At 72.1% G+C, this 57,418-nt stretch carries 47 protein-coding genes (2 of these 47 running past the window's edge); 35 read left to right on the top strand and 12 right to left on the bottom strand.

The annotated features are described in order from the left end of the window. The 3 genes from ACIBQ6_RS08440 to thiD all read left to right on the top strand — a co-directional run. Positions 1–239, top strand: the final stretch of a protein-coding gene (locus tag ACIBQ6_RS08440; protein WP_358288518.1) for a thiamine-phosphate kinase. The gene continues 730 nt to the left of window position 1, outside the view; the window shows 239 of its 969 coding nt (coding positions 731–969); the start codon falls outside the window, past its left edge; it ends in the stop codon at positions 237–239. A 248-nt stretch (positions 240–487) separates the two neighbouring features. Further along, positions 488–2,017: a hypothetical protein gene (locus ACIBQ6_RS08435; RefSeq protein WP_397210744.1), complete on the top strand. Its 1,530-nt coding sequence runs from the start codon at positions 488–490 to the stop codon at positions 2,015–2,017. A 30-nt stretch (positions 2,018–2,047) separates the two neighbouring features. Further along, positions 2,048–2,845, top strand: a complete 798-nt coding sequence (gene thiD / locus ACIBQ6_RS08430) for a bifunctional hydroxymethylpyrimidine kinase/phosphomethylpyrimidine kinase (protein WP_364330366.1) — start codon at positions 2,048–2,050, stop codon at positions 2,843–2,845. A gap of 100 nt (positions 2,846–2,945) precedes the next feature. Here thiD and rpmB read toward each other — a convergent pair whose 3' ends face one another. Continuing rightward, positions 2,946–3,131: a 50S ribosomal protein L28 gene (gene rpmB, locus ACIBQ6_RS08425; protein ID WP_043618345.1), complete on the bottom strand. Its 186-nt coding sequence runs from the start codon at positions 3,129–3,131 to the stop codon at positions 2,946–2,948. Between the two features lie 199 nt (positions 3,132–3,330). On the opposite strand from rpmB, the gene ACIBQ6_RS08420 reads away from it, so the two are divergent. The 8 genes from ACIBQ6_RS08420 (at position 3,331) to mutM (ending at position 11,355) form a co-directional block, all read left to right on the top strand. Further along, complete coding sequence (locus ACIBQ6_RS08420) at positions 3,331–4,875, top strand: DAK2 domain-containing protein (RefSeq protein WP_397210742.1); 1,545 nt, start codon at positions 3,331–3,333, stop codon at positions 4,873–4,875. Positions 4,876–4,988: 113 nt separating this feature from the next. Next, positions 4,989–7,169: an ATP-dependent DNA helicase RecG gene (recG, locus tag ACIBQ6_RS08415; RefSeq protein WP_397210740.1), complete on the top strand. Its 2,181-nt coding sequence runs from the start codon at positions 4,989–4,991 to the stop codon at positions 7,167–7,169. A gap of 394 nt (positions 7,170–7,563) precedes the next feature. Then, the gene (gene rsmD / locus ACIBQ6_RS08410) at positions 7,564–8,130 is read left to right on the top strand and encodes a 16S rRNA (guanine(966)-N(2))-methyltransferase RsmD (RefSeq protein ID WP_397210738.1); all 567 of its coding nucleotides are present in this window, start codon (positions 7,564–7,566) and stop codon (positions 8,128–8,130) included. 14 nt (positions 8,131–8,144) lie between these two features. Further along, positions 8,145–8,621: a pantetheine-phosphate adenylyltransferase gene (gene coaD, locus ACIBQ6_RS08405; RefSeq protein WP_352324821.1), complete on the top strand. Its 477-nt coding sequence runs from the start codon at positions 8,145–8,147 to the stop codon at positions 8,619–8,621. 54 nt (positions 8,622–8,675) lie between these two features. Next, on the top strand, positions 8,676–9,245 hold the full coding sequence (locus tag ACIBQ6_RS08400; RefSeq protein WP_387670994.1) for a YceD family protein: 570 nt from the start codon (positions 8,676–8,678) through the stop codon (positions 9,243–9,245). Position 9,246: 1 nt separating this feature from the next. Next, entirely contained in the window at positions 9,247–9,426 is a 180-nt protein-coding gene (gene rpmF / locus ACIBQ6_RS08395; RefSeq protein WP_033409409.1) for a 50S ribosomal protein L32, read from the top strand. 255 nt (positions 9,427–9,681) lie between these two features. Further along, positions 9,682–10,401: a ribonuclease III gene (rnc, locus tag ACIBQ6_RS08390; protein ID WP_352324836.1), complete on the top strand. Its 720-nt coding sequence runs from the start codon at positions 9,682–9,684 to the stop codon at positions 10,399–10,401. A 108-nt stretch (positions 10,402–10,509) separates the two neighbouring features. Further along, on the top strand, positions 10,510–11,355 hold the full coding sequence (gene mutM / locus ACIBQ6_RS08385) for a bifunctional DNA-formamidopyrimidine glycosylase/DNA-(apurinic or apyrimidinic site) lyase (protein ID WP_357973056.1): 846 nt from the start codon (positions 10,510–10,512) through the stop codon (positions 11,353–11,355). On the opposite strand, the gene ACIBQ6_RS08380 is transcribed toward mutM, so the two are convergent. Beyond that, on the bottom strand, positions 11,303–12,457 hold the full coding sequence (locus ACIBQ6_RS08380; protein ID WP_358288497.1) for an MFS transporter: 1,155 nt from the start codon (positions 12,455–12,457) through the stop codon (positions 11,303–11,305). The genes mutM and ACIBQ6_RS08380 overlap by 53 nt on opposite strands. A 93-nt stretch (positions 12,458–12,550) precedes the next feature. Here ACIBQ6_RS08380 and ACIBQ6_RS08375 point away from each other — a divergent pair, with 93 nt between their 5' ends. From ACIBQ6_RS08375 to ACIBQ6_RS08345, 7 genes are all read left to right on the top strand, one after another. After that, a complete protein-coding gene (locus tag ACIBQ6_RS08375; protein ID WP_397210737.1) occupies positions 12,551–13,453 on the top strand; it encodes a LysR family transcriptional regulator in 903 nt (300 codons plus the stop codon). Continuing rightward, positions 13,450–13,758 carry an acylphosphatase gene (locus ACIBQ6_RS08370; protein WP_397210736.1) on the top strand — a complete coding sequence of 103 codons (309 nt, stop codon included), beginning with the start codon at positions 13,450–13,452 and terminating at the stop codon, positions 13,756–13,758. The genes ACIBQ6_RS08375 and ACIBQ6_RS08370 overlap by 4 nt, the downstream gene beginning before the upstream one ends. A gap of 190 nt (positions 13,759–13,948) precedes the next feature. Continuing rightward, positions 13,949–14,143: a hypothetical protein gene (locus tag ACIBQ6_RS08365; RefSeq protein WP_026214481.1), complete on the top strand. Its 195-nt coding sequence runs from the start codon at positions 13,949–13,951 to the stop codon at positions 14,141–14,143. Positions 14,144–14,304: 161 nt separating this feature from the next. Next, complete coding sequence (gene smc / locus ACIBQ6_RS08360) at positions 14,305–18,006, top strand: chromosome segregation protein SMC (RefSeq protein ID WP_397210735.1); 3,702 nt, start codon at positions 14,305–14,307, stop codon at positions 18,004–18,006. Positions 18,007–18,073: 67 nt separating this feature from the next. Then, a complete protein-coding gene (ftsY, locus tag ACIBQ6_RS08355) occupies positions 18,074–19,249 on the top strand; it encodes a signal recognition particle-docking protein FtsY (protein WP_358288490.1) in 1,176 nt (391 codons plus the stop codon). Between the two features lie 253 nt (positions 19,250–19,502). Continuing rightward, entirely contained in the window at positions 19,503–21,179 is a 1,677-nt protein-coding gene (locus ACIBQ6_RS08350) for a tetratricopeptide repeat protein (protein ID WP_397210734.1), read from the top strand. Positions 21,180–21,183: 4 nt separating this feature from the next. Beyond that, entirely contained in the window at positions 21,184–22,434 is a 1,251-nt protein-coding gene (locus ACIBQ6_RS08345) for an MFS transporter (protein WP_397210733.1), read from the top strand. Here the strand turns inward: ACIBQ6_RS08345 and ACIBQ6_RS08340 are convergent. The 3 genes from ACIBQ6_RS08340 to ACIBQ6_RS08330 are packed head-to-tail and all read right to left on the bottom strand — an operon-like array spanning position 22,364 to position 25,223. Continuing rightward, on the bottom strand, positions 22,364–23,158 hold the full coding sequence (locus ACIBQ6_RS08340) for an ABC transporter ATP-binding protein (RefSeq protein ID WP_358288482.1): 795 nt from the start codon (positions 23,156–23,158) through the stop codon (positions 22,364–22,366). The genes ACIBQ6_RS08345 and ACIBQ6_RS08340 overlap by 71 nt on opposite strands. Next, on the bottom strand, positions 23,155–24,198 hold the full coding sequence (locus tag ACIBQ6_RS08335) for a FecCD family ABC transporter permease (RefSeq protein ID WP_397210732.1): 1,044 nt from the start codon (positions 24,196–24,198) through the stop codon (positions 23,155–23,157). The genes ACIBQ6_RS08340 and ACIBQ6_RS08335 overlap by 4 nt, the downstream gene beginning before the upstream one ends. Then, entirely contained in the window at positions 24,195–25,223 is a 1,029-nt protein-coding gene (locus ACIBQ6_RS08330; protein ID WP_358288477.1) for an iron ABC transporter permease, read from the bottom strand. The genes ACIBQ6_RS08335 and ACIBQ6_RS08330 overlap by 4 nt, the downstream gene beginning before the upstream one ends. Positions 25,224–25,320: 97 nt before the next feature. Between ACIBQ6_RS08330 and ACIBQ6_RS08325 the strand changes: the two genes are divergently transcribed. Next, positions 25,321–26,289, top strand: a complete 969-nt coding sequence (locus ACIBQ6_RS08325) for an iron-siderophore ABC transporter substrate-binding protein (protein ID WP_358288474.1) — start codon at positions 25,321–25,323, stop codon at positions 26,287–26,289. A gap of 10 nt (positions 26,290–26,299) precedes the next feature. Here ACIBQ6_RS08325 and ACIBQ6_RS08320 read toward each other — a convergent pair whose 3' ends face one another. Then, complete coding sequence (locus ACIBQ6_RS08320; RefSeq protein WP_358288471.1) at positions 26,300–27,373, bottom strand: PLP-dependent cysteine synthase family protein; 1,074 nt, start codon at positions 27,371–27,373, stop codon at positions 26,300–26,302. A 248-nt stretch (positions 27,374–27,621) separates the two neighbouring features. On the opposite strand from ACIBQ6_RS08320, the gene ACIBQ6_RS08315 reads away from it, so the two are divergent. Next, positions 27,622–28,209, top strand: coding sequence for a sigma-70 family RNA polymerase sigma factor (locus ACIBQ6_RS08315; RefSeq protein WP_352324845.1), 588 nt, complete (start codon positions 27,622–27,624; stop codon positions 28,207–28,209). Here ACIBQ6_RS08315 and ACIBQ6_RS08310 read toward each other — a convergent pair. Continuing rightward, positions 28,206–29,141 (bottom strand): sensor histidine kinase, encoded by a 936-nt coding sequence (locus ACIBQ6_RS08310; protein WP_358288468.1) that lies wholly within the window; start codon positions 29,139–29,141, stop codon positions 28,206–28,208. The genes ACIBQ6_RS08315 and ACIBQ6_RS08310 overlap by 4 nt on opposite strands. Positions 29,142–29,313: 172 nt before the next feature. On the opposite strand from ACIBQ6_RS08310, the gene ACIBQ6_RS08305 reads away from it, so the two are divergent. From ACIBQ6_RS08305 to ACIBQ6_RS08295, 3 genes are all read left to right on the top strand, one after another. Further along, complete coding sequence (locus tag ACIBQ6_RS08305) at positions 29,314–29,619, top strand: hypothetical protein (protein WP_352324847.1); 306 nt, start codon at positions 29,314–29,316, stop codon at positions 29,617–29,619. 112 nt (positions 29,620–29,731) lie between these two features. After that, complete coding sequence (locus ACIBQ6_RS08300) at positions 29,732–30,424, top strand: polysaccharide deacetylase family protein (protein WP_358288465.1); 693 nt, start codon at positions 29,732–29,734, stop codon at positions 30,422–30,424. Between the two features lie 21 nt (positions 30,425–30,445). After that, on the top strand, positions 30,446–31,096 hold the full coding sequence (locus ACIBQ6_RS08295) for a DUF2461 domain-containing protein (protein WP_397210731.1): 651 nt from the start codon (positions 30,446–30,448) through the stop codon (positions 31,094–31,096). Between the two features lie 3 nt (positions 31,097–31,099). On the opposite strand, the gene ACIBQ6_RS08290 is transcribed toward ACIBQ6_RS08295, so the two are convergent. Both ACIBQ6_RS08290 and typA read right to left on the bottom strand, forming a co-directional pair. Beyond that, the gene (locus ACIBQ6_RS08290) at positions 31,100–33,538 is read right to left on the bottom strand and encodes a hypothetical protein (RefSeq protein WP_397210730.1); all 2,439 of its coding nucleotides are present in this window, start codon (positions 33,536–33,538) and stop codon (positions 31,100–31,102) included. Positions 33,539–33,837: 299 nt separating this feature from the next. After that, positions 33,838–35,688 carry a translational GTPase TypA gene (gene typA / locus ACIBQ6_RS08285; protein ID WP_397210729.1) on the bottom strand — a complete coding sequence of 617 codons (1,851 nt, stop codon included), beginning with the start codon at positions 35,686–35,688 and terminating at the stop codon, positions 33,838–33,840. A gap of 353 nt (positions 35,689–36,041) precedes the next feature. Between typA and ACIBQ6_RS08280 the strand changes: the two genes are divergently transcribed. From ACIBQ6_RS08280 to ACIBQ6_RS08260, 5 genes are read left to right on the top strand one after another with little or no spacing between them, the layout of a single operon-like run. After that, entirely contained in the window at positions 36,042–36,788 is a 747-nt protein-coding gene (locus ACIBQ6_RS08280; RefSeq protein ID WP_352352129.1) for an AMP-binding protein, read from the top strand. A gap of 52 nt (positions 36,789–36,840) precedes the next feature. Further along, the gene (locus ACIBQ6_RS08275) at positions 36,841–39,255 is read left to right on the top strand and encodes a LuxR C-terminal-related transcriptional regulator (RefSeq protein WP_397210728.1); all 2,415 of its coding nucleotides are present in this window, start codon (positions 36,841–36,843) and stop codon (positions 39,253–39,255) included. A 56-nt stretch (positions 39,256–39,311) separates the two neighbouring features. Further along, complete coding sequence (locus tag ACIBQ6_RS08270) at positions 39,312–39,740, top strand: AMP-binding protein (protein WP_397210727.1); 429 nt, start codon at positions 39,312–39,314, stop codon at positions 39,738–39,740. Positions 39,741–39,777: 37 nt separating this feature from the next. Next, a complete protein-coding gene (locus ACIBQ6_RS08265; protein ID WP_397210726.1) occupies positions 39,778–42,201 on the top strand; it encodes a LuxR C-terminal-related transcriptional regulator in 2,424 nt (807 codons plus the stop codon). A gap of 10 nt (positions 42,202–42,211) precedes the next feature. Beyond that, complete coding sequence (locus ACIBQ6_RS08260; protein ID WP_397210725.1) at positions 42,212–42,961, top strand: alpha/beta hydrolase; 750 nt, start codon at positions 42,212–42,214, stop codon at positions 42,959–42,961. A 222-nt stretch (positions 42,962–43,183) separates the two neighbouring features. Here the strand turns inward: ACIBQ6_RS08260 and ACIBQ6_RS08255 are convergent, their stop codons facing one another. Together ACIBQ6_RS08255 and ACIBQ6_RS08250 are read right to left on the bottom strand one after the other, a co-directional pair. Then, positions 43,184–44,617, bottom strand: coding sequence for an aldehyde dehydrogenase (locus ACIBQ6_RS08255; protein ID WP_358288440.1), 1,434 nt, complete (start codon positions 44,615–44,617; stop codon positions 43,184–43,186). A gap of 126 nt (positions 44,618–44,743) precedes the next feature. Further along, complete coding sequence (locus ACIBQ6_RS08250; RefSeq protein WP_397210724.1) at positions 44,744–47,767, bottom strand: M14 family zinc carboxypeptidase; 3,024 nt, start codon at positions 47,765–47,767, stop codon at positions 44,744–44,746. Positions 47,768–47,970: 203 nt separating this feature from the next. Here ACIBQ6_RS08250 and ACIBQ6_RS08245 point away from each other — a divergent pair, with 203 nt between their 5' ends. After that, positions 47,971–48,867, top strand: a complete 897-nt coding sequence (locus ACIBQ6_RS08245; RefSeq protein WP_397210723.1) for a coiled-coil domain-containing protein — start codon at positions 47,971–47,973, stop codon at positions 48,865–48,867. On the opposite strand, the gene ACIBQ6_RS08240 is transcribed toward ACIBQ6_RS08245, so the two are convergent. Beyond that, complete coding sequence (locus ACIBQ6_RS08240) at positions 48,849–50,162, bottom strand: GH1 family beta-glucosidase (protein ID WP_358288431.1); 1,314 nt, start codon at positions 50,160–50,162, stop codon at positions 48,849–48,851. The genes ACIBQ6_RS08245 and ACIBQ6_RS08240 overlap by 19 nt on opposite strands. Positions 50,163–50,250: 88 nt before the next feature. Here ACIBQ6_RS08240 and ACIBQ6_RS08235 point away from each other — a divergent pair, with 88 nt between their 5' ends. From ACIBQ6_RS08235 to ACIBQ6_RS08210, 6 genes are all read left to right on the top strand, one after another. After that, complete coding sequence (locus tag ACIBQ6_RS08235) at positions 50,251–50,889, top strand: TetR family transcriptional regulator (RefSeq protein ID WP_358288428.1); 639 nt, start codon at positions 50,251–50,253, stop codon at positions 50,887–50,889. 208 nt (positions 50,890–51,097) lie between these two features. After that, positions 51,098–51,457: a MerR family transcriptional regulator gene (locus tag ACIBQ6_RS08230; protein ID WP_397164667.1), complete on the top strand. Its 360-nt coding sequence runs from the start codon at positions 51,098–51,100 to the stop codon at positions 51,455–51,457. Between the two features lie 36 nt (positions 51,458–51,493). Continuing rightward, positions 51,494–52,918, top strand: a complete 1,425-nt coding sequence (locus ACIBQ6_RS08225; protein ID WP_397210722.1) for a penicillin-binding transpeptidase domain-containing protein — start codon at positions 51,494–51,496, stop codon at positions 52,916–52,918. A gap of 69 nt (positions 52,919–52,987) precedes the next feature. After that, positions 52,988–55,342, top strand: coding sequence for an ATP-binding protein (locus ACIBQ6_RS08220; RefSeq protein WP_397210721.1), 2,355 nt, complete (start codon positions 52,988–52,990; stop codon positions 55,340–55,342). 358 nt (positions 55,343–55,700) lie between these two features. Continuing rightward, positions 55,701–56,474, top strand: a complete 774-nt coding sequence (locus ACIBQ6_RS08215; protein WP_397210720.1) for an AMP-binding protein — start codon at positions 55,701–55,703, stop codon at positions 56,472–56,474. 123 nt (positions 56,475–56,597) lie between these two features. Further along, positions 56,598–57,418: the 5' portion of an ABC transporter substrate-binding protein gene (locus tag ACIBQ6_RS08210; protein WP_358288420.1), read on the top strand. Its footprint extends 472 nt past the window's final position; only the first 821 of its 1,293 coding nucleotides appear in the window; it begins with the start codon at positions 56,598–56,600; its stop codon lies off the right edge, out of view.

The raw sequence follows: 57,418 nt of genomic DNA, 5'->3' as shown, positions 1-57,418 counted from the left end.
AGCTCGATCCCGGGTCGTTCGCCGTGGGGGAGCCGGTGGCGGCGGCGGCCGAGGAGCTGGGGCAGGATCCGCTCGAATGGGTGCTCACGGGTGGTGAGGATCACGCGCTCGCCGCGGTCTTCCCGCCTGACGTACGGCTGCCGCCGTCGTGGCAGGTCGTGGGCCGGGTGGTCGAGGGGGAAGGCGTCCTGGTGCACGGCCGCCAGGTGGGACAGGGCGGCTGGGATCACTTTCGGTGATGACTTGTCCCGATTTACGTGAAATTTTCCGGATTTAGGGTAGGACTAGCGGGATTGTTGTGACAAGGACGTAGTAAAGGTGTTATGAAGATTGGCGGCCACTGTAACCGCGAGAAAGGGCAGCCATGGGCCGCCACGGCACCGGTGGATCCGACGATGGGGATGAACGGGGGAACGGCAGCGCTTTCTGGGGTCCCGACGACCCGGCCGAGGCGCCGGGCTGGCCGGCGTTGCCGGACCAGGTCGAGGTGACGGGGCAGTGGGCCCCGATGCCGCGCCGCGAGGACGGCCCGCCGCAGCGCAGTGGCAGGCAGCCCGAGCCGTTCGAGACCACGGGTGCCTTCGCCGTGCCCGCCGACGCCGCCCCAGGGTTCCCGCCGTCCGACGCCCCCTCCGGCCCCTTTCCACCGCCGAACGGCCCCCAGTTCTCCGGGTCGCCCTACCCCGAGCCGAACGGGGCCGGGCCGTTCGAGGTGACGGGCGCGTTCGCCCGCCCGGCCGACTGGGACGCCGTCGGCCCCTCTTCCCAGCCCGACGCCACGTCCGCCTTCGGGCCGCCGCCGAGCTTCGACGCCTCCGGCCGCACCCCGGGCCCCTTCGACGCCCAGGGGCCGGGTGGCACGGCCAGGTTCGACATGCCCGGACCCGGTGGCACCGCCAGGTTCGACGTGCCGGAGCCCGGAAACACGGCCAGGTTCGACGTGCCCGCCGAGTCCGACACCGCTTTCCACGCCAGGCCGCCGGAGCCCGGTGACGTGAAGGTGGCCGGGGAGCCGACCGCCGCGCACACGCCCGCCTGGGCGGAGGCCGAGACCGGCTTCCTGCGTTCGGGCTGGTCCTCCGACCAGGACCTCGACGACCTGGACGAGTCCGGCGAGTCCCGTGGCCGTCGCCGCGGCGGCCGGCGCAAGTCCTCCAGGGGCGGCGGCGGTGGCGACGACGACGGCCTGAACCCGCCTGCCGGCGGCGGCAGCGGCAAGGGCAGGGGCCGCATGGCGCTGCTGTCGGTCGCCGCCGTGGCCGTGGTGCTCGGCGGCACGGTCGCCGGGGTGAAGCTCATGAGCTCCTCGGACGACCCCGGCAAGTGCGCGGACGCGAGCTGCGCCGCCGTACACACCAGCACCAGCCCCTCGACCGCCGCGGTCTCCGACCCCGGCACGGAGGAGGAAGAGCCCTCCGAGGAGCCGACGGAGGACGAGGAGACGAGCACGCCCTCCGACGCCCCGACGACCACCGCCCCCACGGTCGGCAACCGCGTCCCGCGCCGCAGCACGGCCCCCACCCCCACGCCCACCAGGACGCGGACGAAGGCCTCGGCCAAGCCGACGCGGGAGCCGGAGCCGCCGGCCGAGGAGACGATCTCCGAGGCCCCGACCGACGACGGCACGCCCCTGGGCAACTCCGACACCGGCGTCGTCCCCACGGTGGGCAGCAGCCCCGCGCCCGCGACCACCTCCACGTCCGGGTACGGCGGCAGCGGCGGCTCGGTCAACGTGCGGCAGACGGTCAAGCAGCGGCTCACCTCGTACTCGGCCACGCTGCGCGTCACCAACCAGTCGCCGGCCCCGCTGGCGAACGTCACCTTCTCCCTCCCGGTCGAGGGCCGCGTCATGGACGTGAACGGCGGCTCCTGGACCCAGGACGGCGACCTGCTGATCATCGACCTGTCGGGCTCGCTGGCCGCCGGGGACTCGGTGAGCGTCACGTACTCGGCGACGGGGAAGGCGCAGGAGCCGGGCGCGTGCGGGCTGGTCGGCGGGGAGTGCGCGATCGGCTGAGTGCCTGCTTGGTGCCGGTCGAGTGGTTGGATGGGGTTCATGACGACCCCTCCACGTGTGCTGACCGTCGCGGGCTCCGATTCCGGAGGCGGCGCGGGCATCCAGGCCGACCTGAAGACCATGATGGCGATGGGCGTGCACGGCATGAGCGTGATCGCCGCCGTCACGGCCCAGAACTCGCTGGGCGTCCAGGGCTACTGGGAGCTGCCGCCCGAGGCCGTGCGCGCGCAGCTCGACTCCGTGCTGGGCGACATCGGGGCGCAGGCCGTCAAGACCGGCATGCTGGCCTCGCCGGTGCTGGTGGAGACGGTGGCCGAGGTGCTGGGGGCCTATGACGCGCCGGTGGTGGTCGATCCCGTCGGGGTGTCCAAGCACGGCGACTCCCTGCTCGCCCCCGAGGCCGTCGACACGCTCAGGACGCGCCTGCTGCCCGTGGCCACGGTCGTGACGCCGAACCTGTGGGAGGTGGAGCAGCTCACCTCCGTCAAGGTCGAGGACGAGGGAGACCTGCGCAGGGCCGCCGACGCCGTGCTCGCGCTGGGGCCGTCCTGGGCCCTCATCAAGGGCGGCCATCTGCCCGGCGCCCCCGTCGACCTCCTGACCGACGGCACGACCGAGCACCGCTTCGCCGCCGAACGCCTCGACAACCGGCACACCCACGGCACGGGCTGCACCCTGGCCTCGGCCCTGGCGTCCCGGCTCGCGCTCGGCGACGACGTCCCGACGGCGGTGGGGAGGGCCAAGGAGTACGTGACGGGCGCGATCGCCCGCGGCTTCCCCCTGGGCTCCGGCATCGGCCCGGTGGACCACGCCTGGCGCTGGCGCTGACCCCTGAGCCCGTCCCATGGCGGGGGCGGGCCGGGGGCGGGCACGACGAAAGCCCGCCGCTCCAGTGATCAGGAGCGGCGGGCTTCGCGAAAGACGAGAACTAGCGGGTGACCTTGCCCGCCTTGATGCACGAGGTGCACACGTTCAGCTTCTTCGGCGTGCCGCCGACGACCGCGCGGACCGTCTGGATGTTGGGGTTCCAACGACGACGGGTACGGCGGTGCGAGTGGGACACGTTGTTGCCGAAGGTCGGCCCCTTGCGGCAGACATCGCAGACGGAAGCCACGGTATCGCTCCTTATAACAGTCGATGTAGCCCTGTCCGCTGATGCTTTCCGGGCGGAGGGCATGCCGGGACAACCGGCCAGCCAGACGAGAATATCTGATCCACACCACTGGGCGCGAACCAGAGCACTGGACGGTGGCCGGTGCGGGGATATTCTCCTCCAACAAGGTAGCGCATGCGGGGAGGTCGAAGGAGCGCAGATGAAGGCCCTCGACCCGCCCGCGGTGCGCCGCTGGGCCCGCCTGGCCGCCGACGCCCTCGGCCGGGCGAGACCGGAGATCGACGCGCTCAACGTGTTCCCCGTGGCCGACGGCGACACCGGCACGAACCTGCACCTGACCATGCTGTCGGCGGCCGAGGCCGTCGAGTCCCTGCCCGACGACGTCGACGCGGCCGTGGTGTGGCAGACGCTCGCCTACGGGGCGCTGGTGGGGGCGCACGGCAACTCGGGGGTCATCGTCAGCCAGGCGCTGCGCGGGCTGGCCGAGGTGCTCAAGGACGGCTCCGACCTGCGCGCCGGCCTGGTCAGGGCGGCCACGCTCGCCAGGGAGGCCGTGGCCAGGCCGGTCGAGGGCACGGTGCTGACCGTGCTGGAGTCGGCCGCCCGCGCCGCCCGGGACGCCGACGGCGACGCGGGCGAGGTGGCGCGGCAGGCGGCGCGGGAGGCGCGGGCCGCGGTGCGCCGCACGCCGGGGCAGCTCGACGTGCTGGCCCGCAGCGGGGTCGTGGACGCGGGCGGCGCGGGGGCGGCGATCGTGCTGGAGACCCTGGCCGCCGTGCTCACCGACTCCTACAGCGACCACTACGACGTGCCGGCGCCGACCGGGCGGGTCACGCCGATGACCGAGGTGGGCGCCGGCTACGAGGTGATGTACCTGCTGGACGCCGACGAGCGCGCGGTGGCCGCGCTGCGCGACGAGCTCGATGCCATGGGCGAGTCGCTGGTCGTGGTGGGCGGCGAGGGCCTGTGGAACGTGCACGTGCACGTGGCCGACGCGGGGGCGGCCGTGGAAGCGGGGCTGCGGGCGGGACGTCCGCACCGGGTCAGGATCACGTACCTGGCCGAGCGCACGCACCGGGGCAGGGCGGGCAGGGGCGTGGTGGCGGTGGCGGCCGGCGACGGGATCGCGGCGCTGTTCGAGGAGAGCGGCGCGGTCGTGGTGCGCCGCGCGCCCGGCACCCGGCCCGCGCTGCCGGAGCTGCTGGCCGCGATCAGGCAGGCGGGCGCCGAGGTGGCCGTGCTGCCGAACGACGAGGGCGTCCTCGCGATCGCCGTCGCGGCGGCGGAGATCGCCCGCGAGGACGGCGTGGCCGTCAGCGTCCTGCCGACCAGGGCGACCGTGCAGGGGCTGTCGGCGCTGGCCGTGCACGACCCGCTGCGCCGGTTCGACGACGACGTGGTGGCCATGACGGACGCCGCCGGCCACACCAGGTACGGACATCTGGCGGTGGCGGACAGGGAGGCGTTCACCAGCGCGGGCGTGTGCCGGCCGGGCGACGTGCTGGGCCTGATCGACGGGGATGTGGCGGTGATCGGCGGCGACCTGGAGCGCGTGGCGAGGCTGATCATCGACCGGATGGTGGCCGGCGGCGGCGAGCTGGTGACCCTGGTCAAGGGCGCCGACCTGCCCGAACGGCTGGCCGTCCGGCTGGAGGACCACCTGCGGCGCACGCGGCCGGACGTCGACCTGGTCGTCTACGACGGCGAGCAGGGCGGCTACCCGCTGCTGATCGGCGTCGAGTAGCGGCGCGAACTCTCTCCGCGAGCGACTCCGGGGCCCGGCGCGGCCCCTTCCGCGGGCGACTCCCGGGCCCGGTGCGGGATTCCTGTCGGCCGCAGGCGGTAGAACTGGATCCCGTGAGCCGTTTCGACGAGCCCCTGACCAAAGCGCTCGACCCGAAGACCGCCAAGCTGCTGCACAGCGTGCTCGGCCTGGAGACGGTCGGTGACCTGCTGCGCCACTACCCGCGCCGCTACGCCGAGCGCGGCGAGCTGACCTCGCTCGACGCGCTGGAGGTCGACGAGCACGTCACCGTGGTCGGCGAGGTGACCAGGCTGATGCGCAAGCCCATGCGCAACCGCGGCGGCACGTGGCTGGAGGCCGAGGTCGTCGACGGCAACGGCAACCGCATCTACCTGGCGTTCTTCGGCAAGGGCTCCCATGTGGCCGAGTCGCGGCTCAAGCCGGGGCGGCGCGGCATGTTCGCCGGCAAGGTGGGACTGTTCGGCGCGCGCTCCAAGCCGCGCTGGCAGCTCTCGCACCCCGAGTTCGAGCTGTTCGAGGAGGAGGCCGAGGCGAGCGCCGAGGAGTTCGCGTCCGCGCCGGTGCCGATCTACCCGGCGGGCAAGGACGTCACGCCGTGGGCGATCCGCCGGGCGGTCGGCGTGGTGCTCGACACGCTGGGCCCGCTCGACGACCCGCTGCCCGCCGACCTGCGGGCCAGGCACGGCCTCCAGCCGCTCGCCGAGGCGCTGGTGGCCATCCACCGGCCGAAGGACCTCGCCGACGTGGGCCGGGCGCGCAAGCGGCTGAAGTTCGACGAGGCGTTCGTGCTGCAGGCGGTGCTGCTCCAGCGCCGCCAGGCGGCCACGGCGTGGCCGGCCAGGCCGCGTCCGAGGCGTTCCGACGGCATGCTGGCCGACTTCGACGGGCGGCTGCCGTTCTCGCTCACCGAGGGGCAGGCGCAGGTGGGGGAGGAGATCGCGGCCGACCTTGCGCTGGAGCATCCGATGCACCGGCTGCTGCAGGGCGAGGTGGGCGCGGGCAAGACGGTCGTGGCGCTGCGCGCGATGCTCCAGGTGGTCGACGCGGGCGGCCAGGCCGCGCTGCTGGCCCCGACGGAGGTGCTGGCCCAGCAGCACCACCGCTCGATCACGAACATGCTGGGCGAGCTGGCCCAGGGCGGCATGTTCGGCGGCACGGCGGTCACGCTGCTGACGGGCTCGATGGGCGCGGCGGCGCGGCGTGCGGCGCTGCTCGACGCGGCCTCGGGCACGGCGGGCATCGTGGTCGGCACGCACGCCCTGCTCCAGGAGCACGTGCAGTTCGCCGATCTGGGGCTGGTCGTGGTCGACGAGCAACACCGCTTCGGCGTGGAGCAGCGTGACGCGTTGCGCGAGAAGGCGGGCGGGGGCCGTCCGCACGTGCTGGTGATGACCGCGACCCCGATCCCGCGCACGGTCGCCATGACGGTCTTCGGCGACCTTGAGGTCTCGACGCTGTCGCAGCTCCCGTCGGGGCGCGCGCCCATCACCACGCACGTCGTGCCGGCCGCCGAGAAGCCCCACTATCTCGAACGCACCTGGCAGCGGGTGCGCGAGGAGGTGGAGCTGGGCAGGCAGGCGTACATCGTGTGCCCGCGGATCGGCGACCTGGAGGGCGACGAGGGCGACCTGGCGGCGACGGGGGGCGACGACGACCGCCGTCCGCCGCTGGCCGTGCTGGAGGTCGCCGAGCTGCTCACCCAGGGCCCGTTCCAGGACCTGCGGGTCGGCACCCTGCACGGCAAGCTCCCGCCGGAGGAGAAGGACGCGATCATGCGCTCCTTCACCAAGGGCGAGCTCGACGTGCTGATCGCCACCACCGTCATCGAGGTGGGCGTCGACGTGCCCAACTCCTCAGTGATGATCATCATGGACGCCGACCGCTTCGGCGTCTCCCAGCTCCACCAGCTGCGCGGGCGGGTGGGCCGGGGCGGCCTGCCCGGCCTGTGCCTGCTGGTCTCAGACTTCCCCGAGGGCACCCCGGCCCGCGCCCGCCTCGACGCGGTGGCCGCCACGCTCGACGGCTTCGAGCTGTCCCGCGTCGACCTGGAACAGCGCCGCGAGGGCGACGTCCTGGGGGCGGCCCAGTCGGGCAAGCGCAGCTCGCTGAAGCTCCTGCAACTGCTGCGCGACGAGGACGTCATCAGCGCGGCGCGGGACGAAGCCGCACAGCTCCTGTCGGACGATCCCGAACTGACCCACCATGAGGGCCTGCGCGCCGAGATAGCCCGCCTGCTGGAGGACGAGAAGGCCGAGTACCTGGAGAAGACGTGAGGGCCGGAGACCACGGAGCCGGTCAACGAAGGCTCGCGTGACGGCGGCGAGCCGGTGAAGGGTCAGAGGGCGTTGCGTGGAGGGCCGTCAGCCGAAGTACGGCGAGTGGGAAGACCACGCGAAGCCGTAAAAGATGAAGATCTTAAAAGGCCCAGCCGCGGGGACGGCCTCCCCCCGAATGCCGTCCCCGGCTGGGCCCACCCTCGGGTCAGGTGCCGAGGGAACCGGCGTGCGGAAGGGCTCACGATCACGCCGGTCGGCCTTCATGTGGGTCACCTTGAAGGCCGCAGACTCATCATGCGGGCCGATCCGGCCGATGTGAATCACCCTTGCGCAGTCGAGGCCGACACTTGTCCACTCTTGACCTGGGCGAACATGCGGAACAATGGGCCTTATGACTCGGATCATCGCGGGGAGCGCGGGTGGGCGGCGGTTGGCCGTGCCGCCGGGGCGGGGCACGAGGCCGACCAGCGACAGGGCCAGGGAAGGCATCTTCTTGACCCTCGACTCCCTGTACGGCCTGCGCGAGGCCCGTGTGCTCGACCTGTACGCCGGTTCGGGCGCCGTGGGCCTGGAGTCGCTGTCCAGGGGCGCGGCCCACGCGCTGCTCGTCGAGTCCGACGCCAAGGCGATCCGGACGATCAGGGGCAACATCCGGTCTCTCGGCCTGGAAGGCGCGGAACTGGTGGCCGACAAGGTCGAGCGGGTCCTGGCCCGGCCGCCGGAGGAGCCGTACGACATCGTCTTCGCCGATCCGCCGTACGCGCTGGGTGACGGCGAGGTCACGCGGGTCCTGGAGCTGCTGCGCGACAACGGCTGGCTGATGGACGAGGGGCTGGTGGCATTCGAGCGGGAAACGAGGGGAAAGTCCTTGATGTGGCCGGAAGGTTATGTTGAGGAGAGGGTCCGTAGATACGGCGAAGCATCCGTTTGGTACGGTCGCGCCGCCGGGAACCCGTAGACCTGGGAGGCGTCTTGCGCCGCGTTGTCTGCCCGGGGTCGTTCGACCCCATCACCAATGGCCACCTCGACATCATCGGCCGGTCGGCCCGCCTGTACGACGAGGTGGTCGTGGCGGTCCTCATCAACATCGAGAAGAGCAGCCTGTTCACGGTCGACGAACGGATCGAGATCCTTCAGACCGTGACGAAGGAGTACCCCAACGTCAAGGTGCAGAAGTTCCACGGCCTGCTGGTGGACTTCTGCAAGCACAACGACATCCCCGCCATCGTCAAGGGCATCAGGGTCGTCAGCGACTTCGACTACGAGCTGCAGATGGCCCAGCTCAACTACCGTCTCTCGGGCGTCGAGACGCTCTTCATGCCCACCAATCCCGAGTACTCCTTCCTGTCCTCCAGCCGGGTCAAGGAGATCGCGCGGTATGGTGGCGACGTGTCCGGCCTGGTCCCTGACCTGGTGCACAAGCTGCTCATCGAGCGTCTCAGGGGCTGACCGCGACCTGGTATCCTTTCATTTCGGCCTTGTACGACGGCGAGCGTCTTCGCCATGCCTAGCGAGAGCAGGATGACTCAGCACCTCGACCCCCGCTCCCCTTGGGTGCTCTCCACTCATGATCTGGGGAAGCGACCGGGCACGATGCGGCAGATGACCCTGTCCCTTCCGGCACCGGCTAACCTCGGCGTCGACATGATCGGTGTCCCCAAAGACGCCGAAGTCGAGCTGGACCTCCGGCTCGAAGCAGTGATGGAAGGCGTGCTCGTCTCGGGCACGGCGCACGCCCCGCTCGCCGGGGAGTGCGCGCGGTGCCTTGACCCGATCACCTCGGACATCGAGGTCGATCTGCAGGAGCTGTTCTTCTACTCCGACGAGGACGCCTCGGAGGACGACTCGCTGCTCGACGGAGAGCTGCTCGACCTCGAGCCGACGTTCCGTGACGCGGTGGTGCTCGCACTGCCGCTGAGCCCCGTGTGCCGCGAGGACTGCGAGGGGCTCTGCACGGAGTGCGGGATCAAGCTGGCCGAGGCCGGCGACGATCACCGGCACGAGAAGATCGATGCCCGCTGGGCGTCGTTGCAAGGTCTGGTTTCCGAGAACGATAACGATCAGGAGAAGTGACGTGGCCGTCCCGAAGCGAAAGATGTCGCGGAGCAACACCCGCGCCCGTCGCTCCCAGTGGAAGACGACTGCTGTCGCCCTGGTGAGCTGCCCGCAGTGCCGTTCGCCCAAGCAGCCGCACATCGCGTGCCCCACCTGCGGCACCTACAACCGTCGTCAGGTCATCGAGCCGTCCGCCTGATCACACTGACAGCAGGCCCGCCCGTCATGTTCGGGGCGGGTTTCACCGTCAGCAGTTGACGTGATGCCGACCGGGTGCCATTGTGCCTCGGTCGGCGTTAACGTCTGTAGATGCGTACGGCGGCGGTTCGCCCGCGGCCGTGGTGGACGCCGGGGCTACCCGTTACCCCGACGCCCACCACGTTTTCGGGCATCTTCCGCGGCCGCCTTGTGAAGATGTCCGAGGAGGAAACACGTGGGCGCAGGTCCTAAGCCGGTGGCCGTGGAGGTCGCCAGGGAAGAGCTGCAGCGGGTCCTGGTCGTCGGCCTCGACCCCGACATCCTCGAGCGGGCGCTGACGCACCGCTCCTACGCGTACGAGAACGGCGGCCTGCCCACCAACGAGCGCCTGGAGTTCCTCGGCGACTCGGTGCTGGGTCTCGTGGTCACCGACACCCTCTACCGCAACCACCCCGACCTGCCCGAGGGGCAGCTCGCCAAGCTGCGCGCCGCCGTGGTCAACATGCGCGCGCTGGCCGACGTCGCCCGCAACCTCGGCCTGGGCCGGTTCCTGCGGCTCGGCAGGGGCGAGGAGGGCACCGGCGGGCGCGACAAGTCCTCGATCCTGGCCGACACGCTGGAGGCGCTGATCGGCGCGATCTACGTGGACAAGGGCCTCGACGAGGCGTTCCGGGTCGTCCACCTGCTGTTCGACCCGCTGATCGTGCGCTCGGCCTCGCTGGGCGCGGGGCTCGACTGGAAGACGTCCCTGCAGGAGCTCACCGCCTCCGAGGCGCTCGGCGTGCCCGAGTACCACGTCGAGGAGAGCGGCCCCGACCACGCCAAGTCGTTCACGGCCATGGTGCGCGTGGGCGGCGAGTCCTACGGCTCGGGCAGCGGGCGCAGCAAGAAGGAGGCCGAGCAGCAGGCGGCCGAGGCGGCCTGGACGCGCATCCGGGCCCGCCGCGAGCAGCGCGAGAGCCAGCCCGCGAGCTGACCCCGGCGCACGGGAAGCCCCGGCCCGCGTCCGGCGTTGTGACTGCGGATCCGTCCCCGCCGCGGCATGCCCGGCGGCCGGGGAAGTCGAGAGGACGGTGGGTGCACGGTGCCTGAGCTGCCAGAGGTCGAGGTCGTCAGGCGCGGCCTGGCGCAATGGGTCGTCGGCCGCGAGATCGCCGCCGCGGAGGTGCTCCACCCGCGCGCGATCCGGCGGCACGTCCCCGGGGCCGACGAGTTCACCGCCCGCCTGAAGGGCCGTACGGTGTTGTCGGCCGAGCGCCGCGGCAAATACCTGTGGCTGCCCCTGTCGGGCGGCGAGGAGGCCCTGCTGGCCCATCTGGGCATGAGCGGCCAGCTGCTCGTCGTCGATCCGCAGACGCCGCCCGAGAAGCACCTGCGCGTCCGCCTCCGCTTCGAGGACGGCGGCCCCGACCTGCGCTTCGTCGACCAGCGCACGTTCGGCCACGTCATGCTGACCCCGCTCGTCGGCGGCGTGCCCGCGCCGATCGCACACATCGCGCCCGACCCGTTCGAGGCGTCGTTCGACGAGGCGGAGTTCACCCGCCGGCTCAGGGCCAGGCGCACCGAGATCAAACGGGCGCTGCTGGACCAGTCGCTGATCAGCGGCGTCGGCAACATCTACGCCGACGAGGCGTTGTGGATCGCCCGGCTCCACTGGGCCCGTCCCACCGAGACGCTGACCCGTCCGAAGGTCGCCGAGCTGCTGGCCGGCGTGCGCACGGTGATGGGCGCCGCCCTCCAGCAGGGCGGCACCTCCTTCGACAGCCTCTACGTCAACGTCAACGGCGAGAGCGGCTACTTCGACCGTTCGCTGGAGGTCTACGGCCGCCGCGACCTGCCGTGCTCGCGCTGCGGCACGCCCATCAGGCGCGAGGCGTTCATGAACCGGTCGTCGTACTCCTGCCCCAAATGCCAGCGAAAGCCGCGGTGAGCAGCGCCAGCGCGGCGCCCAGCCACATCACCGACGAGATCGACACGCCGTCCACCACCCGGCCGCCGACGAACGAGCCGAGCGCGATCGAGACGTTGAACGCCCCCACGAACAGCGCGGTGCCCAGCTCGCCCCCGCCCGAGCGCATGATCCACAGTTGCAGCGCCACGCCGACGCCGCCGTAACCGAGGCCCCACACGACGAGCATGACCAGGGGCAGCCCGACCAGCGCCAGCGCCGCCGTGGAGGCGGCGATGAGCAGGGCCAGGACGATCAGCACCGGCTTGGGGTCGCGGGCTGCCCTCGCGCCCGCGACGAAGTTGCCGACGACGCCGGCCGCGCCGTACACCAGCAGGGCGACGCTGACCAGGCCGGGACCGGCGTCCGCGACCTGCTCCAGGAACGGCCGGACGTAGGTGTAGGCCGCGAAGTGCCCGGTGATGATCAGCACGGTCGCCGCCAGCACGACCCGCAGCGCCCCCGGCAGCGGCGCGCGGGCGCCGCCCGAGGCGTCCTCACCCGGCATCGGCGGCAGCACGGCGGCCAGCAGCCCGAGCAGCACCAGCGCCAGCCCGCCCATGACCGCGAACGACGTGCGCCACCCCGCCGCCGAGGCGATGAGCGTGCCCGCCGGCACGCCGAGCACCGAGGCCACCGACACGCCGCCGAGGATCACCGACGTGGCCCTGCCCACCGAGCGTTCGGGCACCAGCCGCAGGCCCAGCCCGGCCGCGAAGGCCCAGAACCCGCCGATGCTGATCCCGGTCAGCACCCGCGCGCCCAGCATGACGGGGAAGCTCGTCGCGAACGCCGCCGCCAGGTTGGCCACCGCGAGCAACGCCATCAGGCCGAGCAGGGGGACGCGCCGGTCCAGCCGCCGGGTGGCCAGGGCCAGCACGGGGGCCGAGACGGCCGCGACCAGCCCCGGCAGCGACACCATCAGCCCGGCGGTGCCGTCGGACACGCCCAAGGTCGAGGCGATCGAGGTCAACAGGCCCACGGGCAACATCTCGCTGGTCACGATGGTGAAGGTGCCCACCGCGACCGCGAGGACGGCGAGCCAGCGGGCCCGCGCGACAGTGGAGGTCTCAAGAGTCGTCATGCCGTTCAGCCTCCTCATCGGCCGGGGACGGAACAATGACGAAGCTCGAAGCCTTGCTTTAGGCAGGCTAAGCGATCGCGTCCGGGGAGTGGCATGGAGTTCAGGGAACTGGAGTGCTTCGTCGTGCTGAGCGAGGAGCTGCACTTCGCGCGTACGGCCGAGCGCCTGTATCTGTCGCCCGGCCGGGTGAGCCAGCTCATCGGGTCGCTGGAGACCCGGATCGGCGGCCGCCTGTTCGACCGCACCAGCAGGCGGGTGCGCCTGACGCCGCTCGGCCGGCGCTTCCTGGCCGACCTGCGGCCCGCCTACGACGGCATGGCGGCGGCCGTGTCGCGGGCGACGGCCTCGGCGCGGGAGGTGACGGGCCTGCTGCGGGTGGGGTTCCTGGCCACGCCGACCGAGATCGTCACCGGCAGCGTGGCGGCGTTCGAGCGGCGGTATCCCGGCTGCATGGTCGAGCTGGTCGAGGTGCCGCTCTCCGACCCGTTCAGCAAGCTGCGCGAGGGGCGGGTGGATCTGACGTTCACGCTGCTGCCGCTGGAGGAGCCCGACCTGGAGGGCGGCGCCGAGCTGAACCACTGCCCGGTCGAGCTGGGGCTGTCGGTACGCCACCCGCTGGCCGGCCGCGCCGGCGTCGACGCCGAGGAGCTGGCCTCGGTCGCCCTGTTCGGCCTCGACGACCCCGCGCCGCGCCGCTGGCAGGAGCACATCGCCCCCACCCTCACCCCGTCCGGGCGGCCGATCGCGCGGGCCGGCTCGGTGGCCACCACCCAGGAGGGCCTGACGCAGGTCGCGCTGAACCGCGGCGGCATGCTCTTCTGCAAGCCGAGCGCCGACCATCATCGCCGTCCCGACATCGCGTTCGTGCCGGTCGACGGCCTGCCTCCGTCGATCCTGGGCCTGGCCTGGCTGCGCGCCGGACGTACGGCCTCGATCCTGGCCATCAACGAGTTGGCCATGGAAGTCGTACGGCGGCATGAGACGGTGGCGGCATGACGGATACGAAGAGTAATGGCGACAAAGGTTCGGAAAACGTCCGAGTAACCGCCTGGGTGCGGGGGAGGGTCCAGGGGGTGGGCTTCCGGTGGTGGACGCGCGCGAGGGCGTTGGAGCTCGGCCTGACCGGCTGGGCGCGGAACGCCGACGACGGCCGGGTCGAGGTCGTCGCCGAGGGCCCGCGGGAGGCGTGCGTCAAGCTGTTGGAGCTGCTCAAAGGTTGCGACACGCCGGGAAGGGTCGATGGAGTAGTGGAACGATGGAGTGAACCCCGAGGTAGTTTGGGCGGTTTTGTAGAGCGGTAGGCGCTTTTGCTAAACGGCCCAAATAGGGTATAGTTGTATGTCGGGAGTGCCTATCAGTAGGGCGTTGCGGTTGGATCGACTTGACCGCCCACACTGCCGGTGCGACTCTTGTTAAGTACCACGCGCACCCCTCCCGCGGAATAGAAGTGCGCGAACCAGTCTGGTCACTCAGCGTGGAGGACCCTTTACCATGGCGAAGGCTCTACTCGGCCACGTCGGCGGTCCTGACCCTCGGATGGTCTCGGAGATGCGCCGCTTGCAGCAGCGTATCCGGGATCTGGAGGCAGAACTCATCCGACTTCAGGCCACGAATGACGCTCTTGCGGCGCAAACCCGCGACGAAGCGCTCAGTCGCTTGCAGGAGCGCGAGCCGGCACTCACCTGAGAGTGATCGGAGCGCAAGACCCAGGGACGTCTCGAAGAGGCGTCCCTTGTTATTTTCCCTGGTGAAAAAGCGCTGGTCATCGACATGCCCACGAGCGGCGGCCGAGACCAGTAGGCTTTTCCGAAGCCCGTTCAGCCGAGGCCGGGGAGGAGGGTCGGCGTTTGTACCTGAAGAGCCTCACCCTGCGCGGCTTCAAGTCCTTCGCCTCCGCGACCGCCCTGCGCCTCGAACCCGGCATCACGTGCGTCGTCGGCCCCAACGGCTCGGGCAAGTCCAACGTCGTCGACGCCCTGGCCTGGGTCATGGGCGAGCACAGCGCCAAGTCGCTGCGCGGCGGCAAGATGGAGGACGTCATCTTCGCCGGCACCTCCTCCAGGCCGCCACTCGGCCGGGCCGAGGTGACGCTGACCATCGACAACTCCGACGGCGCGCTGCCGATCGACTACACCGAGGTCACGATCAGCCGGCTGATGTTCCGGTCGGGGCAGAGCGAATACGCCATCAACGGCGACACCTGCCGCCTGCTCGACATCCAGGAGCTGCTGTCCGACTCGGGCATCGGCCGCGAGATGCACGTCATCGTCGGCCAGGGCCAGCTCGACGCCGTGCTGCACGCCGGGCCCGAAGACCGCCGGGCCTTCATCGAAGAGGCCGCGGGCGTGCTCAAGCACCGCAAGCGCAAGGAAAAGGCGCTGCGCAAGCTCGACTCCATGCAGGCCAACCTCACCCGGGTACAGGACCTCGCCACCGAGCTGCGCCGCCAGCTCAAGCCGCTCGGCCGCCAGGCGGAGATCGCCCGCAAGGCCGCCGTCATCCAGGCCGACCTGCGCGACGCCCGGCTGCGGCTGCTCGCCGACGACCTGTGCATCCTGCGCGCCACGCTCGAACGCGAGGCCGCCGACGAGGCCGCCGTCACCGCCCGGCGCAACCAGGTCGAGGCCGAGCTGGCCGAGGGCCAGCAGCGCGAGGCCGCCCTGGAGGCCGCCGAGGCCGAGACCCAGCCCCGGTTGAGCGCCGCCCAGGAGACCTTCTTCAGGCTCTCCTCCCTGCGCGAGCGCATCACGGGCCTGGAACAGCTCGCCGCCGAACGCCACCGCCACGCCCTCGACGCCGCCGCCATCGAACGCCGCGGCCGCGACCCCGAAGACCTCGAACGCGAGGCGGGCGAGGCGCGCGAGCAGGAGCACATCCTGCGGGCCGAGCTCGAACACGCCCAGGAGCTGCTGGCGGAGTCCGTCGAGCGGCGGGTCGCGGCCGAGGCCGAGCTGGGCGCGGAGGAGCGGCGCCTGGCGATGGCCGCCCGTGCCGCCGCCGACCGCCGCGAGGGCCTGGCCAGGCTGCGCGGCCAGGTCGACTCCGTGCGCAGCAGGGCACGCGCGGCCGAGGAGGAGATCGGCCGGCTGGAGAAGGCCGTGTCCGACGCCGCCGAGCGCGAACGGCAGGCCCTGGCCGACCTGGAGAACGAGCGGGCCGAGGAGCCGGCGGCCGATCCGGCGCTGGCCGAGGAGCTGGCCACCGCGCAGGCCGTGGTCGAGGAGGCCAGGGCCGCCGCCGACGCGGCCCGCGTGGCCGCCGACGAGGCCAAGGCCGGGCTCGGCGCGCCGCGGGCCGCCGTCCAGGCCGCCAAGGCGGGGGTCACCACGGCCCGCGCCGCCGACCAGGAGGCCCAGCGCTCGGTGGCCGCGCTGCGGGCCCGCCGCGACGCCCTGGAGCTGGGCCTGGCCAAGGGCGACGGCGGCGCCGCGCTGCTCGACGCCGACCTGGCCGGGGTGCTGGGCCCGCTGGCCGCCTCGATGCAGGTCACGCCGGGCGCGGAGCTGGCCGTCGCCGCCGTGCTCGGCCCGGTCGCCGAGTCCGTCGCGGTCAAGACGCTCGACACCGCCGTCGAGGCGCTGGGCCTGCTGCGCAGCACCGACGCGGGGCAGGTCACGCTGCTGGTGGCAGAGACCGGAGTTTCGGACACCGCGCACCACTCCCAGGTTGCGCGATCCCGGCCCGCCGCGCCGGACGGCGGGCGGTGGGCCGCCGATCTGGTCACCGTGCCCGACGAGCTGCGGCCGGCGCTCGACCACGTCCTGGCGAAGGTCGTCGTGGTCGCCGACCTCGAAGCGGCCCGCGAGCTGGTGGGGCGGCGTCCCGAGCTGCGGGTGGTGACCGAGGGCGGCGACGTGCTCGGGGCCCATCTGGCCGGTGGCGGGTCGGCCGGCGGCACCTCCGTCCTGCAGGTGCGGGCGGCGCTCGACGAGGCCGTGCACGACCTGCGGGTGGCCGAGGCCACGGCGGAGGCGACGGCCGAGGCGCTCGACCAGGCGATCGAGGCCGAGCAGGCGGCCCAGACGGCCGTCGAGGCGGCCCAGGCGCACGTCAACGAGGCCCAGAGCGCGGTGACCGCGGCCCAGGCCGGGGTGAGCGCCGCGCAGGGCGTCCTCGACCAGGTCAGGGCCCGCCAGCGGGAGGCCGACCAGCGCAACGCGGCGGCGGCCAGGCGGCTGGCCCAGCTGGAGGCCGCCGCGCACGCCGCGCACGCCGAGGCCGAACGCCTGGCCCGCAGCGTCACCGCGGCCCAGGACTCCCGCAGCGAGGGGCTGGAGGAGCTGGCCGAGCTGGAGATCCGGCTGGCCGAGGCCGAATACGCCCAGGAGCTGGAGACCGAGCCCACCACCGACCTGCGCGACGACCTGGCCGCCACGTGCGAGACGGCCCGGCAGCGCGAGATGGACACCCGGCTGCAGGTGCGCACCGCCGAGGAGCGCGTCAAGGGCATCGAGGGCCGCGCCGACGGCCTGCTGCGGGCCGCCCAGCGCGAGCGCCAGGAACGCGCCCAGGCCGCCGCTCAGCGGGCCAGGCGCAGGCGGCAGGCCGTGCTGGCCGAGGCGGTCAGCAAGGGCGCCAGGCAGGTGCTCGGGGCGCTCGCCTCGTCGATCCGGCTCGCCTCCCGCGAGCGCGACGACGCCGACCTCGCCCGCGTCGCCGTCGACGCCGAGCTGAAGCAGGTCCGCGTACGCGTGCGCGAGCTGGGCCAGGAGCTCGACAAGCTGGTCAACCGGGTCCACGGGAGCGAGGTGGCCCGCACCGAGCAGCGCCTGCGGCTGGAGCAGCTCCAGGAGCGGGCGATGGAGGAGTTCGGCGTCGAGGTCGAGGCGCTGGTCTCCGAGTACGGCCCCGACGCGCCCGTCCCGGGCGACCCGCCGGTCCCGTACGTCCGGGAGGAGCAGGAGAAGCGGGCCAGGGCCGCCGAGCGGCAGATGACCCAGCTCGGCAAGGTCAACCCGCTGGCGCTGGAGGAGTTCGCCGCGCTGGAGGAGCGCCACGCCTTCCTGACCTCGCAGCTGGAGGACCTCAAGAAGACCCGGCGCGACCTGCTGACCGTGGTCAAGGAGGTCGACGACCGCGTCGAGCAGATGTTCGCCTCGGCCTACGAGGACGTCGCCCGCGAGTTCGAGCAGATCTTCACCCGGGTCTTCCCCGGCGGCGACGGGCGGCTCGTGCTCACCGACCCCACCGACATGCTCACCACGGGCATCGAGGTCGAGGCCAGGCCGCCGGGCAAGAAGGTCAAGCGGCTGTCCCTGCTGTCGGGCGGCGAGCGATCGCTGACCGCGGTGGCGTTCCTGATCTCCATCTTCAAGGCGCGGCCCTCGCCCTTCTACGTGATGGACGAGGTCGAGGCCGCCCTCGACGACACCAACACCCAGCGGCTGCTGACCCTGTTCGAGGAGTTGCGGCAGAGTTCCCAGCTCATCGTCATCACCCACAACAAGCGCACGATGGAGATCGCCGACGCCCTCTACGGCGTGTCGATGCGCGGCGACGGCGTGACGCAGGTGGTCAGCCAGCGCCTGCGGGAGCGCGAATCCGCCTGATCCGGCCTGTCATCATCCGTGTGCCTTGGGCATGACCATGCCGGTCGATCTGGAAAACTGACATCTTGTGGATGGTTACCTCGGCGTCATAGTGATCGTGGCCGTCGTCGCCCTGCTGGCGGCCGGCGGCCTCTTCCTGCTGTTCAGGCCGGGTGGCAAGGCGGCGCCGCCCGTGCCGCCGCCGGAGGCGCCGCCGCTTCCCGAGGAGGAGAAGCGGCCCGCCGGCCCGGTCGAGGAGGCCGACGGCGCGGTCACCACGGTGCCGCCGCCGGTCCAGCCGGCCGAGCCGATGGTCATCGCCCCCGAGGTCGAGGTGCCGCCGCCGTCCGCCGGGCGGATGGTGCGGCTGCGCTCGCGTCTGGCGCGTTCGCAGAGCGCGCTCGGCCGCGGCCTGCTGGAGCTGCTGTCCCGCGACCGGCTCGACGACGACGTCTGGGACGAGATCGAGGAGAGCCTGATCACCGCCGACGTGGGCGTCGCACCGACCCGCGCGATGGTCGAGGAGCTGCGCACCAAGGTCAAGGTGCTGGGCAGCCGCACGCCCGCCGAGGTCAGGGGCCTGCTGCGCGAGCAGCTTCTCGCCCAGGTCAATCCCGACCTCGACCGCAGCCTGCACGTGCAGAAGCACGGCGAGCGACCCGCCGTGGTGCTGGTCGTGGGCGTCAACGGCACGGGCAAGACCACCACCACCGGCAAGCTCGCCCGCTCGCTCATCGGCGACGGCAAGACGGTCGTGCTCGGCGCGGCCGACACCTTCCGCGCGGCGGCGGCCGACCAGCTCCAGACGTGGGGCGAGCGGGTCGGCGCCGAGACCGTGCGCGGGCCGGAGGGCGGCGACCCGGCCTCGGTGGCCTTCGACGCCACGGCCAAGGGCATCGAGGACAAGGTCGACGTCGTCATCGTCGACACCGCGGGCCGCCTGCACACCAAGACCGGCCTGATGGACGAGCTGGGCAAGGTCAAGCGGGTCATCGAGAAGAAGGCCACGGTCGACGAGGTGCTGCTCGTCCTCGACGCCACCACCGGCCAGAACGGCATGCGCCAGGCCCAGGTGTTCGCCGAGGTGGTCAACATCACCGGCATCGCGCTCACCAAGCTCGACGGCACCGCCAAGGGCGGCATCGTGATCTCCGTGCAGCGCGAGCTGGGCGTGCCGGTCAAGCTCGTGGGGCTCGGCGAGGGGCCCGACGATCTGGCGCCTTTCGACCCGGATGTCTTCGTGGACGCGATCCTGGGCGACTAACCCCGTTTATCGGCCATGTCCTAATTCATGCCGAAATGGCCCTTACCAGAAAAGTCTTGAGTCGCTAGTTAGCTTTGTGCTGACATGTTCGGGTTATCCGCGATCACGTAAGGGATGCCCATGAAGAAGATCGTCGTCCATCGTCCCGGGACTGTCAGGCCCTCCACGCTCGCCTCACCGCGACACGGCATTTGACCTGTCTCTGGGTCGGCGTTTCCACGCGGGAACGCCGACCGCTGGGAAAGGGGCGGTCGTGAGGACGATCGCCCTGGACGCCGACCGCCGGGCAGCCGGGCCGTACACGCTGGCCGCCGCGCTGCTCGACCTTCTGGTCCCCGAGGCGCTCGACCGGCGGCCCGACCTGGTCGCCGCATACGACGTGGAGCTCCGGGTCGCGGCGCCCCGCCTGCGGCCGCTCGTGCCGGTGCGCAGGCGCTCGCTGGCCGACGACCTGCCGAGGGGGCAGCGCATCCTCATCCCGGGGGCGCGGCGCAGCCTCAGGATCGCCAACGGGCTGGCCGAGTTCGTCCGCGAGCTGCTGGCCGTCACCGGGCCGCTCACGCTCGTCGTGTCGAACCTGGGCGAGGCCGACCACACCGACCGCGAGCTGGTCGAGGTGCTGCGCCGCCGGCTCGACCCGGGGCTGCTGCGCGTCGAGGAGGGCCCGTCGTCGCCCGGCGAGGGCCCGCTGTGCGCCGACTTCGACCGCTACCGCGACGAGGGCTTCCATCACGCGATGGTGGAGTCGGGCACGGAGGCGCTGCGCGGCATGGCGTACGAGGACGACCCCGAAGGGTGGCGGACCCTCGTGCAGCGCGTCGCCGCGGCCCTGGAGGCGGTGGAGCGCGAGGAGGAGGCCCGCGAGCTCTACGACCGGGCCAGGCGCCTCAGCACCGACCCCAAGCACCGGGCCACCATCGCCTACGCCACCGCGATGATCCTGGTACGCCACCACGACCCCGCCCGCCGCGACCCCGGCGAGGCGATGGCGTGGATCAACGAGGCCGTCACGATCACGTCGTTGCTGCCCGACCCCCGCGAACGCGCCTTCCACCTCGGCTTCGACCTCAACGGCAAGGCCCTGGTGGAGCTGCGCGCCGGCCGTCCGGACGCCGCACTGCGGCTGGTCGAGCAGGCCATCGCCCTGGCCGACGAGCACCTGGCGGACGAGCACCCGGTCCACCGGCTCGTGCTGCGCGCCAACAGGGCCCAGCTGCTGGCCGGGGCCGGCCGGCACGAGGAGGCGCTGGCGGACTACACGGCGGCGATCGACGCCGATCCCGGCTATCCGGACTACTACCTCGACCGGGGCAACCTGCTGAACAAGCTGGGCAGACCGGAGGAGGCCCTGGCCGACTACGAGACCGTCATGCGGCTCAGCCCGCCCTTCCCCGAGGCGTACTACAACCGCTCGGAGCTGCGGTTCGCGGCCGGCGACCTGGACGGCGCCCGCGCCGACCTCGACCGCACGCTGGAGCTCGACCCCGACTTCGCGCCCGCGTACGTCAACAGGTGCGGCCTGCTCGCCCTCCACGGCGAGTACGAGCAGGCCAGGCGGGACGTGGAGCGCGGCCTCGCGCTCCGGCCGCGCGACGCCCACCTGTTCTGCGTGCTCGGCCAGGTGGAGACGGCCCAGGGCCGCCACCCGGAGGCGTACGCGGCCTTCGACGCCGCGCTGGAGATCGATCCCGACCTGGCCGCCGCGTGGGGGAGCCGGGCCGTGCTCGCCTTCGAACGCGGCGACCCCGACGGCGCGCTGTCCGACCTGACCCGCGCGCTGAAGCTGACCGAGACGGCCGAGCTGCTGTTCAACCGGGCGATGGTCCACCGGGAGCTGGGTCGGGCGAAGGAGGCCAGACAGGACCTGCTCAGAGCCGCCGAGCTGGCCCCCGGCGATCCGGACGTCGGGCGGGCGCTGGCCGAGGGGTGAGGGGATGGGCGGCCGGTACTGGCTCCTCCTGGGAGCCTTCCTCGCCTCCTCGCTCGGCACCTGGATCTACCGGCTGGCCCTGCCGCTGCTCGTCTACGACCTGACCGGGTCGGCGCTCGGCACGGGGCTGGTCTACGTGACCGAGTACCTGCCGTACCTGCTGCTGGGGATGTTCGGCGGGGTGATCGCCGACCGGTTCGACCGGCGGCGGGTGCTGGTGCTGGGCGACCTGGCGTCGGGGGCCGTCACCGTCGTGCTCGCCGTCCTGGTCACGGCCGGTGTGTCCCGGTTGTGGCCGATCTACGTGGTGGCGTTCCTGCTGGCCTGCGTGGACCCGCTCTACCAGCCGGCGTTCCGGTCGATCGTGCCCTCGCTGGTGGAGGTGGCGCGGCTGCCGCAGGCCAACGCCCGGCTGCACATCGGCGAGCACGCGGTCAACATGGCCGGGCCGGTGATCGGCGGCGCGCTGGTGGTGAACTTCGGCTACCAGGTGGCCGTCTACGCCGACGCGGGCACGTTCCTGCTGTCGGCGCTGCTGATCTCGCTGATCAGGACCGCGCCCGCGGCCGCTGCGGCGGTGCGGGGGTGGTCGGTGGTCGCCGACATGCGCGAGGGCCTGCGCTTCCTGACCGGCGGCGACCGGGTGGTGCTCACCACCGCCCTGTCCGCCGCGGCCTGCAACTTCGGCGTCTGGCTGCTGCTGGCGGGGCTGGTGTACTACCTCAGCTCGTACCACGGGTTCACGCCCGGGGAGGTCGGCGTCGTCTACGCCTTCCAGGGGGCGGGCGCGGTGCTCGGGGCGGTGCTGGGCGGCAGGCTGGTGTCCAGGTGCCGGCCGGGCCCGCTGATCTGCTGGGCCATCGTGGCCGGGGGCCTGTCGATGCTGGCCATGATCCCGGCCAGGGGGCCGGTGCTGATCGGGCTGGCCTGGATGGGGCAGTTCGCGGCCGCCGGGACCTCGATCGTGGCGAGCATGACCGTCCGCCAGCTGCTCGTCCCCGACCACCTGCTCGGACGGGTGCTCGGCACGGCCAGGATGATCGCGTTCTTCTCCATCCCGATCGCCTCGCTGGTCACGGGGGTGTTCGAGTCGGCGGTGCGGAACGCGTACGCGCTGATGGCCTTCGCCGGGGTGAGCTGGCTGGCCATCGCGGCGGGCGTGGCGCTGTCGCCGATGCGCCGGGTCAGCCTCGCGCGGCTGCGAGCGGCCCGATCGGCACCACGAGAGGGGTCCCCGCGACCGGATCCTCGATGACCTTCGCGTCCAGCTCGAACACCTCGCGCAGCAGCTCCTCGGTCAGCACCTCGTGCGGGGCGCCGGCGGCCACGACCTTGCCGGCGCGCATGGCCACCAGCCGGTCGGCGTAGCGCGCGGCCAGGTTGAGGTCGTGCAGGACCATGACGACCGTGCGGCCGGCCTGCTCGTGCAGGTGCCGGACGAGCTCCAGCACCTCCACCTGGTGGGCCAGGTCGAGGAACGTGGTGGGCTCGTCGAGCAGCAGCAGATCGGTGCCCTGGGCCAGGGCCATGGAGATCCACGCCCGCTGCCGCTGGCCGCCCGACAGCTCGTCGAGCGGGCGTTCGGCGAGGTCGGCCAGGCCGGTCATGGTCAGCGCCGCGGCGACGGCCGACTCGTCGTCGGAGGACCACTGCCGGTACCACGTCTGGTGCGGATGCCGGCCCCTGGCGACCAGGTCGGCCACGGTGAGCCCTTCGGGGGCCGAAGGCGCCTGCGGCAGCACGCCGAGGATCTTGGCCACCTCGCGGGTGGGGATGGCGTCGATGCGCTTGCCGTCCAGCAGCACCTGGCCGCCCTGGGGCTTGAGCAGGCGGCCGAGCGCGCGCAGCAGGGTGGACTTGCCGCAGCCGTTCGGGCCGATGATGGTGGTCACCGTGCCCGCCTCGACGCCCAGGTCGAGGCCGTCCACGATGGTCCGGTCGCCGTAGCCGAGCTTGACGCCCGCGGCCTGCAGCCTCATTTGCGTGCCCTCCAGATCAGGTGGATCAGGTACGGTGCGCCCAGCACGGCCGTGACGATGCCGACGGGCAGCTCGATCGGGGAGAAGACGGTCCGGGCGATCAGGTCGGCGCCCGCGGTGAGCACGGCCCCGGTGACCGCCGAGCACAGCAGCGGCGGCCGGGCCGAGCGGGTCAGCCGGAGCGCGATCTGCGGCGCGGCCAGGGCCACGAACGCGATCGGCCCGGCCGAGGCGGTGGCCACCGCCGCCAGCAGCACGGCGGCCAGGATCAGCAGGGCGCGGGCCGCGTTCACGCGCACGCCGAGGGCGGTGACCACGTCGTCGCCGAAGCGCAGCGCGTCGAGCGAGCGGGTGCCGAGCAGGGTGGCCGGGACGAGCACCGCCAGCGCGAGCGCCACGGGCACGACGTGCTCCCAGCCGCGGCCGTTGAGCGAGCCGCTGATCCAGACCATGGCCCGGCCGGTGTCGTTGACGTCGCCGACGGTCAGCAGCCAGAACTTCACGTTCGTGAACACGGCGGCCACGCCGATGCCGACCAGGACCAGGCGGTAGCCGTCCAGGCCGCGCCGCCAGGCCAGGCCGTAGACGACGGACGCGCCGAGCAGGCCGCCGAGCAGGGCGAGCGCGGGGATGCCCAGGTCGGCCAGCAGGCCGCTGGTGCCGCCGTAGACGCTGCCGCTGGCCACCACGCCGGCCACGACGGTGACCGAGGCGCCGGTCGTGACGCCGAGGATCTCGGGGCTGGCCAGCGGGTTGCGGGCGATGGACTGGATGATCGCGCCCGACAGCGCGAGCGCGGCGCCGACCAGGGCGCCGGTCAGGGCGCGCGGCAGGCGCAGCTCCATGATGACGAAGTGGGCCGGGCTGTTGACGTCGAAGGTGCCCTGGAGCACCTCCGCCAGGCTCATCGGGAGGTCGCCGATGCGCATGTTCAGCGCCATGAGCACGACCAGGAGCGCCCCGCCGGTCACGCCGACGGCGACGGCGCGCGGACGCAGCCGCCAGGACAGGGCGCCGAGGCGCAGGGGGAGCGCGGTCATAGCCGTACCGGCTTTCTGCGGCGGACCAGGGCGACGAAGAAGGGCGCGCCGATCAGCGCGAGGACCACGCCGACCTCCAGCTCGCCCGGAGGGGCGACCACGCGGCCGATCACGTCGGCGACCAGCAGCAACGCCGCCCCGACCAGCCCCGAGTACGGCAGCAGCCACCGGTGGTCGGTGCCCGACAGCGACCGGGCCAGGTGCGGCACGATCAGGCCCACGAACGCGAGCGAGCCGCAGGCCGCCACCGCCGCGCCCGACAGCAGGGTGACGGCGGCGACGCCGACCGTCCTGGTCAGGGCGATGTTCTGGCCGAGCGAGCGGGCGACGTCCTCGCCGAGCGACAGGGCGTTCAGGCCCGGGGCGTTGACCAGGGCCAGCAGCAGGCCGGCGAGGATGAACGGGAGCACCTGCCAGACCACGTCCGGGCCCCTGGCGGCGATCGAGCCGGACTGCCAGAAGCGGAAGACGTCCATGGCCTGCTCGTCGAGGAGCACGATGGCCGAGGTCATGGCGTACAGCAGGGCGCTGACCGCGGTGCCGGCCAGGGCCAGCGTGACCGGGGTGGGGCCGCCCCTGCCGCCCGTCATGCCGAGCGCGAACACCGCCACGCTGGCCACCAGCGCGCCCGCCAGGCCGAACCAGATGTAGGCGAGCAGGCTGGAGGCGCCGAGCAGGATGATCGAGGCCACCATGGCGAACGCCGCGCCCTGCGTGACGCCCAGCAGGCCGGGGTCGGCCAGCGGGTTGCGCGTGTGGCCCTGCATGAGGGCTCCCGCGACGCCGAGCGCGATCCCGGCCAGCACCCCGAGCACGGTACGCGGCACGCGCAGCGAGCGGATGATGATGTCGTTCTCGCTGCCCGTGGGCGCGGTGAGAGCCTGCCAGGCGTCGCCCGGCGGCACGGACTTCGAGCCGACCGTGATGCTCAGCACCACCCCGGCCGCGACGGCGGCGAGGAGGAGGAGCAGGAGGACGAGCCGCCGGCGCCGGATGCCGTGGAGGCGGGGCGCGAGCGCGGTCACCAGTTTCCTCCCCTTGTTTGCCCGATCGTGGTGAAGTATGCCAGGTTAGGCAGGGCTAACCTAATTTAGGTTCGCCTTACTTCGAGAAAGGGTTCCGATGAGAGCGTGGCGGGTGCTGGCCGGTGTGCTGCTGGTGGCGGGGGTGGCCGCGTGCGGCTCGACGGAGCCGGCGGCCACGCCGTCGGCCGACCCGGCGGCCAGGACGATCGAGCACGCGATGGGCTCGACCAAGATCTCCGGGCAGCCCAAGCGGGTCGTCGCGCTCGACCAGAGCTTCGTGGACGCGGTGCTCACCCTGGAGACCCCCGTGATCGGCTACACCACCTACCGGTCGATCGACACCAAGCTGCCCGACTACCTCGGCCCGCTCGTCGCCCAGTACGGCAAGGAGGCGACCCCGGTCGGCACCCTGGAGCAGCCCAGCCTGGAGAAGATCGCCGCGCTCAAGCCCGACCTGATCGTCTCGGCCAAGGTCCGGCACGAGGCCCTGTACGACAAGCTGTCGAAGATCGCGCCGACGGTCTTCAGCGAGACGACCGGCGCCATCTGGAAGGAGAACCTGCGCCTCATGGGCCGCGCCCTGGGCAAGGAGGACCTGGCCGACTCCCGGATCAAGGCGTTCGAGCAGCGCGCGGCCACGATCGGGGCCGCGATCAAGGAGAAGGCGGGCGGGAAGCTGCCGACCGTCTCGATCGTGCGCTTCGCCGGTGAGCCCACCGTCCGGCTCTATGTCGAGAAGTCGTACTCCGGGGTGGTGCTGAAGGACGTCGGCTTCCCCCGCCCCGAGGGCCAGCCGACCAAGGACGACGCCATCGCCGTGGACGTCAGCCAGGAGCGCATCGCCGACCTCGACGCCGACCACATCTTCGTCGCCACCTACCCGGACCCGGCCAGCGACGGCCCCAAGGAGAAGTTCGTCGGCAACCCGCTGTGGGGCCGGCTCAAGGGGGACAAGCACGAGGTCAGCGACCTGACCTGGATGAGCGCCGTGGGCGTCCAGGGCGCCCACGCCATCCTGGACGACCTGGCCAAGACCTTCTCGGTCGACCCCGCCAAGGCCGCCTAGGCTCCGGCGCTCAGCGCGGCAGGAACGTCCGCAGGTCGGCCAGGTGGGGTTCGAGGTCGAGCCCCTGGCCGGCCAGCCATTCCGGGTTGTCGTAGGTGCCCTTGTAACGGTCGCCGCGGTCGCAGATCAGGGTGACGACGCTGCCCTGGACGCCCGATTCGCGCATCTCCCTGACGAGCTCGACGCACGCGGCCATGTTCGTCCCCGTGGAGCCGCCGACGTCCAGGCCGGTGACCTCGCGGGTCCAGTGCATGGCGGCGATCGAGCGGGCGTCGGGGACGGCGATCATGCGGTCGATCACGCTGGGCAGGAACGACGGCTCCACCCGGGGACGCCCGATGCCCTCGATCCGCGACCCCGAGGCCGTCACCGCGGGGTCGCCGGAGACCCAGCCCGGGTAGAACGCCGAGCCCTCCGGGTCGACCACGGCCAGGCGGGTGGGGTGGCGGCGGTAGCGGATGTAGCGGCCGATCGTGGACGACGTGCCGCCGGTGCCGGCGCCCACGACGATCCAGGCGGGCTCGGGGTGCGGCTCCATGGACATCTGGGAATAGATCGACTCGGCGATGTTGTTGTTGCCACGCCAGTCGGTCGCGCGTTCGGCGTAGGTGAACTGGTCCATGAAGTGACCCCCGGTCTCGGCGGCCAGCCGGTGAGATTCGTCATAGATCGCCCCGGGGTCGGCGACGAGGTGACATTTCCCGCCGTAGAACTCGATGAGGTGGCACTTCTCGGGCGACGTGGACGCGGGCATGACGGCGATGAACGGCAGGCCGAGCAACCGGGCGAAATACGCCTCGCTGACCGCGGTCGAGCCGCTGGACGCCTCCACGATCGTGGTGGCCGGGCCGATCCAGCCGTTGGCGAGGCCGTACAGGAACAGGGACCGTGCGAGCCGGTGCTTGAGTGAACCGGTCGGGTGCACCGATTCGTCTTTCAGATAGAGGTTTACGCCCCAGTGCGAGGGAAGCGGAAAGACGTGCAGGTGAGTGTCACAACTTCGGTTGGCGTCGGCCTCCACCTTGCGGATGGCCTCCGCCACCCACCGACGTGTCCCCGTGTCGTGACGGTCCACAGATTCCATGTCCATACGCTATCCCCTGTGACTCTGGCCACTATTCCTACGAAATTGGGTGGGTAGTGTTATGATAATGAGACTTGTCCGGCCGTGGACGTGACCACGCACGCCGCGAGCAGATGGACGACAAACCCCTTCTGACCTATGCGGACTCTCCTAACGCGTCCCTTACCTGGGAGTTGCGAGGATGAGGAACGCTGTCAGGCGGCTTGTGCCGAACGGGGGATAGCGCAAGGGGGAATGAATTGATCACTATGACCGATGAGCAGCGTCAGGACTGGTTCGAGCGCGATGTCGTGCCCGTGACGTCGCAGCTGTTCGCTTCCGCCATGCGCCTGACCCGTAACGCCGCCGATGCCGAGGACCTGGTGCAGGAGACGGTCGCCAAGGCGTACACGTCCTATCACCAGTTCCGTGAGGGCACCAACCTCAAGGCGTGGCTGCACCGCATCCTCACCAACAACTTCATCAACGACTACCGCAAGAAGCAGCGCTCGCCGAAGTTGTCGGCCGCCGAGGACATCGAGGACTGGCAGCTGCACGCCGCCGAGTCCCACACCTCGACGGGCCTGCGCTCGGCCGAGACCGAGGCGCTCGACCGGCTGCCCGACAGCGTCGTGATGAACGCCCTGCGCTCCCTGCCCGAGGACTTCCGCGTGGCCGTCTACCTGGCCGACGTCGAGGGGTTCGCGTACAAGGAGATCGCCGAGCGCATGGGGACGCCCATCGGCACCGTGATGTCCCGTCTGCACCGTGGCCGCCGCCAGCTCCGCGGCATGCTGGAGGACTACGCGCGGGAGGAGGGCGCCGTGCGCCTTCCCGCCCCCCGCGCCGCCGCCTAGGGAGAGTCCAGGGACAGGCGAAGGCGGACGCGTAACAGGCCGCCTTCGTCGCGCAGCTGCACCCGGTCGCAGAGCTGCCGGCTGATCCAGAGCCCGTACCCCCGCGGGGACTCGGGCTCCGGCGGTATGTAGCCCGGCAGGGGGTCGTCGAGCGCCCCGCCGGGATCGGCGATCTCGCAGACCAGGTCGCGCTCCTCCACCCACATCGTGATCGTGCCGAACCCGGCGCCGTGCTCGACGCAGTTCGCGGCGATCTCCGAGACGCTGAGCACCAGCGAGGAGATGAGGTTGCGGTCCATGCCGGCCGTCCTGGCGTAGTCGCCGACGGCCTGGCGCAGGCGCTTGAGCTCGCGGGCCGTGAACCGCACCAGGCAGGCCCCGGGGCCCGGCTCCGGGAACGGCGCGTCGTCGCCGTCCAGCACCAGCTCGTGGGGCTGCACGAACCGCCCGCTGGCCGCCTCACCCCCCGCCCCCAGCACCAGGGGATGGACGACCGGGGTGAGCTCGCGGACAGGCTCGGGGACGTCGCGCAGGTCGTACAGGCACAACATGACGGACGGGGCCGCGGCCAGGGCGGCGTTGACGACCGAGTCGTAGCGGATGAGGTCCTGGATCCGCGGCTCGCTGAGATCGGTCCAGACGGGCTCGCCGACGACCAGGGTGGGCCGGCCGCGCGTGTACTCGTGGTAGGCGGCCAGCATCCGGTGGGGGTGGCCGTACCAGGCGCCGGCCGGGCGGCTGTCGATGCGCCGCGCGTCGCCGTCGAGGGCCTCCGCCAGCAGCGCCAGCCGGTCGGGGCGGTTGACGACCAGCACGCGCCGGTCTTCGTCCAGCGCGGTTCGCACGCGCGGCACGACGAGGTCGAGGAAGGCCCGATCGGAGTCGTACGGTACCGCGACGTGCTTCAGCGACTGTGCCCGCTCACGGCGCACGGCCGAAACCTAACAAGGGCGGCCCGGCCGCGCAACGGCGGAAGCCGACCAATAACGTCGAACTGCCTGCACGTGACTCCATGGAGTTTGATGATTACTCCATGTCTTGGACGGCTGATGCCCGTTGCTGGGTACATCTGTTGTGTACGGAAACGTCGGCAGGGGGTGGCGTGTGACCGAAGCCCGCGCGGCGGCGGAGAAACTCCAGGCGGAGCTGCACGGGCTGGGAGTCACCAGCGCGTACGAGGTGGGGGACGGAGCGACCATCTCGGTCTGGATAGGTCTCGTCGTGCACTACAGGGACGGTTTTTACCGTTGGCAGGAAGGTCCGGTTAAACGTCGTCATCTGGGTACGGATCCGGTTGGATGTGCCATGCGCGTGGCGCGCCGCTACAAGGAGCTGCACGCGGATATCCCACTCTGGTGGGACGACCTGGCCAGGGAACTACGGGGGAGACCGGTCCAGGACTATCCGTAAGGCCCCCGCGTGCGGTGTTTCGGGGGAAAACATGCGCATTTGGGCTTTGCCATTCGTCCTGATCGTTCTCGTGGGTTGCGCCGCCCAGCCGGTGCCGCGCCGACATTCCGCCATGATCCGGCCACAGGTCAGTCCTGAGGTCCTGGCCAAGCGGCTGATCGCGCAGCAGGCCGACTGGCCGCGCAGCCGCCGGTTCGACTGCGGCAAGATCAAGTGTGTGGCCCTGACCTTCGACGACGGTCCAGGGCCCTACACCGGCAAGCTGCTCGACCTGTTGCGCCAGCGCCACGTCAAGGCCACGTTCTTCGTGCTGGGGGAGATGGTGGCCGCCGACAGCGGCGGCCGGATCACCCGCCGCATCGTGGACGAGGGCCACGAGATCGGCAACCATTCCTGGTCCCACCCGTCGCTGACCGGCCTGTCCCGCGAGGGGGTGCGCAACGAGCTGGGGCACACCGACGAGCTCGTCCACCGGCTGACCGGGGTCAAGATGCGGGTGATGCGCCCGCCGTACGGCAGCACCGACGAGGCCGTCGCCGCCGAGACCCGCCGTGAGGGCCTGGCCCAGATCCTGTGGGACGTCGACACCCTCGACTGGCTGCACCGCGAGCCCGCCGCCGTGGTCAGGCGGGCCGACACCGCCAAGGCCGGGTCGATCGTGCTCATGCACGACATCCACCCCACCACGGTCGAAGCCGTGCCGAAGGTGATCGACACGCTGGCCAAGAAGGGCTACACGTTCGTCACGATCTCGGAACTGTACGGCCGCCCGCCCACGCCGGGCCGCACGTACACCGCACGGTGAGCGGCATGGCACCCTTGGGCCATGGCTTTCACCGGCTTCCCCGACGAGGCGTTCATCTTCTACGAGGGCCTTGAGGCGGACAACTCCAAGCACTACTTCACCCGCCACAAGCACCTCTACGAGGACGCGGTCCGCGCGCCCATGACGGAGCTCACCGACGAGCTGGCCGCCGAGTTCGGCCCGGCCCAGCTCTTCCGGCCCTACCGGGACGTGCGCTTCTCCAAGGACAAGACGCCGTACAAGACCCATCAGGGCGCATTCGTCGACCTGATGCCCGGCATCGGCTACTACGTCGAGATCAGCGCCGCCGGCCTGTACGTCGCCGGCGGCCGCTACACCCAGGCCCCCGACCAGATCGCCCGCTACCGCGCGGCCGTGGACGAGGACGTCACCGGCAAGCCGCTGGAGTCGATCGTCGCCCGGCTCGCCGACGCCGGCTACACGATCGGCGGCGACCGGCTGAAGACCAGGCCGCGCGGCTTCGACGAGGACCATCCGCGCATCGAGCTGCTGCGCCACAGGTCCCTGTTCGCGGGCGTCCGCCACGAGCCGGAGCCGTGGGTGCACACGGCCGAGGTGCGCGGGCGCGTCGAGCGGGCCTGGCGCGACTTCGCCGCGCTCATCGACTGGCAGTGCGCGCACGTCAGGGGCAGCGAGCTGCCGCGCCGCTGAGCCTCACCGCTGGCCCGTCGTGACCTGGTCGCCCTTCAGGATGCGGTCGACCGTCTGCCCGGCCGCCGAGCTGGCCGCCGTCGTGCCCACGGCCAGCGCCAGGGCCAGGGTCGGCGCGGCCAGGCTGCGCACGCTGCGCAGGTTGCGCACCCTGGCCCACGGCTCGCCGGCCAGGTGCATGATCCGCCACTCCCAGAACAGCCCGAGCCCGACGCAGACCATCATCACCTGCCCCACCACGATGGCCACGACCTGCGCCTTGTCGAGGGCGCCGATGTCCGGCTCGACCAGCGTCGACAGGTAGCCGGCCAGGCTGGTCAGCAGGGCCGCGACGGCCAGGTGCAGCGCCTTGGTCATCGGCTGGGTGCCTCGGACGCACGGGTAGAAGTAGCCGAACAGGAAGCCGAACGCGGGCAGGGTGAGCAGGTAGCGGCCGTCGAAGAGGAAGCTGGTCAGGTCCGCGCCCTCCGGCCGGCCGTAGACCAGCGCGAAGGGCAGGCTCAGCAGCAGGCTGACGGTGAACGCTGACACGCCGCTGTGCCAGGGCGTGCAGCCGGCCGCCGTGGCGAAGGCGGTCTCGGGATGGCGGCCGTGCTCGCGCAGCGCCGACTCCAGAGCCTGCCGCCGCTGGTCGAACTCGGCCATCGACATGTCCGCGGCCAGCCTGGTCCGTCCGGCGCGGTACAGCTCCTGCTCGGCGAGCAGCAGCAGGCGCCGGTGCAGGGCCGCGCGGACGAACTGCCGGTGCTCCTCCTGTGTGTCCGGCTCCACGACGGACGCGGGCGGCCCGGCGAGCAGCCAGCGCGCGGTCAGCCAGGCCACGAGCGAGGTGATCGCCAGCAGCGGCAGCGGCACGTCGATGTCGGCCAGCGTCGTGCTGCCGCCGGGCGTGATGTAGAGCACCATCAGCACGACGACCATCGTCGACTCGGCGGCCGGATCGCGCACGGCCGCCACCCGGCAGCCCAGCCGCCACAGCCGCAGCACCAGCATCACGAACCCGAGCAGCAGCAGCCCGAGCACCCCGCGGACCAGCGGGTCCAGCGGCAGGCTGCCGATCGTCGGGACGGCCGCGCGGGGCACGGCCAGGCTCCACGAACCCGCGTCCAGCCATTCCGTGGGCCAGCCCTGCACGAGCAGGCTCACCACGACCGCGCCCACCACCGCGCTCCGGCTCCACCGCCTGGTCGCCACGGTCACCGCCGCCACGGGGATCATCGCCCAGCTCAGCGCCAGCAGCAGCCGGACGCTGTCGGGCGGGTACACGCCGTCCAGCAGCGCCCGCAGCCACAGGGCCAGCGCCAGCAGCCCGACCGCGGCCTCGGCCCACAGCGCGGCCAGGCGGACGACCACCGGCCTGACCCCGAGGTCCACGCTGAAGCCGACCGCCGCGCCGGCCGCCGCCAGGGCCGCGACGGCTCCGCCGGTCAGCAGCACGCGCCCGGGGAGCTGGCCGTGCAGCCACGACCAGCTCAGCATGCCGATCCCGACCAGCAGGCCGAGCCCGGTCACCGTGAGCAGGTCCCGGCCGGTCCACGGCGGGCTGGTGGGCAGCACCCGTCCGGCGTGCCGCAGGGCCATCACCGGCACGGCGACGAACAGGATCACGTACCCGACCGGCGACCACTCCGCGGCGACCAGCGGGATGAGCAGGGCCGGCGCGGCGATGGCCAGGCCGACGACCAGCTCCCTGTTGGGCACCCGCTGCCACCACCGCCGGCCGAGCGAGCGCACCAGGAACACCGCCAGCGCGCACGCCGTGAGCACGCCGAGCGCGGTGGCCCAGGAGAAGTCGTCCTCCTCGGCGACGTCGGGGAAGCCGTAGGAGCCGGGGGCCAGCGTCAGGCTCACCGGGTAGGCGCCGACGGAGAACCGCAGCAGGCCGCGCTCCTGCCGTTCCGGCTGGATGCCCTCGACGCGCAGCACGGTCCACTCGCCGGGCAGCACGGTGACCGCGCGCTCCACGACGATCAGCGGGAGCGCGGTCGGCGAGGCGAAGTCGAGCCGGAGCAGCCCGTCGACCCTGACCTGGCGCAGCAGCGTCACCGTGAACTCGGCCGTGACGTGCCCCGGCGAGGAGACGATGAGCGGCGCGAGCCGGGTGGTGGGCGCCAGGCTCTGGCCGTCCGCCTTGAGCGCGCCGAACCCGGAGTCGGTCACCTGCGGCAGCGTGCCGGGGAAGCCGCCGCCCTGGCGCAGCGCCTCGGCCAGCGGGTCGTCGGGGCGCAGGTTCAGCCGGTGCCTGACGGTGATCCTGACCTGGCGCTGCCGGGGGTCGATCCGCCCCTCGGGGACGGCGTCGAGGTCGGCCGCGCGGGCCGGGGCGACCGAGATCTCGGTGGCGGCCGTACGGGCCCATCCGGCGGCCGGGTCGGCGCGGGCGGCGGCGGCCGCCCAGGGGTTGGTCACGACGGTGCTCTTGGGCCTGTCGGACCCGGTCACGGGTCTGGCTGCGATGGTGCACCAAACAATCGCCCCGAACGACACCAGAGCCAGCCCGAATGAAAGTGCCATCCGGAGCTTTCCCACAATTGGGATGATTCTCCGGCATGCCGAAATGTTCTATGGCATAGGGTCACGGTGTTATCACAGATGGTCTCATGACCACATTTCTTTACACCGTGACCCGGGAGAGGCGTTCCATCGCGCGTGCTCGGGCCGCCCGTTGACAGGCCCATCTGACACGGAAACCGCGTGCCACCGGGAAAGGTGACACGCGGCCGTGGTGCGGAGAGAACGAATCAGGCGCGCTTGGCGCGGGCGGCGGCGCGGCCGCGGGCGGCGGCGTCGAGCACGACCTTGCGGATGCGGACCGCGTCGGGCGTGATCTCCACGCACTCGTCCTCGCGGATGAACTCCAGCGCCTGCTCCAGCGAGAGCGTCCGCGGCGGGATGACCTTCTCGGTCTCCTCGCTCGTGGACGAGCGCATGTTCGTGAGCTTCTTCTCCTTGGTGATGTTCACGTCCATGTCGTCGGAACGCGAGTTCTCACCGATGATCATGCCCTCGTAGACCTCGGTGGTCGGCGAGACGAACAGCGTGCCGCGCTCCTGGAGGTTGAGCATGGCGAACGCGGTCACCGGGCCCGACCGGTCGGCCACCAGCGAGCCGTTGTTGCGGGTGCGCAGCTCGCCGAACCACGGCTCGTAGGAGTCGAAGACGTGGTGGACCAGGCCGGTGCCGCGGGTCTCGGTCAGGAACTCGGTGCGGAAGCCGATCAGGCCGCGGGCCGGGACCACGAACTCCATGCGGATCCAGCCGGTGCCGTGGTTGGTCATGTGCTCCATGCGGCCCTTGCGGACGGCCAGGAGCTGGGTGACCGCGCCGAGGTACTCCTCCGGGCAGTCGACCGTCAGGCGCTCGACCGGCTCGTGCACCTTGCCGTCGATCTCCTTGGTGACCACCTGCGGCTTGCCGACGGTCAGCTCGTAGCCCTCGCGGCGCATCTGCTCGACGAGGATGGCCAGCGCCAGCTCACCGCGGCCCTGCACCTCCCAGGCGTCGGGACGGTCGGTGGGCAGCACGCGCAGCGACACGTTGCCGACCAGCTCCTTGTCGAGCCGGTCCTTGACCATGCGGGCGGTGACCTTCGAGCCCTTGACCTTGCCGACCAGCGGCGAGGTGTTGGTGCCGATCGTCATCGAGATCGCCGGCTCGTCGACCGTGATCAGCGGCAGCGGGCGCGGGTCCTCCGGGTCGGCCAGCGTCTCGCCGATCATGATCTCGGGGATGCCCGCGATGGCGATGATGTCGCCGGGGCCGGCCTCCTCGGCCGGCTTGCGCTCCAGCGCCTCGGTCATCAGCAGCTCGGTGATCTTCACCTTCTGGATCGTGCCGTCGGTGCGGCACCAGGCGACCTGCTGGCCCTTGCGCATGACGCCCTGGTGGATCCGGCACAGCGCGATGCGGCCCAGGTAGGAGGAGGCGTCGAGGTTGGTGACGTGCGCCTGCAGCGGGGCGTTGGGGTCGTACGTGGGCGCCGGGATCGTCGACTTGATGATGTCGAACAGCGGCTCCAGGTCTTCCGAGTCGGGCATGCCGCCGTCGTCGGGACGGTTCATGGAGGCGCGGCCGGCCTTGGCCGAGGCGTAGACGATCGGGAAGTCGATCTGCTCCTCGGTGGCGTCGAGGTCCATGAAGAGCTCGTAGACCTCGTCGACGACCTCCTTGATGCGGGCGTCGGGGCGGTCGACCTTGTTGATGCACAGGATGACCGGCATCTTGGCGGCGAACGCCTTGCGCAGCACGAACCGGGTCTGCGGCAGCGGGCCCTCGGAGGCGTCGACCAGCAGCACCACACCGTCGACCATGGAAAGGCCGCGCTCGACCTCGCCGCCGAAGTCGGCGTGGCCGGGGGTGTCGATGATGTTCAGGGTCATGCCGCCGTGCTGGACGGCGGTGTTCTTGGCGAGAATGGTGATGCCCTTCTCGCGCTCCAGGTCGTTGGAGTCCATGACCCGGTCGTCGACGTCCTGGTTCGCGCGGAAGGCCCCGGACTGCCAGAGCATGGCGTCGACCAGTGTGGTCTTGCCATGGTCGACGTGCGCGATGATCGCGATGTTCCGCAGGTCGTCGCGGCTGTTCAAAGGCATGATGACTTCTCGCTCTGTGTCGTGGGGGCGGCCGCGCGAAGTCGCGACCCACCAAGTCTAGTTGATCCCCTCTCGTGACAAGAGCGGGACAAGGCGTCTGCGGCGCTGTAGGGGTGAACGCATCGGCCGGCCCGTCTGATTCCCGGCGTCCCGCATGGACCACGGGCGGCGGGGCCATGAGCACCGTGAGGGACGAAGGGCTGGTGCTGCTCGCCGCGTGGGGGCAGTTCGCGCTGCTCCTGGGGCTCCGGCTCGCCCCCTCGCCGAGCTGTACGAGCGCGAGCCGGGACGTACATAGCAGGTTGCACATTTGTGTGCATGGCAGGAGCCGTCGCGGTCCCTACATTGTCGTCATGACGTGGACAGAGCTGGTTATGGGCTCGGCACCGAGCAAGGGCGACCAGCCGGCGGTGAGCGACGTCAGGACCGGCGAGGTGCTGTCGTACGCGCAGTTCGCCAGGCGGGTCACCCGCGCGGCGGGCGGGCTGCGGCGCGACGGGCTGGCCTACGGCGACCGCGTCCTCATCGACCTGCCGCTCGGCGCGTCGCTGGTGGTGGCCGTCCACGCGGTGGCCTGGGCGGGCGGCGTCGCCGTGCTGGGCGGCCCCGGCCCGGTCCGCATGGTGATCACCCGCGGCCCCCGCGAGCCCGGCGGCCCCGCCGCGGACCGGGTCTACGCCTTCCGCCCCTCACCCGGCGCGCTGCCGTTCGCCGGGCTGCTCAACGCGAGCCCGCTGGAGTTCGGCCCGCTGGCGGGCGCGGCGCTGGCGCCGGGCGGCGGCCGCGTGCTCGACCACGACGAGCTCGCCGCCGACCTGCGCAACCTGGCCGCCCGCCTGGTGGTCGGCAAGGACGACGTCGTCGTCAACGCGGCCGGCGACCTGCTCAAGGGGCTGCGGGTGCTCGACCTGGCCCTGATGTCCGGCGCCCACGTGGTGATCGCCGCCAACGAGCCGACCGTCATCGGCTGCCGGGTGCTGGCCGCCGAGCGCAGGGCCACCATGGTCGTGGCGCCGTACGACGTCGCCAGGCGGCTCCTGGGAAACCCCATTCTGCGCGTTGTGGACGAAAGGGCGATCGTCAGCTCGCTTGGCCTGTGAAAAGTGCGACACTGTGGAAGAGTGTGATCCTTCGGCGACGCAGGGTGAACACATGCCAGAGGCCCCCCGGCACAATCTTCCAGCAGAGCCCAATCGGTTCGTGGGCCGCGAACGCGACCTCGACGACCTGCGCGGGCTGTTCGGCGAGACGCGCGTGGTCACGTTGTGCGGCGTCGGCGGCATCGGCAAGACCCGGCTGGCCCTGCGGGTGGCCGCCGGGCTGGTGGGCGGCTATCCCGGCGGGGTGTGGCTGGTCGAGCTGGCCAGGGTCAGCCGTCCGGAGCAGATCGTCCAGGAGATCGCCCGGGCGCTGCGGGTGCGCGAGGAGAGCGGGCGCCCGCTGCTCGACACCGTCACCGCCCGGCTGCGCGAGCTGCGCTGCCTGCTGCTGCTCGACAACTGCGAGCACCTGGTCGACGGGTGCGCCGAGCTGGCCGCCGAGCTGGTCGCCTGCTGTCCCCGGCTGAGCATCCTGGCCACCAGCCGGGAGCCGCTGCGCATCGCCAGCGAGCTGATCTGGCGGGTGCCGCCGCTCGACCTGCCCGAGATGGGGTACGCGGACGCCGAGTCGGTGCAGCTGTTCATGGACCGGGCCGCCGCCGCCGGCACCCGGCTCGGCCCCGACAGCCTGCCCGACGTGGTCCGCCTGTGCCAGGCGCTCGACGGGCTGCCCCTGGCCCTGGAGCTGGCGGCGGCCCGTACGAGCCTGCTCAGCCCCGGGCAGATCGCCGACCGGCTCGACGACCGCTTCTCGCTGCTGACCACGGGCGGCCGTACCGCCCCGGCGCGGCAGCGCACGCTGCTGGCCACCGTCGACTGGAGCTACGACCTGCTGTCGGCCAAGGAGCAGGTGCTGCTGCGCCGGCTGTCGGTCTTCGCCCGCGACTTCGACCTCGACCTGGCCGAGCAGGTCTGCGCCGAGCGGCCCATCGCCCGGGACGAGATCGTCGACCTCCTCGGCGGCCTGGTCGACAAGTCCCTCGTGCTGTGCGACGAGGAGCGCAGGCGCTACCGCATGCTGGAGACGATCAAGCGGTACGCGATGAAGCGGCTGGAGCGGGCCGGCGAGCGCGAGGACGTCCGCGAGCGGCATCTCACCGTCCTGTGCGACCTGCAGGAACGCCACTTCACGACCGAGATGGTCCGGCCGGGCGTGCCCTGGCCGGAGCGGCTGGAGTGCCTGACGGCCAGCAAGCAGCTCCTCGACGACCAGCGGGCCGCCCTCGACTGGGCCGCCGAGTCCGGCAACGCGCGGCTGGGCCTGCGCCTGTGCGCCGCCAGCACCGCCCTGCTGCCCATCTCCGGCAACCTGACCGAGATCGTCGGCTGGATCGAGCGGCTGCTCTCGCTCGACCTCGAACCCGTGCCCGACGGGCAGGTCGCGCAGGGCAAGGCGTACCTCGCCTACGGGCTGGAGGCCCGCGACGAGCTCAGCCGGTCGCTGGAGGTGGCCACGGAGAGCCTGGCGGGGCTGGGCGAGGAGAACGTGTTCACCCGTTGCGTCATGCACAGCCTCGTGGTCGTCGTCCTGCTCCGCATGGGCCGCATCGACGAGGCGCTGCACCATGCCGAGCGCGGCCTGGCCGAGGCCACCGAGTCGGGCGACGCCTGGAACCAGGCGGCGGGGCTGGCCGGGCTGTCGGCGGTGGCGCTGACCAGGGGCCGGCTGCGCGAGGCCCAGCGGCTGGGCGACGAGGCCCTGGCGCGGGCGCGCGAGCACGGCCACCGCTGGCTCATGGCCAGGATGGCCGCCCAGCTCGGCGCCGTGGCCGAGGCCCGCGGCGACCTGGAGACCGCAAAGTCCCGCTACGAGCTGGCCGTCCCGTGGTTGTGCGAGCTGGGCAGCGACTCGGACCTGGCGCGCTGCCTGGCCAGGGTGGGCCGGGTCGCGGCCATGCTGGGCGAGTTCGCCGCGGCCAGGGAGCGGCTGGCCGACAGCCTCGCGCTGAGCCGGCAGACCGGCCAGCGGCAAGGGGTGGCCCGGTGCCTGGCCGGCCTGTCGGTGCTGGCCGAGCACGAGGGCGACCTCGACGGCGCGGTGCTGGCCGCCGCCGCCGCGGCCACGCTGCGCGAGTCGATCGGCCAGCACTCGGCCACGATCCGGATCGAGGAGCTGCTCTCGCGCGCCCGCGCCAAGCTCGGCGAGGGCCGCACGGCCTCCCTGTGGTCGCGCGGCCGGGCGATGAGCCCCGACGCCGCCGCCCGCCAGGTGCTGGCGGGGGAGCGGCCCGCGGCGCCGCCGCCCGCGCCGGCCGAGCCGGTCAGGCACTCGCTGCTGACCGTGCGCGAGCTGGAGATCGCCGGCCTGCTCACCCGCGGCCTGTCCAACCGGGCCATCGCCGAGGAGCTGGTGATCAGCCCGGCCACGGTCGCCCGGCACATCGCCAACATCATGGAGAAGCTGGGGTACACCTCGCGTGCGCAGATCGCGGTGTGGGCCGCCGAGCACCCCAGCGCTTCTGCATAGGGATCTGCATATTCCGCCCCATGTAGGCACGTGACCCCCTCCCTACCGTGGACGCCATGGATGAGCACGTCGTCATGGTGGACTCCGGCACGGGCGTGGAGCTCACTGAGAAGCAACTGGACGAGCGGTCGGCGATCGCGACCGCCCAGTTGCGGCGCAGAGGGGTGCGCGCGGGCGACACGGTGCTCGTCTGCCTGCCCGTGGGGCCCGACCTGCTGGTGGCGGCGGACGCGGTGATGGCGGCGGGCGGCGTCGTCTGGCCGGTGCCCGCCGACCTCGACCGGACCGGGCTGGGCGAGCGCATCCGGGCCAGCGGCGCCCGGGTGATGATCTCCGACGTGCCGGAGGCGGTGGAGGCGGCCGAGGAGTCGCGGGTGCGGATCGTGATGAGCGTGGCCGAGCTGGGCGGGCGGCATCCGTATCCGCGCAGTCGCGGACAGTCCACGGAAAGTGATCGCGCGCGGTCGGCCGGAGGTGGAGACTGAGCGCACCTGTGATCCTCCGCTGACCCTGGGCGCCGACATGACTCCGCCAGTTCCGCACAACCTGCCCGCAGAGCCCAACCGTTTCGTCGGCCGCGGGCGCGACCTGACCGAGCTGAGCACGCTGGTCCACGACGAACGCGTGGTCACGCTGAGCGGCGTCGGCGGCATCGGCAAGACCCGCCTGTCGCTGCGGGTGGCGGCCAGGGCCGCGCCGGGCTTCGCCGACGGCGTCTGGCTGGTCGAGCTGGCCCGCCTGGCCGACCCCGCGCTGATCGTCAACGAGATGGCCGGGGTGCTCGGCGTCCGCGACGAGGCGCCGGGGCGGCTGCTGGACGGCCTGCGCGTACGGCTGCACGAGGCCAGGGCGCTGATCGTGCTCGACAACTGCGAGCATCTGGTCGACCGCTGCGCCGAGCTGGTCGCCGGCCTGATCGCCGACTGCCCCCAGCTGCGTTTCCTGCTCACCAGCCGCGAGCCGCTGCGCATCCCCGGCGAGCTGGTCTGGCGGGTGCCGCCGCTGGAGCTGCCCGACGACCACCATCCCGACGCCGAGTCCGTGCTGCTGTTCGTCGAGCGGGCGCTGGCGGCGGGGGCCCGGTCGGTGACCGGCAGCATGGACGACGTCGTGCGCCTGTGCCGGGCGCTCGACGGCCTGCCGCTGGCGCTGGAGCTGGCCGCGGCCCGCACGAGCCTGATGAGCCCGGGCCGCATCGCCGACCGCATCGGCGACCGGTTCACCCTGCTGACCAGGGGCGACCGTACCGCGCCCGCCCGTCAGCGCACCCTGCTGGCCACCGTCGAGTGGAGCCACGACCTGCTGCGGCCCAAGGAGCGCGTGCTGCTGCGCCGCCTGTCGGTCTTCGCCGGGCTGTTCGACCTGACCGTGGCCGAACGGGTGTGCGCCGACGGCGGCATCGTGCCCAGGGCCGAGCTGCTCGACCTGCTCAACGGCTTGGTCGACAAGTCGCTGGTGCTCCACCACGACGGGCGCTACCGCCTGCTGGAGACCATCAGGCAGTACGCCGCCGAGCGGCTGGCCGAGGCGGGCGAGCTGACCCGGCTGCGCGACCGGCATCTGCGGGTGATCTGCGAGGAGATGGAGCACTGCTACCGGGCCGGCACGCTCGACCCGCGCATGCCCTGGTCCGCCCGCGTCCCGCACTTCGTCAGGGGCCGCGCGCTGATGGACGACTGCCGGGCGGCGGTGGAGCGGGCGGTGGAGTCGGCCGACCCGGTGCTCGGGCTGCGCCTGGCCCGCGCCGCCCTGGCCATCCTGGCCGTACGCGGCGAGCTGGGCGAGACCGTCGGCTGGCACCAGCGGCTGCTCGCCCTCGACCTGTCCCGGGTGCCCTCCGACGTGGTCGCCGTGGCCAAGGGCGGCCTGGCGTACGGGCTGGAGGTCTGCGACGAGCTGGCCCGCGCCGAGGAGCTGGTCGTGCAGGGGGTGGAGGAGCAGAAGAGGCACCCGTACACCCACTGGCTGGGCGTCACCTACAGCGTGGCGCTGGCCGTGTTCTTCCGCACCGGCCAGAGCGAGAAGGCGCTGCGTTACCTGGAGGAGCTGGAGGCGGCGGCCGCCGCCCACGACGACCTGTTCAACCTGGCCACGGTCCGCATCGCGCAGCTCAACCTGGCGCTGTTCCGCGGTCAGCTCCGCCAGGCCCGCCGGCGCGGCGAGCAGGCGCTGGCCCTGGCCAGGGAGGCCGGCCACCACTGGACGCTGGCCAGGGCGCTGACCCACCTGGGCGCGGTGGCCGAGGCGGCGGGCGACCTGGAGGCCGCCATGACCTGCCACACCTCGGCCCTGCCGCTGCTGGAGGACATGGGCAACCGGGTCGAGCTGGCCCGCTGCCAGGCCAAGCTGGGCCGGGTGGCGGCCCGGATGCACGACTATCCGGCCGCCCGGCTGCACCTGGCCGCCAGCCTGGCCCTGAGCACCCGCACCGGCCAGCGCAGGGGCGTGGTGCGGGCGCTGACGGCCATGTCGGCGCTGGCGGCCGAGCAGGACGACCTGGAGGGCGCGGTGCTGGCCGCCGCCGCCGCGACCGCGCTGCGCGAGGCCATCGGCCAGTACGGCGTCCCCGGCCCGGTCCAGGAGCTGCTCACGCGGGCCGGGGCCGGGCTCGGCGAGGGCCGGGTGTCGCTGCTGTGGGCCAAGGGGGCCCGCCAGTCGCCCGACGAGGTCGCCAGGCGCGTGCTCGATCCCGGCCAGGCCGTTCCCGCGGGGCCGTCCGGGCCGTCGCCGGGGGCCTGGCAGGGTGGGCTGACCGGCCGGGAGCTGGAGATCGCCGCGCTGCTCACGGGCGGGCTGAGCAACCGGGCCATCGCGCTGAAGCTGGTGATCAGCCCGGCCACGGTGGCCCGGCACGTCGCCAACATCATGGAGAAGCTGGGCTTCGCCTCCCGGGCCCAGATCGCGGTGTGGGCCACCGGGCACGGCCTGGAAACGGACCACGAATAAGCTGGTATTCATGCCTTTCGCGCCACATTTCCCGGTGATGCTCAGGACCGAGGACGGTGTCCGCATCGACGCCGCCCACACCCCCTCGGCCGGGGACATCGGGATCGTCATGGCGCACGGCTTCACCGGATCCTGGCGCGAGCGCACCGCCCGCCGCATCGCGCACGTGCTCAGCGGCTACGGCGGCGTGCTCGCCTTCGACTTCCGCGGCCACGGGCGCTCGGGCGGCGAGACGACGGTCGGCGACCTGGAGATCCTCGACGTGGAGGCCGCCGTACGGCATGCCCGCGTGGTCGGCTACCGGCGGATCGCGGTCGTGGGCTTCTCCATGGGGGCGGCGGTGGCCGTCCGGCACGCGGCGCTGCGCCGGGGGGTGGACGCGGTGGCGGCGGTCAGCGGCCCGGCGCGCTGGTACTACCGGGGCACCAAGCCCATGCGCCAGGTCCACTGGGCCATCGAGCAGCCGTTCGGCAGGTTCGCCGCCCGGCTGGCCAAGCGCACCAGGATCGCGAGCGGCCAGTGGGACCCGATCCCGATGCCGCCGCACGAGGCCGCCGCCCTGGTCTCGCCCGCCCCGCTGCTGGTCGTGCACGGCGACGCCGACGCCTTCTTCCCGCTGGACCACGCCCACCAGCTCTACGACGGCGCCCGCGAGCCCAAGGAGCTGTGGATCGAGCCGGGTTACGGGCACGCGGAGTCGGCCGCCAGCCCCGAACTCATCCGGCGTATCGGTAAATGGATCTCCTCGAACCTTTCGTGAGTAATACCCGTCTATCTAAGACGGATGGAAAGGATCCGCCAGGAGAAAAGTCCTCGGGGACGGAAACCGCCTTCGCGGTGACCGTGGGACATACTTCAGTAGCCGGGCAGTCGCCGACTGTAGGCGGCGGATCCGGCACCTGGCGTCGCGGGGGCACGCTGGGTGCCTTACCCGGCCCGCAAGAGGGGCTCCGCGGCGCGCGGGGCCCCTCTTCGCCCGCCGTCAGCCCAGCCGGGCGATCGTCTTGTACTCCAGGTAGCCGTTCAGGCCCTCGGGGCCGAGCTCGCGGCCGATGCCGCTGGCCTTGAAGCCGCCGAAGGGCGCGTTCGACTCCAGCATGAAGCAGTTGACGCCGTAGGTCCCGGTGCGCACCTGGCGGGCGACGTTCATGCCGCGCTCGGCGTCGGCCGTCCAGACCGTGCCGGCCAGGCCGTAGTCGCTGTCGTTGGCGATGCGCAGGGCGTCGGCCTCGTCCTCGTACGGGATCACCGCCAGGACCGGGCCGAAGATCTCCTCGCGGGCGATGCGCATGTCGTTGCTGACGTTGGCGAAGACCGTGGGGGCGACGTACCAGCCGCGGTCACGGGGACGGTCGAGGCCGCCGACGACGACCTTGGCGCCCTCGTCCATGCCGATCTTGATGTAGCCCTCGACGCGCTCCTGCTGGCGCTTGGCCACCAGCGGGCCGATGCCGGTCGCCGGGTCGGCCGGGTCGCCGACGGGCTGGGAGTTGACCATGTTCGCCACGGCGTCCACGACCTCGTCGTACCGGCTGCGGGAGGCCAGGATGCGGGTCTGGGCGACGCACGCCTGGCCGTTGTTCATCAGCGTGGCCATGGCCAGGAAGCCCATGCTGGCCTGCAGGTCGGCGTCGTCCAGGATGATCGCGGCGGACTTGCCGCCGAGCTCCAGGCTGACCCGCTTGAGCTGCTCGCCGCAGATGGAGGCGATGCGGCGGCCGGCGGCGGTGGAGCCGGTGAAGGCCACCTTGTCGACGCCGGGGTGGGAGATCAGGTGCTCGCTCACCTCGCGCCCGGCGGGCACGATGTTGAGCACGCCCGCCGGGATCCCGGCCTCGGCCGCCCACTCGGCCAGCAGGTACGCGTCCAGCGGCGTCTCGGGCGCGGGCTTGAGCACGATCGTGCACCCGGCCAGCAGCGCGGGCGCGACCTTGGTCATGGTCACGAACTGGGGCACGTTCCACGGGACGACGGCCGCGACGACGCCGACCGGCTCGCGCCGCACGGTGATCGGCCCGAACAGCCCGGGACGCTCCTCCTCCTGGGCGAACTCCTTGCCCAGCCCGGCGTAGAACTGCAGCATGCCGAGCGGCTGCGGCGCCTGCGCGAGGTTGGAGAAGGTGATCGGCGAGCCCATCTCCTCGGTGATCAGGGCGGCCATCTCGCCCTGGCGCTCGTTGTAGATCGCGGCCAGCCGCTCGATCACGGCGGCCCGCTCGGCGAACGTCATGCGCGGCCACGGCCCGTGGTCGAACGCCTGGCGGGCGGCGGCCACCGCGCGTTCCACGTCCTCGGCGGCGCCGTCGGGGACGCGGCCCACGACCTCCTCGGTGTGGGGGGAGATGACGTCGATCGTCCCGGTGCCGGCGGGGGTCACCCATTCGCCCCCGATGAACAGCTTGTCGTGCTGGCGCATGTCGTGAGCCTCCTGCTTGACCGAATGCTTGCTTGCTGGGCGTACGCCTCAAGGCGACCGAACCATGTTCTGTCCGGGCGCGCAAGAGGGGCGCGGCAGCGGTGTGCCGCGCCCCTCGGGGCGTCGCTAGCGGGGGTCGCCCAGCAGGTGCCGCATCGACCGCTTGACCAGGTCCGTACGCGCGGCCTGGCCGGTCAGGCTCTCCACGCCGAAGCCCAGATAGACGGTGTCCGCGGTGACGATGCCGCCGCCCTCCTCGAAGACCTGGTCGGTGCGGAACCAGTTGTTGATCGAGGGGGCCGAGCCGGCCGGCGGCGCGGCGACGGCCCAGCCGCCGAGGTCGGACTCGAAGGAGGTGTCACCGGCCGCCGCGCCGTCCAGGGTGACCTTGGCGTCGTCGAGGAAGACGCCCGCGCCCTGGGTGGACCAGTCGCTGACGTAGGAGATCGACAGCTCGACCCGCTTGCCCGCGTACGGGGCCAGGTCCACCTTCCACTGCTGCCAGCCGCCGGAGTTGCCCGAGGCGGCGTGCCACGCGCCGGAGGACCCGGTCGGCTCGCAGGCCGCGCCCTGGTAGTGCCGGGTGAACGGATGGATCACCCGCCAGCCGCCGCTGTTCTCGGCCTTGCAGCTCTCGCCGGTGCTCTGCGAGGTGTGGCCGTTGACGTCGGGGAGGGTGGTCCAGTCGTCGGCGCCCACGGTGTGCGCCTCGACCGTCAGGAAGTCCCAGTCGGCCTCGGTGTCGTAGGAGGTCCAGAACGACAGGTCGCCGGAGCTCCTGCCGGTCAGGTCCACGGTCGTGGTCAGCCGTTTCCAGGAGACGTCGGCGATGCCGCTGTAGACGTCCCAGGAGCCGGTGTGGGGGTCGAAGGGGCCGCCGGGGCGTACCCACTTGACCTGGGCCGAGCTCGCGAACAGCGGGAACTGCGCCGGGGGCAGGATGGCCGAGGTGGCCACGAACGAGTTGGTGTGGCTCGGCTCCAGCGTGCCGGCGAAGCCGTCGAACCTGCCGCCGTTGCCCTTCAGCGCGAACGGCTGCCCGCTCGCCTGGTCGGCGCCCCCGTCGTCGAAGAAGACGTAGGCGCCCAGCCAGTACTGCTGGAAGTCGTTGAACACCTGGATGCACGGCGGGTCGTCGGGGACCGTGCACTCGGGGTGGCCGGGCTGGTCGGGCTCGTAGTAGTACGCGCCGTTGTTGTTGGCCGCGTACGAGGGGTACTTGCCGGCGTGCAGCAGCTTGCCGCCCTCGTTCAGGTAGTCGCGCACCGCCAGCTCGGTGTCCACGCCGCCCTTCGACGTGGTGCCGGCGACCTGCCCGGGGGAGCGGGGGATGACGTCGTCGCCGGTCTCCCAGACCACCGCCTTGTAGTGGCTGAGCACGCCGAGCGGGTGCGGGGCCCTGCGGCCCATCTTGTCCATGTCGTAGACGTCGGTCGTGTAGCCGGCGTCCTGGAGCGCCTTGACGTAGTCGGCGGCGTACTTGGCCTCGGTCCCGCCCTGGGCCGGGCTCAGGCCGGTGACGTCCTCGGTGGCCAGCACGAGCACCTTGCCGCCGATGTCGTCCTGCACGGTGTAGGTGAAGTCGCCGCTCTTCCTGCCGATCGCGCTGAACCAGACCTTGACCTTGTCGCCCGGCCGGGTGCCGGTGATCGTGCCGCGCAGCCGGTGGTAGTAGCGGTCGTAGCCCTTGCCGTACCGCTCGCCGCCCTTCCACTCGCCGGTCGGCGCGATCCTCGTCCGGCCGCCGTTGACCTGGTAGTTGAGCAGGACGGGGCCGATCCTCCGCTTGGCGGTGACCTGGACGGCCTGGTCGGTGCCGTAGCTGAACTCGAACGGGTCGAGCACGAAGTCGGGCGTCCTGTTGCCCAGGTGGCTGACCGGCTCGGCCGGGTCGGCCGCGGACCTGGCGACGTCGAGCGCGAACGGCAGGTTCTTCTCGAACTCCGCCTGCACGGCCGCCTCGTCGTCGGGGAAGACGAACCCGCAGCCGTCGCAGCCCTCGTCGAGCTCCGGCGTCCAGGACAGGGTGCCGTACCTGGCGTGGGCGTGGTCGTTGGTGTCGCCGTTCGTGGTGTAGAGCTCCGCGCCGAGGTCGGGGTCGAACCCGGGGACGGCCGGGGCGTCGTCGTCGCCGGTCAGGGCCTCGTAGATCGGGTTGTCCGCGGTCTTCGTGGCGATCTGGAACCCGCTCGGGTAGAGCAGCAGCGGGCCGAAGGAGTGGTAGTTCAGGTTCATCTCGAACCTGACCCGGTTGAGCAGGCCGTCCATGGCCCTGGTCTCCGGCTCGCTGGCCGGGCCGGTCCCGCGGAAGGTCTCGCTGCTCGGGATGCTCGACGAGCCCTCCTCGTCGTAGCGGAAGTTCGTGGGGAAGTTGCGGTTCGGGTCCACGCCGTCGCCGTTGGTGATCTTCCCGTCGCCGTCGTTGTCGCGCAGGTTCTTGCGCCACAGGCGGTTGCCCTCGGTGAAGGTGAAGTCGTAGCCGTCGGGGTTGGCCACCGGCACGAACCACAGCTCGGTCCGGTTGAGCAGGTCCCGCAGCGCCGACCTGTTGGCGATCACGTACTTCAGCAGCCGCATGTCCACCTCGGCGGCGATCCACTCGCGGGCGTGCTGGGTGGCCGAGTACAGCGTGGCGGGCTTGAGCCCGTCGGGCAGCAGCCGGGCGCCCGTGGAGACCTTGACGGCGAGGATGTCCTGGCCCTTGAGCGTCCTGCCGATGGACTGCAGCTCGACGATGTCCCTGTTGGCGTTCGCGATCGCCCTGAGCTGGTCGGCGATGCCGCCCCGCTCGGAGTACGACCGCCACACGGTGTAGCCGCCGGCCGCCTGGGCCTTGGCGGCCTGGAGGTTGCTCTGTCCCTGCGGGTTGCGCACGGGCTCGGGCCGCAGGCCGAGCTTGGCCAGCCCGGCCAGGTCGGCCTGGGCGGCGGTCAGCTCGACGTGCTCCTTGTCGCCGCCGTTGTCGTGCTGGACGACGTCGAAGCCCTTCTCCCGCAGGAACTGGGCGGTGCCCGGCTCGCCGTCCACCTGGTAGAGGTCGATGCGGTCGCCGGGCGGCAGCGGATCGACCGACGCCTCGGCGGTGAGGGGGACGAGGGAGGCGCCCAGGCCGAGGAGCACGGCCGCGGCGATGGTCATGATTCGAGACACGATCTGCCCCTTCGCAGAGACGAGTTCGATCGCCATCTCAGACCGGGATCAAGTCCTTCACAAGGCCCAATCTTTTAGATCTTCCTTATTTCCGACAAAGGACCATGTACCTCGCCAAAGGTGCGTCAGTTGGCGGGTTCGGATGACAGCCATCAAGATCATCTTCTATAGTTTCGGTCCGTCTATGCGAGGAGGGGACGGGTGTGAGGATCTGGCGGCTTGCCGCGGTCTTCGTCGTCCTCTCCGGGCTGCTCGGGCTCGCCTCCCCGCGGCCGGCGTCGGCCGATCCCAACATCGACGAGCTGCGCAGACTCACCAAACAGGCGTCCCGGCTCAACGACCTCTACCGCGGCCAGATCCAGAGCCTGGAGGAGATCAGGATCCAGGCCAAGAACGCCACCGACACCTCCGGCGACCTGGCGGCGCGCCTGGCCGCGGCCCAGGCCGGCGTGGCCGAGATCGCACGCCAGGCGTACGTCAACGGCCCCCTCGACGGCATGCAGCTGTTCGGCCTCAGCGTCGACCCGGCCATCGCGCTCGGGCAGGCGGCGAACATGTCGTACATGGCCGCCGAGCGGACCGAGCGCGTCCAAAGCATCCAGAAGCTCATCGCGAAGTCCAAAGAGGCCAAGCTCAACGCCAACGACAAGATCGACAAGCTGAAGAAGGAGATCAGGACCCTTCAGGGCAAGCGGCGCGAGATCGAGCGCCTGCTCGCCAAGTACGGCTTCCAGCAGCCCGGCGGCGCCGAGGGCCTGACACAGCGCATGATCACGGTGCGCGCCGAGATCATGCAGAACTTCCCGATGAAGTACGGCGTGGGCTGCCTGCGCCCCGGCGACCCCGGCGAGCACGGCAAGGGCCGGGCCTGCGACTTCATGATGTCCCGCGGCGGCACCATGGCCTCCGGGGCCGACGCCGACCGCGGGGACGCCCTGGCCGAATGGCTCATCAAGAACGGCGCGCGGATCGGCGTCATGTACATCATCTGGAAGCAGCGCTACTACGACATCCGGTCAGGCGGGGGCTGGGACCCCATGTCCGACCGGGGCGGCGTGACCGCCAACCACTACGACCACGTTCACGTCTCGGTGTTCTGAGCGACCCGCTCCCGGTACCACGCGTAGGACGCCTTGGGGGTGCGGCGTCCCGTGGCGAAGTCCACGTGCACCAGGCCGAAGCGCTGGTGGTAGCCCTCGGCCCACTCGAAGTTGTCCAGCAGCGACCAGACGAAGTAGCCGCGCACGTCCACGCCCTCGGCCCGCGCGGCCATGACGGCGTCGATGTGGCCGCGCAGGTAGTCGATGCGGGCCTGGTCCTCGACCGTGCCCCGCGGGGTGAGCTCGTCGGGCTGGGAGCAGCCGTTCTCGGTGACGTGGATCGGCGGGAGCGCGCTGCCGTACCGGGCCTTGAGGCCGGTCAGGAGCTCGCGCAGGCCGTCGGGCACGACCGGCCAGCCGAACGCGGTCGTGGGATACCCCGTGACGCCGGTGTCGCTGAACGGGAGCACCTCGCCGGGCGGCGGGGCGGCGATCCGGGTGGGGTTGTAGTAGTTGATGCCGAGGGCGTCCAGGGGGGCGGAGATGGTCTCCAGGTCGCCGTCGCGGACGAAGTCGAGGTCGGCGGTGTAGGCCGAGAGATCCGGATACCTCCCGAGCAGCACCGGGTCGTTGAACAGCCGGTTGTGCAGGACGTCGTAGGCGTCGGCGGCCTTGACGTCCGCCTCCTCCCGCGACGCGGGCCAGACCGGCGTGCAGTTGTTGGTGATGGCCACCTGCCGCGCGCCCGCCGCGCGCAGGGCCGCGACCGCCAGGCCGTGGCCGAGGAGCTGGTGGTGGGCGACGGGGAGGGCGTCAAGCAGCAGGGCCTGGCCGGGGGCGTGGATGCCCATGGCGTGGCCGAAGGCCATGTGCACGAACGGCTCGTTCAGGGTGATCCACAGCGGGATGCGGTCGGCCAGGCGCTCGGCGACGATCGCGGCGTAGTCGGCGAAGCGGCCGGCCGTGTCGCGGTCGGTCCAGCCGCCGCGGTCCTGGAGCGCCTGGGGCAGGTCCCAGTGGAAGAGCGTCGGCACGGGCTGGATGCCGGCCGCCAGCAGGCCGTCGGTGAGGCGTTCGTAGAAGTCGAGGCCCGCGGGGTTGACCTCGCCGGCGCCGAGCGGCTGCACCCGCGGCCAGGCGATGGAGAAGCGGTAGGCGTTCACGCCGAGGCCGGACATGAGGGCGACGTCCTCGCGCCAGCGGTGGTAGTGGTCGCAGGCCACGTCCCCGGTGTGGCCGTCCCTGGTCCGGCCGGGCTCGTGGGCGAAGGTGTCCCAGATGGACGCGCCCCGGCCGTCCTCGGCCACCGCGCCCTCGATCTGGTAGGCGGCGGTCGCCGTACCCCATAAGAACATCTCGGCTCCTTTATGCGAGTATGGCTCATGTTAACGGACGGCAAAGTGGCCGGTCTGTACCTGCTGGTAATAAGCCAGGATGGGGAGCATGACGAGTACCTTGCGCCGCCGTCCCGCCCAGCGCCGGAGCGTGGAGCGGGTGGAGCGGATGCTCGACGAGTGCGCGCTCCTGCTCGACGAGGTGGGCTACGAGGCGTTGACCACGAAGGAGGTCGCGCGCCGCGCCGAGGTCCCCATCGGCACCTTCTACCAGTTCTTCCGCGACAAGCAGGGCCTGGTGCGCGCCCTCGCGCTGCGCAACCTGGAGGCGTTCCTCCAGCGGGTCACCCAGCGCATCGCCGAGGCCGATCTCAGCCACTGGACCGACCTGGTCGACCTGGCCATCGACGAGTTCGTCGACATGAAGCGCACCACCCCCGGGTTCGCGGTGGTCGACTTCGGCGAGGTCCTGCCCACCCCGGGCGGGCCGCCGCTGGAGGGCACCAAACGCACGCTCGACAGCGCCCTCGACAACAACGTCATCGTGGCCGACCGGTTGCGCGCCCTCACCCTCGCCCTGCTCGACGCGCCCGCGGGCCCCGGGCTCGACCGGGCGCTCGTGGTCGCCGTCGAGGCCACCGACGCCGTGCTCAAGCTCGCCTTCCGGGCCGATCCCGGCGGCGACGCCGACCTGATCGCCGAGTGCAAGCAGCTCGTCCGCCGCTACCTCGCCGACCACCTGCCCTGATCCCCCAGGCGACGGCGTTCAGACGGGCGCGCTCATGGTGCCGCGTCCTGGAAGCGGTCGAGGATGGCGAAGGTCTCCCGCAGGCCGACGCCGGTGCCGAACGGGATGGTGCCGAGTGCGATGTTCGTGGGGCAGACCCTCGGACCTGGAGCGCACTCCAGGTCAAGCCGTTGACCTGGAGTGCGCTCCAGGTGAAAGACTGGGACGCGTGAGCGTGTACACCCCAGCCGAGGTCGTCGAGGAGACCGGCTTCAGCCTCGACACCCTCCGCTACTACGAGAAGATCGGCCTGCTGGAGCGCGTGGAGCGCAACGCGGCCGGTCAGCGCAGGTTCAGCGAGGAGGACGTCGGCTGGCTCGGCATGATCCGCTGCCTGCGCGACACCGGCATGCCCATCGCCATGCTGCTGCGCTTCGCCGAGCTCGTCCGCGGCGGCGACGAGACGATCCCCGACCGCATCAGGCTCCTGGAGGAGCACGACCGGCAGGTCCAGGCCCAGATCGCCAACCTGGCCGAGCGCCAGAACTACATCCACCGCAAGATTTCCTACTACCGCAGCGTCCTGTAGCCCTGCCTTGGTGGTCCGGTTGTTAGACCAAGGACCATGGCGGGAACCAGGGCGAAGCAGATCGACGTCCCGCTGGGCCGCATGGCCGTGCTCTGCGCCGCCCTGCTGTTCGTCCTGCTGGCCCACATCACGGTCGTCCAGGCGTTCGGGACGCGGGGGCTCAACGCCGACCGCCGCAACGAGCGCTCGCTCATCTCCCGGTTCGCCCGTCCGCGCGGCGACATCCTGACCTACGACGGCGCGACCGTGGCCAGGAGCCGCCCGACGCCCGGCGGCGGCCCGTACCGGTACCAGCGGGTCTACACCGACGGCGAGCTCTACGCCCCCGTGACCGGCTACCTGTCCCTCTACCGGTCCACGGGCGTGGAGGAGGCCGAGGACGGCGTCCTGTCCGGCGACGACGCCAAGGTCAAGGTGCGCTCGATGGTCAGCGACGGCGACGTGGCCGGCGCCGACGTGCGGCTGACCATCGGCCAGCGCACCCAGTGGGCCGCCTACCACGCCCTGGAGGCCGCCGGCGTGCCCGGCGCGGCCGTGGCCATCGACCCGGCCACCGGCGCGATCCTCGCCCTGGCCAGCTACCCGTCCTACGACCCCAACACGCTGGCCACCTTCGACCCCGCCCGGCTCGACGGCGCCCTCGACCGGCTGCGCGACGCCCCCGGCCGGCCCCTGCTGAACCGGGCGCTGGACCAGGTCTATCCGCCGGGGGCCACGTTCAAGGTGGTGACCACGGCCGCGGCGCTGGCCTCGGGGGAGTACACGCCGACGGCCCCCGTGGACGCCGTCGTCCGCCCGCGGCTGCCCGCCTCGCTCGCCGGTTCGTGCGGCAGGCCCCGGCCCACGCTGCTGCGCGCCTTCCAGACCTCGTGCGACACCGCGTTCGCGGGCATCGGGGTGCAGCTCGGCCAGGACAGCCTCAGGGACCAGGCCGAGGCGTTCGGGTTCGGCGACGGCGACCTGCGCGTGCCGATGGCTCCGGCGCGCAGCACGTACCCGCAGGGCATGGACCGGGCGCGGACCGCCCTGTCGGCCGTCGGCCGGGACCAGGACCGGGCGACGCCGCTGATGGTGGCGATGTTGTCGGCGGCCGTGGCCAACAACGGCGTGCTGATGCGGCCGTACCTGGTGGAGGAGGTGAGCCTGCCGGACGGCTCGCTGCTCGGCCAGGCGGGGCCGCAGCCGTACCGCACCACCATGACGACCGTCCAGGCCCGCTACCTGGCCGCGATGATGACCGCGGGGACGCACGCGGGCGGGCCGGGCGCGGCCGTCGCCGTCCCCGGCGTCGAGGTGGCCGCCAAGATCGCCGCGACGGGCGGCGAGCACGCGCTGGCCACGGCGTTCGCCCCGGCGACCGCCCCGGAGGTGGCGGTCGGCGTGGTGCTGGAGCACCCCGGCCCCCGGGCCGGCGCGGTGGCGCAGGTGGCCCGCGCGGTGCTGGAGGCCGCGCTGGCCTGACCGCGGGCCGCCGAGTTCGCCACCGATTGAGTCTGGGCGCGAACGGTAGTTGATGCCACACTCACAGTGATGCTGCGAACCGCCGATTTCCGCAACCTGCCGGCCGAGCCCAACCTGTTCGTGGGCCGGGAGTCCGATCTCGATGAGCTGGCCCACCTCGGCCGCGTCTCGCGCGTGGTGACGCTGTGCGGCGCGGGGGGCATCGGCAAGACGCGCCTGGCCCTGCGCCTGGCCGCCAGGGTCGCCGCCGAGCACCCCGACGGCGTGTGGCTGGTCGAGCTGGCCGACGTGGAGAAGGGCGAGCTGCGGGAGCGGGTCCGCGCCGCGCTCGGCATCGCCGAGGACCTGGCGGACACCATCGGCGGCCGCCGCGTGCTGCTCGTCCTGGACAACTGCGAGCCGGTGGTCGGCGAGTGCGCCGAGCTCTGCCGCGACCTGCTCGGCGCCTGCCCGCGGCTCACCGTGCTGGCCACCAGCCGCGAGCCGCTGCGGGTGCCGGGCGAGACGGTCTGGCGGGTGCCGCCGCTCTCGCTCGTCGGCGAGGAGAGCGAGGCCGTGCGCCTGTTCGTGACCAGGGCCACCGCCGCGCGTCCTGGCTTCGAGCTGACCGAGGAGACGCTGCCGCTGGCGATCGAGCTGTGCCAGGCGCTCGACGGGCTGCCGCTGGCGATCGAGCTGGCCGCCGCCATGGTGCGGGTGTTGTCGGTCAGGCAGCTCGTCGAGCGGCTCGACGACCGGTTCAGGGTGCTGGCGGGCGGCGCCCGTACGGCCCACGCCAGGCACCGTACGCTGCGTGCCGCCGTCGACTGGAGCTACCGGCTGCTCAGCCCCCAGGAACGCCTGCTGCTGCGCCGAGTGGCGGCCTTCCGCTCCTGCTGGACGCTCGACCTGGCCGAAGCGGTGTGCGCCGGTTCCGGCCTGCCCGAGGAGGACGTGCTGCCGCGCCTGTGCGACCTGGTGGACAAGTCGCTGGTCGTCCTCGACGGCGAGGTCGCCGGCCAGGCCCGCTACCGGCTGCTGGAGACCGTCCGCGAATACGCGCTGGAGCGGCTCGCGGAGTCCGGCGAGGAGGCGGCGCTGCGCCGCGCGCACCTGGCCGCGCTCGCCGGGCTGGCCGGGCGGTTCAAGGACGTCCTCGCGCCGGGCACGCGCACGTCGTGGCCCGTGGTCGAGCGCTACGTCAACCTGTTCGACGGGCTCAAGGCCGAGGTGGGCGCGGCCTGCGACTGGGCCGTGGCGAGCGGGTCGCCGCAGACCGCCCTGCAGCTGCTGACCGACGTGCGCTACCTGCTCATGGCCAGCGGGCGGCGGCTGGACATCGCCGAGCGGCTAGACCGGCTGCTCGCGCTCGACGCCCCCGACGTGCCCGAGGGCTTACGCGGGCAGGCGATGATCCTGCGCGGTGAGCTGGCGCTCGCGGCCGGCGAGACGGGGCTCGCGGCGCGGTGCGTACAGATCGGGCTGGCGCTGTGCGTCGACGCCCAGGACGCCTACGGCGAGGCCGTGGGCCTGATCATGCTCGCCCAGGCGACCGGCGACCAGGAGTCCCTGACCCCGGCCCTGGAGGCGGCGCGGCGGCGCGGCGACCCGATCCTGGAGTCGCTCGCCCAGGGCACCCGGGCCGACTTCGGCCTGCGGGCCGGCCGCCTGCATGAGGCGCGGCGCGCGTTCGAGGAGGTCCTGTCGCTGAGCGAACGGCTGGACAACCACCTCGGCCAGTCCTACGGGCACGTCGGCCTGGCCCAGATCGCCCGGCGCACCGGCGACCGGCCGGCCGCCCGGCGGCACTACGAGGCCGGCCTGCGCCTGCTGCGGCACATCGACGCCCGGCAGCAGATCGTGAGCTGCCTGGCCGGGCTCGGCCGCGTCGCGCTGGAGGAGGGCGACCTGGCCGAGGCCCGCGCGCGGCTCACCGAGGCGCTGGTGCTCAGCCGCGACGCGGGCCTGCGTGACAGCATCGCCCGGCGGCTGGCGGCCTGGGCGCGCCTGGTGGCGGCCGAGGGCGACGACCGGCGCGCGGTCCTGCTGGCCGCCGCCTCCCTGGGGCTGCGCGACCGCCGCCCCGACGCCCGCACCGAAGAGCTGCTGGCCCCCGTCCGCGAACGGCTGGGTGAGGCCGTGGTGGCGCTGCTGTGGGCCGAGGGCCTGGCGATGACGGCGGACCAGGCGGTCTCGTGCGCGCTCGGCGGCCCGTTGCCCGAGCTGCCGGCCGCGCCGGTCGCCCCGGCGGCCCAGGACAGCAGGCTGACGGCCAGGGAACGCGAGATCGCCGAGCTGGTCGCCCGCGGGCTGAGCAACCGGGCCATCGCCGACGAACTGGTGATCAGCCCGGCCACCGCCGCGCGGCACGTCGCCAACATCCTCGGCAAGCTGGGCTTCTCCACACGTACACAGATTGCCGCATGGGTGATCGGCGGACGCTGATCCCGGCGGGTTCTCTACACATCGCCGCCGCCCGCCGCTTACATCGTCGAATGGCCATGTCAGCGCATGTGCCGCCCCGGTCCGAACGCCTACCGTTCTGCGTGTGATCGACCGCGCCCCGCGCTTCCCGTCCTCGCGCCGGGGGCCGCGGCGGCCGATCGACCTAGGGACGTCACGCGTCCCGACGGAGCCGGGCCTTCTCGGAGGGGTGGGGGCCCGGTTCCGGGGCGCGTGACAGCGGGCTCGAGTCGCGCAGGGCTCGGGCCCGCCCACCTCGGCCCTGGGCTGGGGAAATGCACACCGCTCTACATAGATCGGTGGATGCGGCAGCCGCGCGGGCGACCGTACGTTGACGGGCATGACGCCGTCCGCCTCGTCCTCCGGCACCGTGATCCACGAGGTGTTCTGCCGGGCCTACGAGCGGGGCGAGCGGCCGGCGCTCATCGATCTGCGCGGCGGCCACGTCTACGGCTACCGCAGCCTGGTGACCGAGGTGACCAGGGCGGCGTCCGGGCTGGTGCGCAGGGGAGCGCGCCGCGACCAGGTGGTGGGGGTGCACGTCTCCACGACCGGCACCCAGACGGTGGCCCTGCACACCGTGCTGGCGGCGGGCGGGGTGGCCGCGCCGATCGGTCCGGGGCTCGGCGTCGAGGAGGTGGCGGCGCTGCTGCGCGAGTGCGACGCCCGCATGCTGATCACCACCCCCGACCTGGCGGAGACGGCGATCGCGGCGGCCGACGGCTCCCGCGTGCGCCAGGTGGTCTCGCTCGGCCCGGCGCTCGACACGATCGACTTCCGCGGCCTGCTCGTGCTGGAGCCCACCGCGCTGCCCGCCCTCGACGCCAAGCGCCAGGACGCGCTGGCGCTGCCCGGCGGCGCCCGGCTCACCCATGCCGACCTGCTGGCCAGGATGGCCGAGCTCGACGTGCCCGTCGGCCTGAGGGAGTCCGACGTCGTGCTGTGCACGTGGCCGCCCGGCGCCGGCGCCGACCTGCCAGCCCTGGTCGGCCTGGCCGTGTCCAAGGGCGCGCTGGTCGTGGCCGCGGGCCCCGGTGACCTGCCCGGATCCGGCTACGACGCGGGCGTCACCGTGCTCACCGGGCCGGCCGGCACGCTGGAGCGCGTGGGCTGAGTATGCGGACCTGTTACCTGCCCCGCCCTTGACGTCGGCGCGCGCGAAGTGGGTTGATAGCCGTTGTTGACAACGTTGTCAAAGGTCACCAACTTCGGGGGATCGCGAAGGGAATGGTGTGCGATGCGACGGTGGTTAGCGGCCGTCTCGATCACGATGGCGGGCGTTCTGGGCCTGGCGGGCTGCGGCGGAGGCAGCGGCGGCCAGACTTCTGAGCCGGGTTCGTCGAGCGGCGGCAAGCAGCAGGTGGAGGTCTTCTCCTGGTGGACGGGCCCCGGTGAGGCCGACGGCCTCGCGGCGATGAAGAAGATATTCGAGGACAAGAACCCGAACTACACGTTCTTCGACGCCGCCGTGGCGGGCGGCTCGGGTGACAAGGCCAAGGCGTTGTTGCAGTCGAAGTTGCAGGCCGGCACGCCGCCCGACACGTTCCAGGGGCACGCCGGCGCCGAGTTGCAGGGCTACATCAAGGCGGGCAACCTGGAGGACCTGACGTTCCTGTACGACGAGCTGAAGCTCAAGGACGTCTTCCCCGCCCAGCTCGTCGAGCAGATCAGCGTCGAGGGCAAGATCTACTCGGTGCCGGTCAACATCCACCGGTCCAACGTCCTGTGGTTCAACCCCAAGGTGCTCAAGGACGCCGGCATCGCGGCCGCGCCCAAGACGATCGAGGAGTTCATCGCCGACCTGGAGAAGGTCAAGGCCAAGGGCAAGATCCCGATCTCCGTCGGCTCGGAGTGGACCGCCACCCACCTGCTGGAGAACGTGCTGCTCGGCTCGCTCGGCACCGACGCCTACAACGCGCTGTTCAAGCCGGGCGCCGACTGGAGCGGCCCGCAGATGACGAAGGCGCTGGAGAACTACGCCAAGATCATGTCGTACGCGGGCGACCCGCAGGACGACTGGCAGCCCGCCGCCAAGCAGGTGGCCGACGGCGAGGCGGC

This window comes from Nonomuraea sp. NPDC049655 (assembly GCF_044465465.1).
Taxonomy (GTDB): domain Bacteria; phylum Actinomycetota; class Actinomycetes; order Streptosporangiales; family Streptosporangiaceae; genus Nonomuraea.
This window is presented reverse-complemented; position numbering and strand designations above follow the sequence as displayed.

Coding starts and splice junctions, on each gene's coding strand:
- thiD (WP_364330366.1), top strand. CDS start 2,048: ATGGGGTTCATGACGACCCCTCCACGTGTGCTGACCGTCGCGGGCTCC.
- ACIBQ6_RS08420 (WP_397210742.1), top strand. CDS start 3,331: ATGAAGGCCCTCGACCCGCCCGCGGTGCGCCGCTGGGCCCGCCTGGCC.
- rsmD (WP_397210738.1), top strand. CDS start 7,564: ATGACTCGGATCATCGCGGGGAGCGCGGGTGGGCGGCGGTTGGCCGTG.
- ACIBQ6_RS08400 (WP_387670994.1), top strand. CDS start 8,676: ATGCCTAGCGAGAGCAGGATGACTCAGCACCTCGACCCCCGCTCCCCT.
- ACIBQ6_RS08380 (WP_358288497.1), bottom strand. CDS start 12,457: ATGACGACTCTTGAGACCTCCACTGTCGCGCGGGCCCGCTGGCTCGCC.
- ACIBQ6_RS08375 (WP_397210737.1), top strand. CDS start 12,551: ATGGAGTTCAGGGAACTGGAGTGCTTCGTCGTGCTGAGCGAGGAGCTG.
- ACIBQ6_RS08370 (WP_397210736.1), top strand. CDS start 13,450: ATGACGGATACGAAGAGTAATGGCGACAAAGGTTCGGAAAACGTCCGA.
- ACIBQ6_RS08365 (WP_026214481.1), top strand. CDS start 13,949: ATGGCGAAGGCTCTACTCGGCCACGTCGGCGGTCCTGACCCTCGGATG.
- ACIBQ6_RS08345 (WP_397210733.1), top strand. CDS start 21,184: ATGGGCGGCCGGTACTGGCTCCTCCTGGGAGCCTTCCTCGCCTCCTCG.
- ACIBQ6_RS08340 (WP_358288482.1), bottom strand. CDS start 23,158: ATGAGGCTGCAGGCCGCGGGCGTCAAGCTCGGCTACGGCGACCGGACC.
- ACIBQ6_RS08335 (WP_397210732.1), bottom strand. CDS start 24,198: ATGACCGCGCTCCCCCTGCGCCTCGGCGCCCTGTCCTGGCGGCTGCGT.
- ACIBQ6_RS08325 (WP_358288474.1), top strand. CDS start 25,321: ATGAGAGCGTGGCGGGTGCTGGCCGGTGTGCTGCTGGTGGCGGGGGTG.
- ACIBQ6_RS08320 (WP_358288471.1), bottom strand. CDS start 27,373: ATGGAATCTGTGGACCGTCACGACACGGGGACACGTCGGTGGGTGGCG.
- ACIBQ6_RS08315 (WP_352324845.1), top strand. CDS start 27,622: ATGACCGATGAGCAGCGTCAGGACTGGTTCGAGCGCGATGTCGTGCCC.
- ACIBQ6_RS08300 (WP_358288465.1), top strand. CDS start 29,732: ATGATCCGGCCACAGGTCAGTCCTGAGGTCCTGGCCAAGCGGCTGATC.
- ACIBQ6_RS08295 (WP_397210731.1), top strand. CDS start 30,446: ATGGCTTTCACCGGCTTCCCCGACGAGGCGTTCATCTTCTACGAGGGC.
- typA (WP_397210729.1), bottom strand. CDS start 35,688: ATGCCTTTGAACAGCCGCGACGACCTGCGGAACATCGCGATCATCGCG.
- ACIBQ6_RS08280 (WP_352352129.1), top strand. CDS start 36,042: ATGACGTGGACAGAGCTGGTTATGGGCTCGGCACCGAGCAAGGGCGAC.
- ACIBQ6_RS08275 (WP_397210728.1), top strand. CDS start 36,841: ATGCCAGAGGCCCCCCGGCACAATCTTCCAGCAGAGCCCAATCGGTTC.
- ACIBQ6_RS08270 (WP_397210727.1), top strand. CDS start 39,312: ATGGATGAGCACGTCGTCATGGTGGACTCCGGCACGGGCGTGGAGCTC.
- ACIBQ6_RS08265 (WP_397210726.1), top strand. CDS start 39,778: ATGACTCCGCCAGTTCCGCACAACCTGCCCGCAGAGCCCAACCGTTTC.
- ACIBQ6_RS08260 (WP_397210725.1), top strand. CDS start 42,212: ATGCCTTTCGCGCCACATTTCCCGGTGATGCTCAGGACCGAGGACGGT.
- ACIBQ6_RS08255 (WP_358288440.1), bottom strand. CDS start 44,617: ATGCGCCAGCACGACAAGCTGTTCATCGGGGGCGAATGGGTGACCCCC.
- ACIBQ6_RS08240 (WP_358288431.1), bottom strand. CDS start 50,162: ATGTTCTTATGGGGTACGGCGACCGCCGCCTACCAGATCGAGGGCGCG.
- ACIBQ6_RS08235 (WP_358288428.1), top strand. CDS start 50,251: ATGACGAGTACCTTGCGCCGCCGTCCCGCCCAGCGCCGGAGCGTGGAG.
- ACIBQ6_RS08225 (WP_397210722.1), top strand. CDS start 51,494: ATGGCGGGAACCAGGGCGAAGCAGATCGACGTCCCGCTGGGCCGCATG.
- ACIBQ6_RS08220 (WP_397210721.1), top strand. CDS start 52,988: ATGCTGCGAACCGCCGATTTCCGCAACCTGCCGGCCGAGCCCAACCTG.
- ACIBQ6_RS08215 (WP_397210720.1), top strand. CDS start 55,701: ATGACGCCGTCCGCCTCGTCCTCCGGCACCGTGATCCACGAGGTGTTC.